Below are 44,360 nucleotides of genomic sequence, written 5' to 3'. Positions count from 1 at the left end.
GGGCCCCCCCCCCCCCCCCCCCCCCCCCCCCCACGCGGGGGGCGGCCCCCCCCCCCCCCCCGGGGGCGCGCCCCCCCCCCCCCCCCCCCGATCCCGGAGAGGTCGGTGCCGGAGAGGTCGGTGCCGGACGGGCGGCGAGGCCATGACGGGCTGGTGGGGGCGCGGCCGTCCCTCAGGACGCGACCTCTGCACGCACCTGCTCCTCCAGGCGCGCGAGGAGCGAGAGGTGCTCGGCACCCGGCAGCCGCTGCCCGGCCGCCCCGGCGGGCGACCAGGGCGTGTCCACGTCGGGCGCCGTGCCCCTCGTGATGAGCCCGACAAGGGCTGCGGTGGCGAGGTCGACGAGCGCGGCGTGATGACCAGCCGTCTCCTCCAGGCCACCCAAGCGGATGTCCAGCACGCCACCGACGGCGCGGCGCTCACCGATGTGCCCGGCGGCGAGCGCCATCGCCACCGCGGGGCGACCGACGGCCACGGTGCACCAGGTGCGCCACGTGACCTCGTGCTGCCACTCCTCGCTGGTGCGGGGCAGCAGCGCCGCCAGCCCTCCGCCGCGGTCGGCGGCCAGCCGCGCCCGCTCGTACCAGTCGTGGTCGTGATCGCCCGCCACGACGACCGCCGCACGGCGCAGCATCCCCGCACGGTTGCCGTACTCGTGGGCGAGCGTGCCCGGACTGGTGCGCAGCCGGGCGGCGATCCGGCGCTGCGAGGGTGGCTCGGGCCCTTCCTGCGCCAGGAGCCCGGAGATGGTGTCGGAGAGGTCGGAGTCGCGGCCGTACAGGTGCAGAGGTCTCATGCGAGAACGGTGCGGCCCACCACCGACAACCGGCCCTCCTCCGGCGCGAGTTCTCCACACCTCGCAGGTCAGCGGGGCAGCACACCCCGGGGCACCGGGGTACGCCGCGTCGGTCAGGGGCGCGCGGGCAGGAGCCCGAAGAGCAGCGCGCCGTCGACGGAGGGCTCGGTCAGCCGCACGGCGTCCCCCCGCGCCACCAGCAGCTCGAGGTGCGCCTTGGTCTCCATCGCGGCCAGACCCCCGGAGAACGGGTCCAGCGCCGCGTAGTCGGTCTCGTGCCGCGTCCAGCCGAAGGTGCCGGCGACCTCGTGCGCGGAGCGGGGGCCGTCGGCGAGCGCGGCCAGGCACAGTGCCAGCCGGTCCTCGTGATGCACGGTCAGCTCGTCGCACCGGGCGTGCGAGGAGCCGCCCACCGGGCCGTGCGCGGGCAGCAGCCCCAGGTCGGGCAGCGCCCGCACCCGGGTCAGCGACGCCATGAAGTCGCCCAGCGGGTGCGGGTCCGGCGGCACCACGAAGCCGATGGAGGGCGTGATGGTGGGCAGCACGTGGTCGCCGGCGAACAGCAGGCGGGCCGCGGCGTCGGCGAACACGTAGTGGCCGGGCGTGTGCCCGGGGGTGTGCACGGCGTCCAGCGTCCGCGCGCCGACGGCCAGCGGCACGTCCCCCTCCAGCCAGGCGTCGGGGCGGTGCCAGAAGTGGCCCTCGCCGGGCTTCTCGTCCTTCTCGATGATCGCCCACAGGTCGGCGAGCTCGGTGGCGCCCGTGCTGCGCAGCAGGGCCGCGAGCAGGGGCTCGGCGCCGGAGCGCCGGTCCTCCGGGTGCTCCTCCTCGGGCCCGTGCAGCGCCTCGAGGTACTCCAACGCCGGCTGCTCGCCGCGGCCGAGCACCACGTCGACGCCGAGCTCGGAGCCGAGCACCCGGGCCAGCGTGTAGTGGTCGCGGTGCACGTGGGTCACCAGGAAGCGACGCACGTCGCCGAGGCCGGAGCCGATCGAGCGCAGCGAGGACTCCAGCAGCTCGCGCGCCTGCGGGATCGCCCACCCGCCGTCCACCAGGACGAGGCCGTCGTCGGCCTCGATCGCGTAGACGTTGACGGCCTTGAGCCCGTCCTCGGGCAGCGGCAGGGGGATGCGGTGCACGCCGGGGGCGGCCGGCCAGGCCCCGGGGTCGGACCAGTGGCGGTCGGAGTCGGGGCTGACCGAGTGGGCAGTGTCCTGGGTCACGTCGCGAACGTACCCGAAGACCTACTTGCGGGTAACCCACGCCCGGTGGACGCCTGCTCGGACTCGCGCTCGGCCCCGGCGGCACCGCCCGGCAGGATGACGGCGTGCCCGCCCCCACCCCTGCACCCACGCCGGCACCCACGCCGGCGCCCGACCCGCTGGTCGCCCGCCTGCGCGCCGCCGGCTGCGTGTTCGCCGAGGACGAGGCGGCGCTGCTGCGCGGCACGGGCGCGGAGCCGGAGGCGCTGGAGGGCCTCGTCGCCCGCCGGGTCGCGGGCGAGCCGCTCGAGGTCCTCCTGGGCTGGGCCGAGGTCGACGGCGTGCGCGTGCGCACCGCAGCCGGGGTCTTCGTGCCGCGCCGGCGCTCGCTGCTGCTGGCCCGCGCCGCCGCCGCCCACCTGGCCGGCCGCGACACCCCCACGGTGCTCGTGGACCTGTGCTGCGGCACCGGCGCGCTGGCCCTCCTCGTCCTGGCGCTGCTCGCGCGCGGTGGCCACCCGGCACCCGCCCAGGTGCACGCCGCGGACCTCGACCCGCTCGCCACGGCCTGCGCCGCTGCCAACCTGTCCGGTGCACACGTGCACACCGGGGACCTGCTGGACGCCCTGCCCGACAACCTGCGCGGCCGCGTCGACGCCCTGGTGGTGAACGCCCCGTACGTGCCCACCGACGCCCTGGCGGACCTGCCGCCCGAGGCCCGCGAGCACGAGCCCCGGCACGCGCTCGACGGCGGCACGGACGGCCTCGACCTGCACCGACGCGTCGCCGCCCGCGCCGCGGAGTGGCTCGCGCCCGGGGGCCTGCTGGTGCTCGAGTGCGCACCGGGGCAGCAGGCCGCCGCCGTCCGCGCACTGGAGCAGGGCGGGCTCACCGCCACCCTCCTGGCGGACGAGGAGCTGGGGGCCACGGGCGTAGCAGGCGTCCTGCTCAGGTGACAAGCGTGTCCTGTCAGTGGTCTGCTCACTGCAACTGATTGAGCAGAAAATGATTGAGACGTCCACGACACGGAGACACTGGAGCGCAAGGCGTGCAGCCCCCCGCAGGACAAAGGGGGGCGGGCGCAGCACCGGTGGGGGGTCGCTGCGTCCGCTTGACGGGGGGCTGCCGCCACCTCACCGGCGTCCGGGCGCCGGGGCGTGCGGGAGGATGAGCGCATGACCCGCCCCGACCCGATCCGCGAGGCGCGCCGCCAGTGGGTGGCCCGCGGCTGGTCCGACGCCGCGGACGGCATGGCGATGGTGACCACGCTCGTGCGCGCCCAGCAGCTGCTGATGGAGCGGATCGAGGCCGTCCTGCGGCCGCACGGCCTGACCTTCGCCCGCTACGAGCTGCTGCAGCTGCTCTCATTCACCCGCGACGGGCGGCTGCCGATGACGCGGCTCGGCTCCCTGCTCCAGGTGCACCCGGCCTCGGTCACCAGCGCCGTCGACCGCCTCGAGCGGCAGGGGCTGGTGCTGCGCGAGCGCGGGGAGACCGACCGCCGAGTGGTGCTCGCCGTGCTCACCGACGCCGGCCGCGCACTGGCCGCCGCCGCGACCGAGGACCTCAACGACGTCTTCCGCAGCACCGGCATCGCGCCGGGCGAGGTCACCGCCCTCACCGACCTGCTGACCCGCCTGCGGCGCAGCGCGGGCGACCCGGTCGACTGATCCCGGCGGCACCTGCGACCGCCGACACCCCTTCCGCCCGGCACGCCCAGCACGTACTGTCGCCCACATACTTGGACGTCCAAGTAAGTGCGTCGCGACCCGGCGCCGACCCGTGCTCACCACCAGGGAGGACCCCCGTGCCCGAGCTCCACCGCCCCACCCACCCGGTGCGGATCGTCACCGCCTCCAGCCTCTTCGACGGCCACGACGCCTCGATCAACATCATGCGGCGGATCTTCCAGAGCCAGGGCTGCGAGGTGATCCACCTCGGGCACAACCGCTCGGTCGCCGAGATCGTGGAGACCGCGATCGAGGAGGACGCCCAGGGCGTGGCCGTCTCGAGCTACCAGGGCGGGCACGTGGAGTACTTCGAGTACCTCGTGCAGCTGCTCGCCGAGCGCGGCGCCGGCCACGTGAAGGTGGTCGGCGGCGGCGGCGGCGTCATCGTGGCCGAGGAGATCACCCGACTGCGCGAGAGCGGCGTCGTCATCTTCTCCCCCGAGGACGGCCAGCGGCTCGGGCTGGCGGGCATGGTCAACGAGGTCGTCCGGGCCTGCGACTTCGACCCGTGGGAGGTGCGCGGCGTGGACGCCGACGCGGTCATCGGCGGGGAGCGGGCCACGGTGGCGCGCGCGGTCACCGGCGCCGAGGGCGGCCACCTGGAGGAGGCCGTGCTGGCCCGCCTCCAGGAGGCGGCCGCCGCCCGCGCGGTGCCGGTGCTGGGCCTCACGGGCACGGGCGGGTCGGGCAAGTCCTCCCTCACCGACGAGCTGCTGCGGCGGTTGCGGGTCGACCAGCAGGACAAGCTGCGCGTCGCCGTCCTCGCCGTCGACCCCACCCGGCGCCGCGGCGGCGGCGCCCTGCTCGGCGACCGCATCCGGATGAACGCCCTCGACCTGGCGGGCCTGGACCGCGACCGCGTCTACTTCCGCAGCCTCGCCACCCGGGGGGCGCACGAGCTGCCGGAGCACCTCGACGACGTGCTCACCGTGCTGCGCGCCTCCGGCTTCGACCTGGTCGTCGTCGAGACCCCCGGCATCGGTCAGGGCGACGCCGCGATCGTGCCGTTCGTCGACACCTCGCTGTACGTGATGACGCCCGAGTTCGGCGCGGCCAGCCAGCTGGAGAAGATCGACATGCTCGACTTCGCCGACGTCGTGGCCGTCAACAAGTTCGAGCGCCGCGGCGCCGCCGACGCGCTGCGCGACGTGGGTCGCCAGCTGGTGCGCAACCGCGAGGCGTTCGGCTCCCGCCCCGAGGAGATGCCGGTCTTCGGCACCTCGGCGGCCACCTTCGGCGACGACGGGGTCACCGCGCTCTACCAGCACCTGCGGGGGCTGCTCGCCGAGCACGGGCTGGCCGTGGCCGCGGGCACGCTGCCCGAGGTCTCGGTGCGCCACTCGACCCGGTTCGGGGCCGTCGTCCCGGCCGAGCGGGTGCGCTACCTCTCCGACATCGCCACCACCGTGCGCGGCTACCACGCCGAGACCGCGCGCCTGGCCGCCTGCGCCCGCGACCTCCAGTCGGCGCGGTCCGTGGCCGCCGCCCTCCAGGCCCGGGGTGCGGACGCCGGCGGCGTGCCCGCCCTGGTCGAGGAGGCGCGCGCCGCGCTGCCGGCCGACGTGGCCGCGCAGCTCGAGGCGTGGCCCTCGGTGGTCGAGGCCTACTCCGGCGACGAGCAGGTCGTGCGGGTGCGCGACAAGGAGATCGTCACCCGGCTGACCAGGGAGTCGCTCTCCGGCAGCCGCGTGCCCCGCGTCGCCCTGCCCCGCACCACCGACGCCGGCGAGCTCGTCTCGTTCTGGCGGCGGGAGAACCTGCCCGGGGAGTTCCCGTTCACCGGCGGCGTCTTCAAGTTCAAGCGCGACAACGAGGACCCGGCCCGGATGTTCGCCGGCGAGGGCGACCCGGCGCGCACCAACCGCCGGTTCAAGCGGCTCTCCGAGGGCCAGCCCGCGACCCGGCTCTCGACCGCCTTCGACTCGGTGACCCTCTACGGCCAGGACCCCGACGAGCGTCCCGACATCTACGGCAAGGTCGGCACCTCGGGGGTCTCGGTGGCCACGCTCGACGACATGCGCCAGCTCTACGACGGGTTCGACCTGCTCAGCCCCTCCACCAGCGTGAGCATGACGATCAACGGCCCCGCGCCCACGGTGCTGGCGTTCTTCCTCAACACCGTGCTCGACCAGGCGGCCGAGCAGGGCGTGGACCCGGCCACCGCGCTGGCGACGGTCCGCGGCACGGTGCAGGCCGACATCCTCAAGGAGGACCAGGGCCAGAACACCTGCCTGTTCTCCACCGAGTTCAGCCTGCGCTGCATGGCCGACGTGCAGGAGTGGTTCATCGAGCACGGCGTCCGCAACTTCTACTCGGTCTCGATCTCCGGCTACCACATCGCCGAGGCCGGGGCGAACCCCCTGAGCCAGCTCGCCTTCACCCTGGCCAACGGCTTCACCTACGTGGAGTCCTACCTGGCGCGCGGCATGGCGATCGACGACTTCGCGCCCAACCTGTCCTTCTTCTTCTCCAACGGCATGGACCCCGAGTACTCGGTCATCGGCCGGGTCGCCCGCCGCATCTGGGCGGTGGCCATGAAGGAGCGCTACGGCGCGAGCGAGCGCAGCCAGAAGCTGAAGTACCACGTGCAGACCTCCGGCCGGTCGCTGCACGCGCAGGAGATGGACTTCAACGACATCCGCACCACGCTCCAGGCGCTGATCGCCATCTACGACAACGCCAACAGCCTGCACACCAACGCCTACGACGAGGCCGTCACGACCCCCACGGAGGAGTCGGTGCGCCGCGCCCTGGCCATCCAGCTGATCATCAACCGCGAGTGGGGCCTGGCGATGAACGAGAACCCGCTCCAGGGCTCGTTCGTGATCGACGAGCTGACCGACCTGGTGGAGGAGGCCGTGCTGGCCGAGTTCGACCGGATCACCGAGCGCGGCGGCGTGCTGGGCGCGATGGAGACCGGCTACCAGCGCGGCCGCATCCAGGACGAGTCGATGCTCTACGAGCAGCGCAAGCACGACGGCACGCTGCCGATCATCGGCGTCAACACGTTCCGCAAGGAGCACGCCGAGGGCGGCACCCCCGAGACCGTCGAGCTGGCCCGGGCCACGGAGGCGGAGAAGCGCTCCCAGCTGGAGCGGCTGGGCTCGTTCCGGGCCGCGCACGCCGAGGAGGCCCCGGCGGCCCTGGCGCGGCTCAAGGAGGTCGCCGCCGGCGACGGCAACGTCTTCGCGGCCCTGATGGACGCGGCGCGGGTCTGCACGCTCGGCCAGGTGACCGAGGCCTTCTTCGAGGTGGGTGGCGCCTACCGGCGCTCGGTCTGACCGACGTCCCCACCGGTCGTCGAGGTGCGAGGAGCCCCGGCGACCCCACCGGTCGTCGAGGTGCGAGGAGCCCCGGCGACCCCACCGGTCGTCGAGGTGCGAGGAGCCCCGGCGACGAGCCACGAGACGCCCGCACCCGACCTCGCACGCCGGCCCCCGGCCAGCCGGTCCAGCGCCGGCTCCACCCACGCGGGCAGCGCGAACAGCCACGTGCCGCCCAGCGCGAGCAGGCCGCGGTGCAGCAGCAGCGTGGTCGGCACGACGACGGCGAGCAGCACGAACGGCGCCAGGAGCGCACCCGCCGCACTGGTGCCGAGCGGCAGGGGCAGGTGCACGGCCAGCCCGAGCAGCGGCAGGTGCAGCACGTAGATCGGCAGCGTGCGGCGACCGAGCGCGGCCAGCAGCGCCGCCGGTCGACCGGTGGCCGCCTGGGCCACGCGCAGGCCCAGCGGCACCCCCACCAGGCTGGTGACGAGCAGCCGCGTGCTGACCGGCACGGCGCCGGCGTCCAGCCCGACCCAACAGAGCAGGTAGCCACCGAGGAGGAGCACCAGCGGGACGCGGCGCACGCGCTCGGCCACCGCGTGCACGAGGTCGGGGGCGAGCGCCCCGGCGACGAAGTAGACGGCGTGGAAGACCACCGAGAACCGGTTCCAGTGCTCGGTGGGCACGTAGGTGGCCAGCGCCGCGACGAGCGCGAGCACCACCAGGACCGGCACCCGCGGCAGCCGCACGACGGCCCGCGCGAGCAGGAAGTAGACCGCCAGCGCATAGAGGAACCACAGACTGGTCGAGGCCCACAGCAGGTCGGCCAGGACGTCGGTGACGCCGGTGAGGCGGTTGCCCGGCAGGGTCGTCTCCACCGAGAAGAACACCACCAGCGGCGGCAGCCACACCAGGTGCAGCCAGGCCGGGCCCCAGAACCGTGCGCGGGCCGCCCGCCACGGCCGCCGCACCGCGCCGGCGGCCACCAGGCCGCTGAGCACGAAGAACAGCGGCATCCGCACCGGCTTGAGGGCGGTGGAGATCTCGTACCAGGCCTGCGAGACCCAGCCGAGCTCCCCGGGCAGCTGCACCAGCAGGTTCTTGGTGGAGGCGTGGTGCAGCACCACCAGCAGGATCGAGGCGCCCTTGGCGACGTCGACCCAGGGCAGGCGGCCGGCACGGGGACGGTCGCTCGTCGCGTCCGGGCGGTCGCGGAGCGGGGCCGGCGAGAGGTCGGTCATCGGTGGTGCGGGTCTCCGAGCTGGCGTGAGGTGCTGACGTGAGGTGCTGACGTGCGGTGCGGACGTGCGGTGCGGACGTGCGGTGCGGACGCGCCATGGTGACGCACGGACAGGGCGGACACAGGATCGGCGCGAGCGGGCGCACCGCCCTACGGTGGACGGGTGAGCAGTCCCGCCCGCCGCGTCGTGTCCCTCGTCCCGTCCCTGACGGAGGCGCTGGCGGCCACCCGCCCCGAGGCCCTGGTGGGCGTCACCGACTGGTGCACGCACCCGCCCGACCTCGACGCGCACGGCGTCGCCCGCGTGCGGGGCACCAAGAACCCCGACCTGGCGGCGGTCCGGGCCCTGGAGCCCGACGTGGTGGTGGCCAACAAGGAGGAGAACCGGGAGATCGACGTGCGCCGGCTGCGCGAGGCGGGCGTCCGGGTGGTCGTGACCGAGATCGAGACGGTGCCGCAGGCGGTGGCCGAGATGCGCCGCCTGCTCGTCGACGAGCTCGGCTGGACGGACGAGGCCGGCGCCGGGCCGGCATGGCTCGACGCCGTGGCCGACGCCTGGCTCGGCCCCCTCCCCCCGGTGACGCGGGAGGTGGTGGTGCCGGTGTGGCGCGACCCGTGGATGGTGGTCGGTGCCGCCACGTTCACCGCCGACCTGTGCCGGCGCCTCGGGTGGCGCGTCCGGCACCCGGAGCCCGCCGCACGCTCCGCCCTCGCCCGAACGGGCGAGGATCGCTACCCCCGTGTCGAGAGTTCGTGGATGGATGCGGCCGGTGCGGACGCGGTGCTGCTCATGGACGAGCCGTACGTGTTCACCGAGGACGACGGGCCCGAGGTGTTCACCCGGACGCCGGTCGAGCTGGTCTCCGGACGCCTTCTGACCTGGTACGGGCCGTCCCTGCTGCGCACGCGCGAGTCCGTGGCGCGGGAGGCCTGAGCGCCCCGTGGCCCGGGTCCCGACGACCGTCGACGAGGCGGTTCACCCGAATCGGAGGAACCGGACCCCACCCCTGAGGGGGAGATTGGGCGCTCAGTGGACCGGGAACCCCTTGCCAGGCGGCACACAGCGTCGCCGGGGAGGATCGAGGACCAGGATGAGCGCACACGAGCAGCGGACGCGGCAGTCGGCCGTGCTGACGACCGACGTCGCCGCCGACCTGCCGGCGGTCACCGCGCACGGGCTGCCCGCCATCCCCCTCATCGCCGACCGTTACCGCGTGCTGGGCCCGCTGGGCACCGGCGGCACCGCCGTCGTCCACCGGGCTTGGGACACCCACCTCCAGCGCGAGGTGGCCCTCAAGGTCCTGCGCCGCGACGCCGACACCGACGTGAACCGGGAGCGGCTCGCCGACGAGGCCCTGCTGCTGGCCCACGTCCGCGTGCCCGGCGTGCCCGCGCTGGTCGACGCGGGGGCCCGGCCCGCGCACCTGGTCATGGACCTCGTCGAGGGCCACGACCTGGCCACCGAGATCACCCGCGGCCCGCTCGAGCCCCGTCGCGCCGCCCAGGTGGGGGCCGAGGTCGCCGCCGCCCTGGCGGGCGTGCACGCGCTCGGCGTGGTGCACCGCGACGTCAAGCCCGGCAACATCCTGCTCGGCCCCGAGCGCGCCATGCTCGCCGACTTCGGCATCGCCCAGTGGGACGGCCGCCGCACCCGCGACACGCCCGGCCACACGGTCGGCACCGTCGCCTTCCTCGCCCCCGAGCAGATCAGCGAGGACCCCGTCACCGACCGCGCCGACGTCTACGCCCTGGGCCTCGTGCTCCTCGAGGCCGTGACCGGGCGACGCGCCTACCCGGGCCGCGACGACAGCGCCGCCTACGCCCGGCTCCAGCACAGCCCGCTCATCCCGACGTCGCTGCCCGCCGGCTGGTCCGCGCTGCTGCACCGGATGACCCGCCGCGAGCCCGAGCAGCGGCCCAGCTCCGCCGAGGCCGCCGCGATCCTGCACGACCTCGCCTCCAGCGGCCTGCGCCAGGTGGTCAGCACCCTCTCCCCGGCCGCCACCGCGGTCGAGCGCAGCGCCGAGCAGCGGGTCCGCGCGGCCCAGCCCGCCCGGCACTCCGAGCCCGCCCAGCACTCCGAGCCCGCCCAGCGCGTCGACGCCACCGGCGTCCTCGCCCTCGACCTCATGCTCCAGCCCGTCCCCGTGGGCGCCCCCCGTCCTGCGGGCTCCGCCGGACGCCGGCGCGCCGCCCGCACCCGGCCCACCGCCCCGCGCCGCGGGTACGCCCCGCGACACCGCCGCGTCGCGGTCTGAGCCCCGCTCACCCCCGTCTCCCCCACCCACCGATCACGAGCCCACGCACGCAGGCCCCCGGACCTCACGGTCCGGGGGCCTGCGTGCTGTCGGGCTGCGGTCAGTCGGTGACCGGACGCAGCAGGGTGATCCGGCTGGCGCCGAGCTCGCTCACGTAGAGCACGCCCGAGCCGTCCGGCGCCTCGGCGATGTCCAGCGGCTCCGCGAAGCCGGTGAACCCGGTGACCCCCGTGGTGAGGCCGGTGACGTCGCCCGCGCCGTTGCGGTCGACGACCATCACGTCCTTGCCTGCGCTGTAGCGGACCACCAGCAGCTCACCGGCGAGCAGGTCGCCGAAGACGTCGCTGGAGTACTGCAGGACGCCGTTGGCCGAGGCGTGCATGCTGGCGTCGAAGACGTCCTCGGAGCGGAAGTTGCGGTCCGGCTCCACGCCCACCGGGTACTGCGTCTCCTCCCAGTCGTCCACGCCCGCCGTCGGGTTGCCGCCGTAGGAGATGAACTCGCAGCGCGACGGGTTCGGGTGGCCGTAGTAGCCGCCCTCGACGATGTGGTGGATGAAGTCGGTCTGCGCGACCGGGTTGCCCAGGATCGTGGCGAACGTGGGCCCGTCGTAGGTCCACGCCCCCGCCCCGCCGGAGTCGATCCGCGCCGAGCAGGTGTCCGGCAGGGTCTCCGGCACCGACGGGATGTTCGCGCCCGCCGCGGAGCCGTTGGTCGGCGCGTACAGCTGGCCGTCGTCGGTCCACACCAGGTCGAAGGCGTTGCGGACGCCGGTGGCGTACAGCGTCACCGGCGCACCTGCCGCGTACGGGTCGTAGGTCCCGCCGCCGTCGCTGGTCTTGACGTCCAGCGGCAGCGAGGCCGGGAGGGCGTCGGTGTCGATCCGCAGGATCGCGCCGGCCAGCTCGGTCTCGGCCCGGTTGGCCCACGCGGGGTCCGGGTAGCCCATGCCCGTGTTGGAGCCCATGGTCAGGTAGAGCGCCCCGTCCGGGCCGAAGGCCAGCGAGTTCGCCTCGTGGTCGTGGGCTGAGCGCGGCAGGTTCTCGATCACCGTCTCACCGTTCTGCAGGTTCGCACCGGTGAGGCGGTCGACCTTGCTCGACCAGTCGGGGACGTCGTCGGTGCCGATGTACATGAAGTTGTCGGTCACCCACAGGATCGGGTCCGTCGGGGTCGAGGCCGGGTCGAAGACCAGGCCGATGATCGTGCGGAACTCCCCACCGTTGAGGTCGTAGACCGTGTTGATCTGGTACTCGTTGCTCAGCGTCCCGTCCGCCGCCACGTCGTAGCGGAAGATGAAGCCGTTGAGCGTGGCCGCGTAGAACCGGCCGTCCGGCCCGAAGGTCATCGTCGTGAACATGTGGTCGTCCACGGCCACCTCCTGGCTGAAGGCCACGCCGTCGATGCCCGTGCCCGAGAGCAGCGTCCCGGTGGTGAAGGTCGAGCTGAAGGGCAGGAACTTGTTGCCCACCACGTCCTCGACCCCGTCGGTGACGACGAACTCGTACTCGGTGTTGGGGTCGAGCGTCTGGAACGGCGTCAGCACGAGCACGTCGCCGCCGCCGGAGGTGTTGGCCGAGGACGGCACCACGGCGCCGGTGTCGACCTCGTGCAGCTGCACGGTGTCCTCGGTGACGGTCGTGTAGTCGATCGCCCCGCCGGGCAGCGTGAGCTCGGTCGTCACGCTGAGGTCGCGGAACACGTCCGTGGCCCCGGTGGTGGGGGTGATGCTGGCGACGCGCGGCCGGCTCGGGTCGATCCAGTCGATGATCACGTAGTCGATCTTGGTGTTGGTGCCGGCCGAGGAGTCGATGGTGAGCCGACCGTCGACCACCGTCACGGTGCTGGTGCGGATGGCGAACCGGTTGGCGCTGGTGGGGGTGAACCCACCGACCGTCGTCACCCCCTCGACGTCGATGGCGTGGGTGCTGTCGTAGACGCCGGCGGCGTCACCGACGGCGACCTCGACGCGGTAGGTGCCGCTGGGCACCGCGAGCTCCCACGAGATCGGCTGCGCCAGTCCGTTGCTGCCGGTGCCGCTCCAGTCCATGTGCATCAGGCTCTGGAGCCGCGGGTCGGTGGTGGAGGCGTTGGACCGCTGGCGACCGTTCAGCGTGGCGTCGATCGGGGTGTCCGTGCCCTCCGCGACCCAGCCGAAGGAGTAGCCGCCCGTCTGCGCCCCGAACGCCGCGCCGCTGTCGAGGAGGTACCCGTCGGCGGGGGTGCTGCTGGTGGCTCCGAAGTCGACCAGAACCGGAAACGACGCCCCCCCGGGATCACTCCAGTCCTGCACGTCGAGGAAATTGATCTTCGTGTTCGAGCCGCCGACGGCGGAGACGTTCAGGACGCCGTCGGTGACCTCGACGTCGACGACGCCGGTGCGGAACTTGGTGGACCAGGTGGGCGTGTAGGCGGCGATCGCCTCGGTGCCCTCGACCACGATCCGGTGACTGGAGTCGTAGTTGTTGCCCGCGTCCCCGGTGCCGACGGTGACCCGGTAGGTGCCGTCGGGCACCGCGACCCCGAAGTCGCCCTGGTCGGTCACGCCGCTGCCGGCACCCGCCTGCATGTGCATGAACGTGGCCTGCCGCTGGTCGGCGAGGCCGGAGGCGTTGCGGGTGCGACCGTTGCCGACGAGCGAGAGCGGCGTGTCCGTGCCCTGCGCCAGCCAGCCGTAGACGCCGTCGGCGCGCTGGCCGTAGGCCTCGCCGAAGTCCCGCACGGACCCGTCGACCGGCTGGCTGCCGGCGGCGCCGAAGTCGACCGAGAACGGCAGGGCGACGGTCGAGACCGGCGCGGAGACACGGACGACGTCGACGTAGCTGATCTTGACGTTCGAGCCGCCGATCCCGTCCAGCGTCAGCCGGCCGTCGTCGACCGGCACCTGCACCGTCGCCGAGCGCAGCCGGTCGGCCGAGGTCGGCGCGTAGCCCGGCACCACGGTCACGCCCTCGGCGGCGACCGTGTGCACGCTGTCGTAGGACGGGGCGGGGTCGCCGAGACCCACGGTGACCTCGTACCAGCCGTCGGTCACCTCGACCTCCCAGGCGCCGGCGGTCCCGTCCGAGAGCGCCATGTGCATGAACGAGTTGACCCGCTCGTCGCTGAGGCCGGTGTTGTTGCGGTACCGACCGCGGCTGCTGAGGTCGAGCGGCGTGCTGCCGCCCTCGTCGACCCAGCCGTAGGTCAGGTCAGTGCCCTGCTGCGCCCCGGTCCGGTCCCCGTAGGGCTGGCCGAAGTCGAGCAGGTAGCCGGCCGCGGGGGTGGTCGAGGCGTTGCCGAAGTCGACGTGCAGCTCCGCCCCGGCGGGCCCGGCACTGGCCGTCCCGACGAGTCCGGCGCCGACGGCTGCTCCGGTGAACACCGCCGTACCCCACATGGTGGCAGCGATGGCCGCCGCTGTGCGTTTCATGTACGTTCCCTCCCTCGTATGGCGACGAGTGCGTCGTCCCCTGCCCGGTGTGTCCGGGCGTACGTCCCTGAAGTCCTGCCGCGCCCGTGGCGCCGCAGGTAGATCGCTCGATGTGGTCGCGCTGCGACCCACCGGAGGAGACTCGTGAGCGCCCATCCGCTCTTTCGTCCCGTGCGGGCCGCTGCGCTGGCAGCGGCCCTCGTCGTCCTGTGCGGCCTGCTGACCGTGACGTCAGCCGGCCCCGCCTCGGCAGCCACACGCCTCTCGGCGCCGGTGCTGCGGTTGTCGGTCGGCGCCGAGAAGGTCCGCGCGACGGTGCGCGTCCGGTCCTTGCAACCGATGTCGGCACGCCGGGTAGGCGTGTGCGCCCGCCGCGTGGGCGGGGGGCGCGTGGACTTCCCGACCGCGTGGCGCAAGCCGGACGCGTCGGGGGTCAGGGTGCGGACCGCGCGGGGCCTGGCCGACGGTCGGTACCGCGTGTGGGCCTGCGTCGGACGCGGCGGCACGCTCCGCCGGGTCGGCGAGCGGACCGCGCTCGTCGTGGGTGCCGGCGGCCGCCGCGCGGCCGACCACGGCGCCGCCGCCCCGGTGGGCAACCTGCGCCACTGGCGCCAGGTCTTCGTCGACGACTTCCGCAAGGGCGCCGGCGAGGGCACGTTCCTGCGCCGCTACGGCCGCTGGTCGGCCTACGACGGCTTCAACGACACCTTCAACGGCGCCACCTACGACGCCGACCGGCTCTCGGCCCGCCGCGGCCTGATGCGGATGCGGCTGGGCACCGAGGACGGCGTCGCCCGCGCCAGCGCACCGGCCCCGGTGATCGGCAGCCCCTGGCAGGGGCAGACCTACGGTCGCTGGAGCGTCCGGTTCCGGGCGCCCGCGATCGACGGCTGGAAGACCGCCTGGCTGCTGTGGCCCGACTCCGACAACTGGAACGAGGGCGAGATCGACTGGCCCGAGGGCCCGCTGGACGGCCGGATCTCCGGCTTCGTCCACTGCCTCGGCAACCCCACCGAGAACTGCGGCTACGTGCACACCAGCCGCCGCTTCAACCGCTGGCACGTCGCCACCATCGAGTGGACCCCGCAGCACGTGGACCTGATCCTCGACGGCCGCCGGGTCGAGCGCACGACCAACGCCGTGCCCACCACCCCGATGCACTGGGTGCTCCAGACCGAGAGCGACGGCGGCACGCCGCCGTCCGGCAGCAGCGGTCGGGTGCTGATCGACTGGGTCTCGGTCTACCGCTACCGCGGCTGAGGCCGGGCCCTGGAACAGGCCCGGAAGCGGGCGGACGGGATGCCTCATACCGGCTCCCCGTCCTGCTCGCCCCGGCTGTCCTGGTCGTCGCGGCAGGCGCGCAGGACCCCGGGGAGCAGCAGCGCCCCGGCCACGGCCTGGGTGCCGAGGTAGGCGACGCCGACCCCGGTGATGCCCAGCGGGCCCAGGAGCAGCGCGGCGCCGCCGAGCGTGGCGCCGCCGAGCAGCGACTGCACGACGACCATCGCCACCATCCGGTGCTGGAGCCGGGCCCGCGTCGTCCACACGACGATCACGGCGGTCGCCGGCGCCGCGGTGGCGGCCAGCCGCAGCATCCAGCGGCTCTGCTCGACGTACTCGGCCCCGACCAGCGAGAGCAGCAGGTCGCCGCCCAGCCACAGCGCCAGGGCGCCGCTGGTGGCGACGGCCAGCGCGAGCTGGAGCGAGGAGCGGGTCAGGTGGCCCGTCACCGCCGTCGCGGTCGAGCCGCCGGAGGCGTGGGCGCGCTCGGCGCCGCGCACGAGCATCGCGGAGGCGATGTTCCACAGCAGCAGGTTCAGCGCGGTCGCGGCCATCCAGGGCAGCGAGAACCAGGCGTTCGCCTCGAGCCCGAGCCGGTGCACCACCAGCAGCGGCAGGGCGAACGGGACGGCGGTGGAGACCAGGCCGGTGAGGTACTCGCCGGCCACCGACTCCCGCAGGGTCCGGGGCGTGGGCAGCACCCCGCCGACCGGGCCGCGGCCGGGGCGGCCGAGCACGACGCCGGGCAGCAGCCCGGCGGAGACCACCAGCACCGCCAGCAGCGCGGGCAGGACCCAGGCCAGCGCGATGCCGCCGCGCGGCACCAGCGGCGCGACGGCGACCAGCAGCCCCAGCTTGGCCAGGGCGAAGAACAGGTTCTCCACCGGCACCCAGGTCGCGCGGCCCACGGCCACCAGGACGAGGTCCTGGAGCGCGAACACGGCGAGCACCGCCACGAGCAGCGGGAACGTGACGCCCTCGGCCACGCCCTCGAGCAGCGGGTCGGAGACGGGCAGCAGGGCGTAGACGGCGCCCAGCGCGAGCGCCAGCCCGACCACCACGCCCGTGCCCCGGCCGACGAACGCGCGCTGGCGCTCGCGGGCCGCGGGCAGGAACCGGCCGAAGACGTTGCCCAGGTTCAGCTGGGCCAGGGTGGCGAGCAGGGTCGCGGCGGAGATCACCGCGGACGCCCGCCCGACCTCGGCCGTGTCGTAGGTGCGCGCGGCGACGGCCCAGAACACCAGGCCGAGCAGCGAGGTGGTCACCGTCGCGGCCATCAGCGACGAGGCGGGGCCGACGACGGACGAGCCGGCCCGGCCCACCAGACGACCGAGCGAGGGCGCCGAGCCCGAGGCCTGCTCGGTGGCGGTCATCGACCGGCCACCGCGGGCACCGCGCACCCGTCGGGGGCGCAGCCCCCGACGAGCGGGCGGCCGCCCCGGCACCGGCGGGGCGGGGCGCCCCGTCGGGCCGGTGCGTCGCCGGTGCCGACCGGGGCGCGGTCGACCGGAACCGGGCCCGGCGGGCCCTCCCAGGAGTCCATCGGGGCTCAACCCCGGTCCGCGGCCGCGAGGAGCAGGACGTCGTCGGCGCGGTAGACCTCGACCCAGCCGCCCTGCGCGAGCAGCTCCTCCGCGATCGCCATGCCCTGGCCCGGCTCACCGGTGGTGAGGGCCCAGTAGGCGTCGTCGGTGGCGGAGGCGTAGATCCACTCGGCGTCCCAGTGCTCGACGCACTCCAGGCCGAAGCCCAGCGACCCGCAGGTCTCCTCCGAGGCCTCCTGGTTGCGCGGCTGGGCGGCCGGCAGCAGGCCGAGCGGGTTCTGCCAGCCGAAGGAGAGGACGACCTCGTCGTCGCCGCGCTGCTCGACCAGGAGGCGCGTCGCCTCCAGCTGGGTGGCGCTGGTCTCCTCGAACGGGGCGTTCGCACCACGGGCCGCCACCTGCGTGGCCAGGACCAGGGCGAGGAGCACGCCGCCGACGACCGGCAGCACCATGGCCCGGGCCCCGGTGGGCGTCGCGGCGGCGTCGCCGCGGATGCCGAGCACGCCCTCGATGCCGGTCGCGGCGAGCACCGCGAGGGCCGGCAGCGCGAAGACGAAGCAGCGCATGACGACCTCGCCGCCGTAGCTCTGCAGCAGGATCAGGCCGAAGGGACCCATCGCCAGGGCGGCGAGCATCCAGCCGGTGCGGCGCTGCGCGGGGTCGCGGACGAGCCGCAGGAAGCCGAGGCCACCGAGGAGCAGCACGAGGGCCGAGAGCACCATCCGCAGGGCCAGCATCCGCACGTGGCCGTCGGTGCCGACGACGCGGTCGGCGACGCCGGCGGTGACGTTGCCGTCGACCTGGCCGACGGTGCCGAAGATCTGGTCGAGGTGGCCCATCCAGAAGTCGCTGGCGCCGAAGACCGTCCACAGCACGGTGAAGGCCAGCATCACCAGCCACAGCTTCGGCAGGGCGGTGCGCTTGGCGATCGCGAGGACCAGCAGCATCCCGACCGTCACGGGCGGGGTGAGCTGGTGGCTGACCGCGATGGCGGCCAGCGGCAGCAGCATCAGGCCGAGCAGGACGCGGCGGTCCACGGTGGGCTCGCCGACCCCGCCTCGTCCGACGTGCAGGAGGACGGCGACGACGCCGAGCATCAGGAGCAGGGCCATGGCCTGCGGGGCGAGGTAGTCCTGCTGGTACCAGTTGAAACCGGCGTAGACGAGCGGGGCGAGGACGACGACGCGTGCCGAGCGGGAGACGGAGCGGGCCAGCAGCACCAGCGGCGGGAGCACGAGCAGGCCGTTGAGCAGCGGCGCCCAGCGCAGCAGGTCGGCGCCGTCGCCCAGGCCGGCGGCGGGCACGACCACGCCGAGCAGGGCGAAGAAGCCCGGCCAGGAGAAGCGGGCGTCCTTGCCGGTGAGGATGCCGCCGGTCTCGGCCATGTGGTCGGCGAAGGAGAGGTGCAGCCAGCCGACGGGGACGCCACCGACGCCCTCGACGATCACCGGGGTGCCCTGGAGCACGAGCACCACCGCGAGGACCAGCGCGCCGGCCACGAGGCCGCGGGGGTGGCTGCGGCGCAGCTCGAGGGCGCAGAGCAGGCCGAGGGCGGCCACGGCGACCCAGACGGCCGGGCCCAGCGAGGCGACCAGGCCGAGGTCGTCGAACTCGTCCGTGCCGGCGCGGGCCACGCCCACGGCCCACACGGCGAGCACGGCGCCGAGGGCGAGCAGCATCGGGCCGGCGCCCTGCGCGGCGAGCGAGACCCGCTCGCGTGCCGCGGCCAGCGTGGCCGCCGCGCCGTCACCGGGGCGGGTGCCCTGCCAGGCCAGGATGGTGAGCAGCATCCCGACGAGCCCGATCACGGCGGTCACCGCGAGGGCGTCGAGCACGCCGGCGGTCACCAGCGCGGTGGCCAGGACGACCTGGCTGCCGGCGCTGACGAGGCCGACGGTGACGACCCGGGCCCAGGCGTCGCGCATGCCGAGCAGCGAGACGACCGGGACGCCCGGCACGAGGAGCACGAAGGCCACGACCAGCAGCGGCCGGACGACCGGCACCGGCAGGTCGGTCAGCGTGAGCAGCGGGACGACGAGCGCGAGCGCCGCCGTGGCACCCAGCGCGAGCCGGGAGCCGGCGGGCGCGGAGGCGTGCCGGCTGGGGGTGGTGGCGTCGGTGGTGGCGTCGGTGGCCTCGGGGGCCGGTGACGCGGGGCTGGAGGGGCCGACCGCGGGGTCGGGCAGGATGTCGTGGCTCATGACTCAGACCTCGTGCGGGAGCGAAGGAGCGGGGGTGGGTGGGACGACGTCGGCCCTGTGCTGATCGGGGTGCTGCTCTGGTTGGTGCTCTGGTTGGTGCTCTGGTTGGTGCTGCGTGTCCTGCGGTGTGTCCTGGGGGGTGCCGGCGGAGCCGGGGGTGAGCGGTCGGGCGGGCGAGCCCACGACGACCACCCCGGGGGCGACGTCGCGGGTGACGACCGAGAGGGCACCGACGCGCGCGCCGTCACCCACGTGGACGGGGCCGAGGACCGCGCAGGTCGCGCCGAGCTCGACCCGGTCGCCGAGGACCGGGTTGCCGCGCTCGTGGCCGTCGGCGTCGACGACGTTGCCGAGCGTGACCCCGTGCCGCAGCACGCAGTCCGCACCCAGGCGGACGCCCGGGTTCACGATCACCGTGTGCGGGTGGAACAGCCGCAGCCGCGGCCCGACCGGGCACACCGCCGGCAGCTCCACGCCGAGCGCGAGCGCGTTCAGCGCCTGGCAGACCAGGGCGACGACCCGGCCGGGGCGGCCCCAGCGGGCGGCGGCGAACTGGGAGAACCGGAACACCGCCAGGCAGGCCCGGGAGTCCGGGTACCCGGCGTTGACCGCCCAGTCCCGCAGCACCCAGGTGCGCAGCCGGTCGCCCGGGCCGGGCAGGCCCGCCTCGTCCGAGGAAGCCGGGCCCGTCGTGAGCCCGGTCGTGGGCTGCGCCGTGGTGCTCATGCCGGGACGCCGTCCGAGGTCACGGCTGCCGGGACCGTCGCGGCCGTGGCGCGGGCGGCGACGGCGCGCTGGAGCGCGCCCTCGACGCCGGTGACCACGCGGTCGAGCCCGAAGTGGTCGGCCACGTGCCGGCGGGCGCGGGCGCCGAGGCCCGGGTCCTCCTGGCGCCAGTCCAGCAGCCCGGCGACCCGCGCGGCCAGGTCGGCGACGCTGCCCGGGGCGCACAGGCCGGCGGAGTGCTCGCCGGTGAGGATCTCCGGCACGCCGCCCACCGCGCTGGCCACGACGGGCCGCCCGGTCGACATCGCCTCGACGACGACGCGCCCGAAGGCCTCCTGCCAGCGGGCCGGCAGCGCCACCACGTCGGCGGCGTGCAGCAGCGGGACGACGTCGGCGCGGGAGGGCAGCCAGACCACCCCGTCCGGCGCGCTGACCTTGAGGGCGTCGACGTAGCCGCCGTGCCGCGGGCCGGGGTCGCCGGCGAGGACCAGCCGGTCCTCGGGGCGCCGGCCCGGCATCGTCCGCCACGCCTCGAGCAGCAGGTCCACGCCCTTGGCGGGGTCCTGGCGCCCGTAGGAGAGCACGACCCGGCCCTCGGCCGGCAGGCCGAGCTCGGCGCGGGCCTCGGCCCGCTCGTGCAGGCCACCCTCGGGGTAGGCCGCCGGGTCGATGCCGTTGTGCAGGGTGGTGATGCGCTCGGCGGGCAGGCCCGAGGCGATCCAGCGCTCGCGGACGAAGTCGGAGACCGCCAGGTACTCGTCGCCGGCCCGGCCGACCACCGGCAGGAACGGGACGGGCAGGTGGGTGCGCACGTGCACGACCAGCGGGCAGCCGGCGGCCCGCGAGGCGGCGGCGCCCCAGACGAGCTGCTCGGCGCGGTTCAGCCAGATCGCGTCGGGCTTCCACCGCGCGGCGGCACGCACCGCCGGGGCGAGGCGGAGGAGGTCGAGCGGTGCGCGGACGCCGGCGCAGTCGAACGAGGACACCTGCCGCAGGTCGGTGGCGACGTCGCGCCACTCCTCGGCGTTCTCCCCGCCGCGGCGGTACAGGACGCTGACCTGGTGGCCGCGCTCGGCGAGGCCGCGCGAGACCTGGAGGGTGCTCTGCTCGACGCCTCCGACGGGGCCGAGGGCGTTGACGTTGACGAGGACGTGCATCAGGCCACCTCCGGGGTGGTCGTCGGGGGGACCGGGGCCAGGACCGCGCGGCCCGTCGCCGGGGCGGACGGGCGGGTCGTGCCGGTCGTGGTGGGCGGGGTGGGCGCCGCGTCCCGACGACGTCGTCGGGCCGCGCGCAGGTACCAGAGCGGGCCGACGGCCAGGCCGGCGAGCTCGCGGGCCAGGAGCCCGGTGGTGGGCAGGCCGTGGCCGCCGGTGGTGGCGCCGTCGATGCCGCCGGTGGAGCGGGGCGCGCCGGGAGCCGTCGCCGTGGCGACGTCCTCGTGCCCGACCACGCGGCGGGCGCCGCGGGCGTAGTGCGCCACGCCGCGCGGCACGCGGGTGAGCATCAGCCGGCGGCTGTGCTCGTCGAGCAGGTGCTTGGTGAGGTAGGCCGACAGGCCGGAGCCGTAGCCGAGCATCTGCTTGCGCAGGGACGGCAGGTCGGCCCGGTGCGAGTGCCACACGACCGCGGAGGGCTCGTAGTGCAGCTCGTGGCCGGCGAGCAGCACCCGGGCGAAGGCGTCCAGGTCCTCCCCGCCCCGCGTGGGCGTGCCCGCCCCGAGCAGCTCGTCGAAGCCGCCCAGGTCGCGCAGCACGCTCGTGCGGAAGGCCATGCCGGCGCCGGTGCCGAAGGCGCCCGCAGCGAACGGGTGCAGCGGCTCGGTGGCCTCCAGCGGGGTGTAGGTGCGGGGCTCGCAGGCCAGCGACCAGGAGACGCGGTCGTCGAAGAACCGCTCCGCCGGGGTGTCGAGGGTGCGGGCGCAGACGAGGCTGGTGACGCACGCGGCGGCCGGGTGATCGGCGAACGCACGGGCGGTCGCGGAGACCCAGGAGGAGTCCACGTGCACGTCGTCGTCGGTGTAGGCCACGATCCCGCCGTGCGCCTCGGCGAGGCCGCGGTTCCGGGCGGCCGAGACGCCGGGGACGTCCTCGCGGACGTAGCGGAAGCGGCGGTCGTCGCCGACGGCCGACTCGAAGGCGACCTGCGTGGCGTCGTCGGAGGGGGCGTTGTCGACGACGACGACCTCCATGGCCGGGTGGTCCTGCCGCCGCAGCGTGGCGAGGCAGGTGACCAGCTGGTCGGCGCGGTCGCGGGTGCAGATCACGACGGTGACCAGCGGGGCGTCCGCGTCGGCCTCGCCGCGCAGCCGCGGGTGGGCGTGCAGCGGCGCCGCGGGGTCCTCCACGCAGCCCTCGGTGACGCACTCGGCCAGCTCGTCGGCCAGGCGGGCGGCACCCGCGGGCCCGAGGCCGGCCAGCAGCACCTCGGCGACCAGGTGCGAGGGCCCCGCGGGCACCTCCACGATGCCGAGGACGCGGCCGTGCAGCCGCAGCAGCACGCGGGCCCGCTCCGTGGTCCGTCCCGGCGGCGGCACCAGGCCGCCGGGTCGGTCGGTCAGCTCGAGCTCGGTGCACCAGACGGCGAGCCGCTCGGGGGCCCGGGTGGTGGCGCTCATGCCGCCTCCCCCACGGCCGCGACGGGCACGGGCACGGCGCGTCGTCCGGTGGCGCGGCCGCGCAGGTAGCCCGTGCCGGTGGCGGCCAGGCCGAGCGTGACCGCGCAGGAGCGGCCGAGCCCGGTGAGGTCGCCGCGCAGCGCGTCGAGCACCCCGCGGCCGGCGGCGGCCGGCAGGGTGCGGGCGACGTAGGAGCGCTCGGTCTCCAGCGCGGCCCCGGACCCGACGTGCGCGGAGACGACGGCCTTGGAGACGCCCTCCCAGTAGCAGCGGCGGACGAAGTAGCGCAGGCTGCGGCGCGGCGCGCCGACCCGGTGCAGCACCGTGGCGCCGCGGGCCAGCAGGATCTGGCCCTCCGGCAGCGCCTCGGCGACCCGGATGGCCATCTCGGTCTCCTCGCACCCGACGGGCAGGCTGCCGACGCGGCCCATGGCCGCCGAGAACCCGCCCGCCGCCATCACGGCGTCGCGGCGGAACCCCATGGCGGCGCCGATCGGGTTGCGCACGCGGGAGCCGTCGGCCGGCAGGCCCTCGTAGCTGCACCCGACGACCCAGAGGAAGGCGGCGGGGAACCACCGCGGCGGCCCGGGCTCGGCCCAGGCCGGCTCGGCCCAGCCGGCGACGCCGACCACGCCGTCGTCCGTGAACGGGGTGAGCATGGCGGAGACCCACCCCGCGTCGGCGACGGCGTCGTCGTCCAGGAAGAGGACGACGTCGGCGGTGGTGGCGGCGACACCGGTGTTGCGGGCACCGGAGAGGCCGCGCGGGCCGGCGCTGGCCACGACCCTGATCTGGGAGGGCAGCTGCTCGCGCAGGCGCGCCCGCAGCTCCTCGTGGTGGTCGACGACCACGACGACCTCGTCGGGCACGAGGTCCTGGTCGAGCAGGGAGCCCGCCGCGGCCACGGTCTCCTCGAACCGGTCGAGGGTGTAGGTGCAGACCACGACGGCCACGCTGGTGCGGGTGGTGCCGGCCCCGACCGGGGGCGGGCTGGTGACCGGGGTGCTCACGCGCTGCTCCGCACCGGCTCGGCCACGCAGACCGGGCACTCCTCGGCGGTCGGGCGCGGCGCACGCGCCGACCGGGTCAGCCGCTCGCGCAGGATCGTGACGAGCACGCGGGTGCCGTCGCGGAAGGTGCGCAGGTTGCTCTCGCCGGTGAGCCGCTCGGACTCGAAGGAGCCGACCTCGGCGATCCGCAGCCCGGCCTTGGCGACGCGGACGTTGATCAGGGTCTCGATCTCGAACCCGTCACCCCAGCGCTTCTCTGCCTCGATGTCGTGGCCGTCGGGCAGCGCGAAGGCCTCCAGGCAGGAGCGGCGGAAGGCGTTGTAGCCGTAGCAGAGGTCGGAGTACCGGGTGCCGAACAGGCCGTTGGCGGTGAGGTTGAGCGCCTTGTTGCCGGTGCGACGGACCCAGGTGATGTCGTCGGAGCCGCCGCCGTCGGTGAAGCGGGTGCCCTTGGCGTAGTCGGCGCCCGCGTCGAGCGCGGCGATGTACCGGCGGATCTCGCGGGGGTCCATGGAGCCGTCGGCGTCGATCATGACGATGTAGTCGCCGGTGGCGGCCTCGAAGCCGGCGGCCAGGGCGTTGCCCTTGCCGCGACGGGCCTGGTGCACGACCTCGATGTCGGGCCGGACGGCCAGGGCGACGGCGACGGTGTCGTCGCGGGAGCTGCCGTCGACGAGCACGACCTGGTCGATGCCCTCGGGCAGCCGCTCGAGGACGTGGCCGATGTTGCGGGCCTCGTTGCGGGCCGGCACCACGACGGTGACCGTCGGGCGGGCACCGACCTCGCCGCGCGAGGGCAGCGAGGCCTCGGCGACGGAGGCGGCCTGGTGGGCCGCCAGGTGGGCGAGGTGGGCGGTGGTGGCGGGCTGGAGCTCGAGGTGGGACGAGTGGGCCTGGTGCGCGCGGGTGGTCGCGGAGAGCCCGGCGACGGTGCCGGCGTGGTCGGTGGGGTGCGTCTGCGTGGGGTGCATCGGAGGGCCGTTCTGCGAGGGTGCAAGGTCCTGGGTCGCCGGTGAGGGCAGACGTCGCCGGGCCTCGAGAGGCGGCCCCTGACGTCGTGGCAGCAGGTTTTCGACGCCCCCCGGGGTGTCGCGGCAGATCGGCCTGGCGATACCCCGTATGGGTTACGTCTTCCCAGGTCAGGGCCTTGCCGGAAGAAATCTTTACCGACCTGTGAGCCGTGTGTGAGACGCGGGCGCGAAGCCTGCGCACCCCGACAGGCCAACCCTGCTCACCCCCCTTCGTCGAGGGTGGCCCCCTAGCTCCTGACCTGCGGCTTCACGCTCCGGACACGTGTGCGCCACACCCGCTCCACGCACCGAAGGGGTGAGGTTGTGGAAGGTTTGTGGACCCCTGGCCTATCGTGTGCACCGAACACGGTGGACGAGACCGGTTCCCGGACGACGTCCGGGACGACGAACAGGGAGGCGAGCTGGCGATGAGTGCCGGACCTGCGGACGACCGCCACGAGTCCCACCGCGGCTCACCCCGCCCCTTCCTGCCCGCCGAGGCGCCCTCGGCCGGCGACGAGGCCGCACCCGCCACCCCGCTCGTCTCCGCCGTCGACGCGGCCCGGCTCAGCGACGAGGAGCGCGCACAGGTGACGCGCACCCTGCTGCGACGCGCCCACGCCACGCAGGACGAGGCGGAGCGCCGCGCCTGCCTGGACGGCGTGGTCGAGGTCAACATGCGCGTCGCCGAGGCGGTCGCCCGCCGCTACCGCGACCGCGGCGTGGCGCTCGAGGACCTGCGCCAGGTCGCCTACCTCGCACTGGTCCGAGCCGTGCGCAGCTTCGACGTCTCCGCCGGCCACGACCTGCTGGCCTACGCGGTGCCCTCCATGACCGGCGAGATCCGCCGACACTTCCGCGACCACAGCTGGTCGGTGCGCCCGCCGCGGCAGGTGCAGGCCGCCTGCACCCGCCTCGTCCGGGCGGACCGCGACCTGAGCCGCGTCGGTCGCGAGGACCTCGAGGCACTGGCCCGCGAGGTCGACGCCGACCTCTCCGTCGTCCGCGAGGCACTGGTCGCACGCCAGCTCTACAGCACGGACTCCCTCGAGCTCTCCCTCGCCGCGACCGGCGTGGAGCCGGCCCAGGGCGAGGAGGACCTCGAGCGCGCGGAGGCGCGGCTCGTGCTGCGCCGGGCGCTGGCCACGCTCCAGCCCGTGGAGCGACGCACCCTCGACCTGCGCTTCGGCGAGGACCTGTCGCAGCAGGCCATCGGAGAGCGCCTCGGCCTGAGCCAGATCCAGGTCAGCCGCATGCTCCAGCGGGTGCTGACGCTGCTGCGGGCCGCGATCGGCGACGTCGCCGCGGCCTGAGGCCCGATCCGGCCCACCTCACGTGCAGACGCGCGGGTGGGCGGGGCTCAGCGATGCTCGTCGTCGGCGTCGGCCTCGCGGTCCGCAACACCTTCGGAGCCCCACACGTCGGCCGGCCGGTCGGGCATGTCGGCGGCCGCGGCCGCCTGGTGCATGCCGACGCGCTCCATCCAGGACAGACCGGGCGACCAGGCCGCACGCATCGAGACCTCGCCGTCCGGCTCCATCACCTTGAGGAGGACGACGGCGCCCAGCACCAGCTCCCCCTGCTCGGGGCGGTGCTCGACCCCCAGGGAATCGATCAGCCGACCCATCGGCTGACGCTCGGACATCGACTCGACCTCTCGTGCGACGACTGCGTGGACCACACCCGCCGGTACGAGCAGGTGTGCAGATTCCATGAAAGCACACTGTCGAAGGTCCGTCGAAGGTATCGACCACCCCTCCCCGTGCCCGCGCCTCCCACCAGCGGCGAACGGGCGCGGGCCGACCCCTGCCGGCGCGCGGCGGTGTGGGAGCATGAGCACCTCGGGCGCACGCGCGCGAACCTCCTTCCTGTAAAGGGTTCGTATAAGGTTGAGCCGTCCTGGTAGCCCGAGCGTCGGAGAGGAGGGCGAGATGGCCTCCGGCCCGTCCCAGCAGTTCCGCATCGGCGCGCTCGCCAAGCGCGTCGGCGTGAGCGAGACGCTGCTGCGCGCCTGGGAGCTGCGCTACGGCCTGCTCAACCCGGTCCGCACCACCGGTGGCTACCGGATGTACGGCCCCGAGGACGAGCGGCGCGCCCGCGCCATGCAGGCGGCGCGAGCCGACGGAGTTCCCGCCGCCCAGGCCGCCTCGCGCATCCTCGCCACCGACCGCGCCCAGGCCGAGGCCCCGCGCACCGACTGCGAGGCCCCGCCGTCCGTGGACGCAGCGACGCTGCGCGCCGAGCTGGAGACGGCCATGACCGCCTTCGACACCGGCTCCATGCACGACACCATCGACCGCGCGTTCGCCGCCCTCTCGGTCGAGTCGGCCATCCGCGAGGTGCTGCTGCCGTTCCTCGCCGGCGTGGGCGTCGGCTGGCAGCTGGGCGACTTCGACGTGGCCGACGAGCACTTCGCCTCCGACGTCGTGCGCGGCCGGCTGGCCGCGCTGGCCGCCGGCCCGGGCTCGCGCACCGGGCCCGTCGTGCTCCTGGCGTGCCCGCCGAAGGAGTCCCACGACATCGCGCTCAAGGCGTTCGAGGTGGTGCTCCAGCGGGCCGGCTGGCGCACCCGGTTCCTGGGCCCGCACACCCCCCTGACCAGCATCGAGGTCGCCTGCGAGGTGGTCCGCCCGGACGTGGTGGTGCTGGCCGGCACCGCGCGCACCGTCTTCGAGCTGCCCGACCACGCGGTCGAGGTCGTGCGTCGGATCTCCGCCTCGTCCCGCCTGCTGCTGGCCGGCGCCGGGGCCGACGACGCGCTCGCCGACTCCTGGGGCGGCGAGCTGCTGCAGGGCGACCCGATCTCGGCCGCGCAGGTGCTCGTGCAGCGCAGCCCCCGGCGCACCGAGCGCGAGGCCGCAAACGCGGGCTGACCCCTCCCGAGCGCGTTCCGGGGCGTCTTGTCGACCCCTCGACCGGGCGCTGGGACGCACCCGTCGTCCGTCGTGACCCGAGTCACCGTCAGACCCGCAAGGGTGAGGCTGATTGAAGGCCTCCGCGGGCGGATACAGACCCTGTGCAGGCGTTCACGGCCTGCACCCCGACACGCAGAGGTGAACTGATGAGCAACTCCCCCGTGACCGTGACCCTGGTCGACGACCACGACCTGGCCGTGGCAGGCCTCGAGAGCCTGCTCGGGTCGTACGAGTCCCGCGTGCGTCTCGTCGACGTGCGGACCGCCCTCGCGCACCCCGAGGAGGTGGACGTGGTCCTGTACGAGCCGATGGGCCAGTCCGCGTTCAGCGCCTCGATGCTGCGCAACCTGCAGACCGCCGCCGAGGCGCAGGCCGTCGTGTTCAGCTGGGCGCCCGGCGACCAGCTGCCCAGCACCACCGCCACCCCGTACCTGTCCAAGGCGATGACCGCGGCCCAGCTGGTCGTCGCCATGGAGGACATCGTCTCCGGCCGCGGCGTGCCCGCCCCGCCGCAGCACACCCCGGCCCCGGTGCAGGAGGCCGCCCCCGAGCCCGCCAAGCTGCACACCCCCACCCAGCCCTCGGGCCCCGCGGGCAGCCGCCTGACCCCGCGCGAGCTGGAGATCCTCACGCTCATCACCGCCGGCCTGACCAACGGCGAGATCGGCGAGCAGCTGGGTCTGTCGATCAACTCGATCAAGACCTACATCCGCCAGGCCTACCGCAAGATCGACGTCGAGCGTCGCACCCAGGCCGTGGCCTGGGGCATGGCCAACGGCCTGGTCGAGGACGAGGACGCCGCCCTGGCCGTCTGATCGACTCCCCGCCGGGAGGCGGGCACCGGGGACAGCCCGGCACACCACCACTGCGCGGCGACGGCCCCGAGGCGTGACCTCGGGGCCGTCGCTGCGTTGTGGAGGGTGAACAGCCGTGCTCCGCACCCCGGGCGCGGCACCTCCCTCCCCCGCAGGAGCGATCCCTCGTGCGTCGCCACCGCCCGTCCCCCGTCCCCCCGCCCCCGGTCGTGGGCGCGCTCCCCGAGCCCGCCTCGGCCGCGCCGCGACGGCGCGACCTGCTGGCACGCGGGCTCTCCGGCGTCCTGCTGCTCGGGCTGATGGCCGTGCCCGCCCTCTCCACCACCGCGGCGCCCGACGACGTCGGGGCGGTGGAGGCGCTGGAGGTGGACGCGGCGGCGCCGGCCTCCGCCGGCGCCAGCCGGACCGCGGCCCGCGACCAGCGCCTGCGCCGCGGCTGCCGCGCCTACGGCTACCGGTACGCGCTGGTGCCGCCGGGCGAGGAGTGGATGCTCGAGACCGTGCTCGTGGCACCGTCGGGCGAGCGGGTGGGCTCGGCGACGTTCGTCTCGGGCGTCGACCCGACGCAGCAGCGCGCCTCGTTCCGGCTGTGCCGGTCCTCGGTGGACCCCGGCCGGTACCGCCTCCGCGCGCTCGCGACCTGGCGCGACGGCTGGGACGAGAGCGAGCAGCGCCTGCGCACCACCCGCTTCCGCCTCACCCGCCGCTAGGCCTCAGGCCTTCTGCCCCGCCAGCCGCAGCCAGGTGTCGACGACCGTGTCGGGGTTCAGCGACATCGACTCGATGCCCTGCTCCAGCAGCCACTCGGCGAGGTCGGCGTGGTCGGAGGGGCCCTGTCCGCAGATGCCGACGTACTTGCCGGCGTCCTTGCACGCCTGGATGGCGAGGCTGAGCATGTGCTTGACGGCGGGGTCGCGCTCGTCGAAGGACTCCGCGACCAGGCCGGAGTCGCGGTCGAGCCCCAGGGTCAGCTGGGTCATGTCGTTGGAGCCGATGGAGAACCCGTCGAAGTGCTCGAGGAACTTCGCGGCGATCACGGCGTTCGAGGGCACCTCGCACATCATCACGACCTCGAGGCCGTTCTCGCCGCGGCGCAGGCCGTGCTCGGCGAGCAGGGCGACGACGCCCTTGGCCTCGGCCACGGTGCGCACGAACGGGATCATGATGCGGACGTTGGTCAGGCCCATCTCGTCGCGCACGTGCTTGATCGCCTCGCACTCCATCGCGAAGCACTCGGCGAAGTCCTTGGACAGGTACCGCGAGGCGCCGCGGTAGCCGATCATCGGGTTCTCCTCGTGCGGCTCGTAGAGCTCGCCGCCGACGAGGTTGGCGTACTCGTTGGACTTGAAGTCGCTCATCCGCACGATGACCTTCTCGGGCGCGAACGCCGCACCGATCGTGGCCACGCCCTCGGCGACCCGCTTGACGAAGAAGTCCCGCGGGCCGTCGTAGGCAGCGATCATCTCGTTGATCTCGGTGCGCAGGTCCAGCGGCAGAGACTCGGCGTCCGCCTCGAGGTCGAGCAGCGCCTTGGGGTGGATGCCGATCTGCCGGTTGATGATGAACTCCAGCCGGGCCAGGCCGACGCCGGCGTGCGGCAGCCGGGAGAAGGCGAAGGCCTGCTCGGGCGTGCCGACGTTCATCATGATCTTCACCGGCACCTCGGGCATGGTGTCCAGCTCGGTGCGCTCGACGGAGAAGTCGATCGCCCCGGCGTAGACGAGGCCGGTGTCGCCCTCGGCGCAGGAGACGGTGACCGCGGTGCCGTCGGTGAGGGTGCGCGTGGCGTCCCCGGTGCCGACGACGGCCGGGATGCCCAGCTCGCGAGCGATGATCGCCGCGTGGCAGGTGCGGCCGCCGCGGTTGGTGACGATGGCGGAGGCGCGCTTCATGATCGGCTCCCAGTCGGGGTCGGTCATGTCCGCGACGAGCACCTCGCCGGCGTTGAAGGAGTGCATGTCCTCGATCGAGGCCAGCACGCGGACGGGCCCGGCTCCGATCTTCTGGCCGATGGCACGCCCCTCGACGAGGACCTCGGCCTTCTTGGTGGCCGCCTGGTCGATGGCGAAGCGCTCCAGCGCGCCGGAGGCCCGCGACTGCACCGTCTCGGGGCGGGCCTGGAGGATGTACAGCTGCCCGTCGACGCCGTCCTTGCCCCACTCGATGTCCATGGGGCGGCCGTAGTGCTCCTCGATGACCAGCGCGTGCGCGGCCAGCTCGGTGACCTCGGCGTCGGTCAGCGACAGCGTCCGGGAGACCGCGGGCTCGACGTCGACGAACTCCGTGGTCCGACCGACCGTGGCGTCGTCCGTGTAGATCATCTTGCTGGCCTTCGCGCCCACACCGCGCTTGAGCACCGCCGGGCGACCGGCCCTCAGCGCGGGCTTGTAGACGTAGAACTCGTCGGGGTTCACCGCACCCTGCACGACCCCCTCGCCCAGGCCGTAGGCGCTGGTCACGAAGACGGCGTCGGTGAAGCCGGACTCGGTGTCCATCGTGAACATGACGCCGGAGGAGCCGATGTCGGAGCGGACCATCTTCTGCACGCCCGCGGAGATGCCGACGGCGTCGTGGGCGAAGTCGTGGTGCACGCGGTAGGCGATGGCGCGGTCGTTGTAGAGCGAGGCGTAGACCTCGCGGATCGCGGTGAGCACCGCGTCGATCCCGCGGACGTTGAGGAAGGTCTCCTGCTGGCCGGCGAAGGAGGCGTCGGGCAGGTCCTCGGCGGTGGCCGAGGAGCGCACGGCGAAGGACGCCTCGGCCCCGGCCTCGCCGGTCAGCTGCTCGTAGGCCGCGCGGACGTCGGCCTCCAGGTCGGCCGGGAACGGCTGGGCCACCACGGTCTCGCGGATCTCCTTGCCGGCCGCGGCGAGAGCCCGGGTGTCGTCGATGTCGAGACCGGCGAGGATGCCGGAGATCCGCTCGGCCAGGCCCGTGTCACCGATGAACCGGTGGAAGGCGTCGGCGGTCGTGGCGAACCCGTTCGGCACGCGTACGCCGAGGTCGGTGAGGTGGCTGACCATCTCGCCCAGCGAGGCGTTCTTGCCGCCCACCTGCTCGAGGTCCCCCAGGCCCAGCTCGGAGAACCACCGGACGTTGTCGTGGGTGGTGCCTGCGCTCGTGCCTGCGCTCATCGTGGGCTCCTTCTGCTGGTGCTGCTGGGCGGGTGCTGCGGTGGGTGGTGCGGTGGGTGCTGCGGTGGGTGCTGCGGTGGGTGCTGCGGTGTGGCGGGGCACGGTCGTCACTGACCGTCACGAGCAGCCGCCCGCACCTGGCGGACGTGCTGCTGGAGGATGAGCGTGGCCATCTCCTCCACCGACTTCTCCGAGGAGTCGATGACGGGGATGCGGTGGCGGTCGTAGATCGTGGCGGCGCGGCGCAGCTCCCAGCGGCACTGCTCGCTGGAGGCGTAGCGCGAGCCGCGGCGGCGCTCGGAGCGCACGCGGCTGAGCCGCTCGACGGTGGTGGTGAGCCCGAAGCACCGCTCGCGGTACTCCTCGACGGGGCGCGGCAGCTTGTCGAGCTCGAGGTCCTCGTCCACCAGCGGGTAGTTGGCCACGAAGAAGCCGTGCTGGAGCGCGAGGTACATGGAGGTGGGCGTCTTGCCGCAGCGCGAGGGCGCCAGCAGGATGACGTCGGCCTTGTCGAGCGCCCGCAGGCTCTGGCCGTCGTCGTGCTCGATGGTGAACTCCACCGCCGCCATCCGCGCGTTGTAGCGCTTGATGTCGCCGACGCCGTGCAGGCGCATCGCCTCGCGCTCGCCGGTGCGGCCCAGGATCTGCTCGACCCGCTGCATGTGCATGTCGAAGAGGTCGATCACGGGGGCGCGGGCGGTCAGCAGGGCGGTGCGCACCCCGGTGTCGGCGGCGGTGCAGAAGACCAGGGGCGTGACGCCGGAGTCCAGCGCCGCGTCCAGCTCGGCGACGATGGAGAGCGCCTGCTCGGGGGAGTCGATGAACGGCACGCTGGCGCGCTCGAAGTGGACGTCGGGGAACTGGATCAGCAGGGCGTTGCCCATGGTCTCGGCGCTGATGCCGGTGGAGTCGGAGAGGAACAGCACCGGGACGCTCTCCTCCGCGACGGCCCGCGCGACCACCTCGGTGACGCTGCCGGCGGAGCCGCCGCCGCGGCCGACCTCACCCGGGTGCTGGAGAACCATCGAGCCTCCCTGGGTGGTCCTGGGTCGTGGTGCTGAGGAGAAGTGCTGCGTCGTCGCGCTGGGTCGTCGTGCTGGGTCGTGGGGCGTGGGCCTGCGGCGACCCTGCAGGCGGGCCCGACGGGCGGTCCGGCGCCCCGCCCGGGTCACGAACCGTAGCGATCCGCGGCGGGCTGGGACAGGACTCCACCAGCAGAAACGCGCGCCAGAGCGTGGCCTCGGTCACGTTTTGGCGATTGGATCGATCCACCGTCGCACCGCTCTGACGCTCGATGTGCTAGCACGTGCCAGGCCGGATGACCCGGGCCGGCCGTGCGTCGACCGTAGGATCGGGCCCGTGGAGATCCCCGTGCGCGGCACCGTGATCGAGTGGCGCGGACCCGCGCCGCACCACTTCGTCCCCGTGCCCGAGGACGTGCTCCCGGAGCTGCGCGAGGCCGCCGCCGCGCTCACCTACGGCTGGGGCTGCGTCCCCGCCCGCGGCGTGCTGGGCGCCACCACCTTCACCACCTCCCTCATCCCGCGGGACGGCGGCTTCCTGGTGCCGCTGAAGAAGGCCGTGCGCGCGGCCGAGGGCGTGGAGCCGGGGGACGAGGTCTCCCTCGTGCTGCACCTGGGCTGACGCGCCACCGTGCCACCGTGCCGCCACGCCACCGCGGCTCGGCGGTGCCGCTCGCGCCCTTTTCGTGAGATGCTGCCCCCTCGTCGGGTGACCCCTGACGCCCTCTCGGAGCAGGAAGCGCACCCATGATCTCTCTCGGCAGCAGCGCGGGCGGACGCCCCGTGCGCGGCAGGGGCACCGGCCCCGGTCGCGCGGACCTCCCCGGTGACACGTGGTTCCCGGCACCGGCCGCGGACCCGCAGGAGGCGGCAGGCGCCCCCGCCACCGTCCCGACGCCCACCTCCGACTCCCCGGGGCTCGAGAGCCCCGACGTCTCCGGCGAGGCCGAGGCCCTCTCCCTCCAGGTGCGCCGCAGCGGCCGCGGCTGGCTGGTGGAGATCCCGGGGGCCGGTGTCCGGCTCCCGGCCGGCGACGCCGCGGCGGTCGGCTCCGCCGTCGCCCACGTGCTCGCCGGCGCCCTGGAGAGCGGGGAGAGCGACACCGCGGAGCTCGTCCTGACGTTCGGCGCGCCCGCCTCCGCCTGACGGCCCCTCCGCCTGACGATCCCTCCGTCCCGCGGCGCGGGCCACAGCGCCGGTGCCTCAGGCGGGCTCCGGTGGTGCCGAATGGCACCCCGGAAGGATTCCGCGAACACGCACGGAGGCGTGATCTACATGAGCCGACGCGACGATGCCGCGCGCCCCTGGTGGGCCCTCGGACGTCGACGGCGGACGCCCACAGGTGCGTCCGAGCAGGGCCGGCCGCGAGGCCCCCTGCCACTGCCGTCGAACGACCACCCCCTTGACCACCCCAGCAACCCGTCCGACGACGGGCCGCACGAGGCGGGCAGCAGCGCCCCCGTCCCGCTGCACCCCCGGCCGAGCGAGCCCGGACCGGTCGGCTTCGCCGCCGACTTCGGCTCCGGCTACCCGACCGGCCACGAGACGGGAGCGCACGCGGCACCCCACCTCGTCCCCCTCGAGGACACCGACGAGGGGACGTGGGACGACCCGTACCAGGGCTCCCACGCCGGCCCGACCGGCCCGGTCAGCACGGACGGCGCCTGGGAGCCCCAGCCCGACGAGTGCCTGCGCCTGGGGCGGCAGTTCGCCCGCAACGCGTTCGCCCTGTGGCCCACGCCCAGCGCGCGCCCCGGCGAGGAGCGCCTGATGAGCACCCTCGCGGCGGCGGCGGTCGCGGTCACCGACGACGACCTCGTCCACGTGGGCGTGCACCCGCGGGCCACGCACCTGGACGTGACGTTCATGCTCGCCGGCGGGTCCGGCGACGGCCTCGCCCAGCAGCTGCTGCTGAGCGTGGCCGCCAAGGACGCCGAGTGGGCCGAGATCCTCGCGCCCCTGCTGCGGCAGACGTTCACCCAGCGCACGCTGTCGCTGGTGCTCGTCTACTCGGTGCTCTCCCGGCTGCTCTCCGACCGCGACGCGCGGCAGCAGGAGGCCGGCTGAGGCCGGCGCTCCCCCCGCCCGCGCGCGCCGCGTCAGCGGTCCAGGTCGGCCAGGCTCGTGCCCGGCGCACCGAGGACCGCGGCGCGGCGCAGCAGCATCTGGGCCTCCTCGGGCCGGGCCTGCCGCTCGAGCGTGCGCGCCAGCAGCAGCGCCGCGTAGGCGTCGGTGGGGTCCTCGGCGAGCACTGCGCGGGCCGTGGACTCGGCGCGCCCCAGGCTGGCCGAGTGGAAGTAGGCGCGGGCCAGCAGCAGCCGGGCGTCGGTGACGCCCGCGCGGCCGGCGTCCTCGTCCACCGCGAGCTCGGCCAGCAGCGACTCGAGCTCCTTGATGGCGCCGCGGTAGTCGTTCATCCCGAACAGCGACTGCGCCCAGGTGTAGCGGTCGTGGTACCCCCGGTTCTCCATGCCGACCCAACACCGGGCTCGGGCGCCGTGTTCCTGGCCGGGGCCGGGGCGGCCCAGGCGCCGCGGTCAGCGAGTCGCCGAGAGCGGCACGCGACCGGAGCGGGCGTACTTGAAGACCAGGCTCGTGCGTGTGGAGGCGACGTCCGGGTGGCCGGAGAGCCGCCCGATGACCACCTCGTGCAGGTTCTCCACGGTGGGCGCCGCGACGTGCAGGAAGAAGTCCTCCTCGCCGCCGAGCAGGTACACGTTGAGCACCTCGGGCATCTGGCGCGCCTCGTCCATGAAGGCCATCAGCCGGTCTCGGGCGTGGGAGGCCATGACGACGGCGATGATCGCCTGGATCGGGTGCCCCAGGGCAGCGGGGTCGATGTCGGCGGCGAAGCCACGGACCACTCCCCGCTCCCGCAGGGCGCGCACGCGCGCGAGGCAGGTCGACGGCGCCACCCCGACCCGCTCGGCCAGCGCGTTGTTGGCGATCCGGCCGTCGACGGCCAGCACCTCCAGGATCGCTGCGTCCACGTCGTCCAGCCCGTCGATCATGCGGCCCCCTCGAAGAATGTTCAGCCGTCCGCGCCGCAGACGCGGCAGCGACCGCAGGATAGTCGAGAAACCGAACCCTCCACCGAACCTTCGCGCACACCCCTGGCGCCGCACCGCACGGGAGGACGACGATGGCCGCAGATCCCCGCCACCACCGTCGCGGCCGCGCGTCGCAGCAGAATGGAGCCCGCAGTGAAGATCGGCGTCCCCACCGAGGTCAAGAACCGTGAGTACCGCGTCGGCATCACCCCGCTCGGCGTCGCCGAGCTGACGGCCCACGGCCACGAGGTCCTCGTCCAGGCCGGCGCCGGCCTCGGCTCGCAGATCACCGACGCCGAGTACGCCGCGGTGGGCGCGACCATCGTCCCGGACGCCGACAGCACCTGGGGCGACGCCGAGATGGTCATGAAGGTCAAGGAGCCGGTCGCCGAGGAGTACCACCGCCTGCGCGACGACCTGACCCTCTTCACCTACCTCCACCTCGCGGCCGACCAGAAGCTGACCGACGAGCTCGTCGCCCGCGGCACCACCGGCATCGCCTACGAGACCGTGCAGCTCGGCTCCGGCGCCCTGCCGCTGCTCTACCCGATGTCCGAGGTCGCCGGCTGCCTGGCGCCCCAGGTCGGCGCCCACTCCCTGATGAAGGCCCAGGGCGGACGCGGCGTCCTGCTCGGCGGCGTCGGCGGTGTCGCCAACGCCAAGGTCGTCGTCATCGGCGCCGGTGTCTCCGGCCAGAACGCCGCCAACATCGCCCTCGGCATGGGTGCCGACGTCACGCTGCTCGACACCGACCTGGACAAGCTGCGCATGTCCTTCTGGCGCTACGACAACCGCGTGCACGGCCTGGCCTCCTCCAAGCTGGCCATCGAGCAGCACGTCACCCAGGCCGACCTGGTCATCGGCGCGGTGCTGATCCCGGGTGCCGCGGCACCCAAGCTGGTCACCAACGACCTGGTCGCCCAGATGAAGCCGGGCTCGGTGCTCGTGGACATCGCCGTCGACCAGGGCGGCTGCTTCGAGGACACCCGCGCGACCACGCACGACGACCCGACCTTCGAGGTGCACGACTCGACCTTCTACTGCGTGGCGAACATGCCGGGCGCCGTCCCGGTCACCTCCACCTACGCCCTGACCAACGCCACGCTGCCCTACGCCGTGGCGCTGGCGAACAAGGGCTGGAAGGACGCGATGCGTGCCGACACCAGCCTGGCGAAGGGGCTCAACACGCTGGCGGGTACCGTGGTGAACACCCCCGTCGCCGAGGCGACCGGCTACACCGCCGGCAGCCTGGCCGAGGCTCTCGCCTGAGCCGAGCCGCACCCGCCGGGCGACCGAGGACTGAACGGTTGCCCGTGGCCGAGCAAAAACTCGCTGAAGTCGAGGTACGCGCGGCCGATGGGAGGGGAGACTCATCCTGTCGGCCGCGCACCCGCGCGTCCGTCCGACCCCGGGGCCACGCCCCACGCGCGACCCGAGGAGGACGCATGAACGACCTGGACCGCTCCCCGGCCAGCGCCGTCGCCGCCGAGCCGGCCCCCGCCGTCCACCCGGACGCCGAGGCCCGCCCCACGGCCGACCACCCCGACCACACCGAGCAGAGCCGCGCCGCCTGCGCGGACGCCACCTCGCACCTGCTGCGCGAGCTGGCCCGGCACGAGCGTCGGCACGCCGACGTCACCGGCCCCGTGCGCCTGCGCCTCTTCGCCGTGCGCCGCGGCCTCCTCACCGGCTCCTGGACGCCGGAGGCCTACCTCGCCGAGCTCGACCAGCTGCTCGCGCGGCTGGCCGTGGAGACCTCGCCCGAGCACTGATCCCGGACCCGAGCCCTGGCTCGGCACCTGCCACGGCGCTACATCAGCGCCGCGGTGAGCCGGCAGGCGTTGTCGAGCCACCGGTGCAGCGCCGGCTGCGCCGCCCACTCCTCGCTGGTCAGCACCCGCGAGACCGAGCGGTAGGACTCGTCCACCTCGTGCAGCGCCGCCACGAGGTCGCCGCCGAAGCCGAGCAGCATGATCTCGGAGTTGAGGGCGTAGGAGCGGAAGTCCATGTTCGAGGACCCGAGCACGCCGATCCGGTCGTCGACGGTGAGGTACTTGCTGTGCAGCACCGTGGGCGGCGGGTACAGGTGGATGAGCACCCCGGCCTCGAGCAGCTGCCCGTAGTAGGAGCGCTGGGCGTGGCCGACGAGGAACTGGTCGGCCTTCTCCCCCACGAACAGCTCCACGCGCACGCCCCGGTGCACGGCGGAGGTGATGGCACCCAGCAGCGCCTCGTCCGGCACGAAGTAGGGGCTGGTGATGGTGACCGACGAGGTCGCCTGGCTGATCAGGGTGGTGAACATCCGCAGGTTCGGCTCGGTCGGGAACCCGGGGCCCGAGGGCACCAGCTGCATCGCGTGGGCGGTGCCGCCGGGCACCAGGTCGGGCTGGTCGGGGAAGTACCGGTCGGGCCCGAGGACCTCGCCGGTCTCCAGGTACCAGTCGGTGGCGAAGACCGCGGAGACCTCGGTGACGACGTCACCGGAGACCTCGACGGTCAGGTCGGTCCACGCCCGGCCCATCCGGCGGTTCTTCTCGCTGCCGTAGGCCGGCTCGATCAGGTTGTGCGAGCCGACGAACGCGCGCTCGCCGTCGACGACCAGCAGCTTGCGGTGGTTGCGCAGGTCGGGGCGACGCCAGTGGCCCTTGAGCGGCGCGATCGGCATCATCAGCGACCAGCGGACGCCACCGTCGGTCAGCCGTCGCTGGAGCTGCTTGAAGCCCGGGTAGGCCCGCGAGCCCAGGTGGTCCATGAGCAGCCGCACCTCGACGCCGCGTCCGGCCGCCCGCTCCAGGGCCTCCATCACCGGCGCGGTCGTCTCGTCCCAGGCGAGGATGTAGAACTCCACGTGGACGTGGTCGCGCGCCGCGTCCACGGCCCGGGCCATGGCCGCGAACGCCGCGGCCGTGTCGGGGTGCACGCCCTCGACCCCGCCGGTGACGCACGGCAGCCCGGTCAGCGAGCGGTTCATCCGCAGCACCGACTCCAGGTACGGGTCGGCGTCGGCGCCCTGCGGCACGAGCGGGAACTCGCTCGTCTTCTCCGCCATCAGCGCCGTGGCCGCCTGCTGCTGCCGCTCCCGGCGCCCGCGCAGCCACGGGCTGCCGATGAGCGCGAACAGGAGCAGGCCGATGAAGGGCAGCCAGAAGATGAGCATCAGCCACGCCGTGGCCGAGCCGGGGCGGCGGTCCTTGGGCACGGTGCCGATCGCCCAGATCCGCAGCGCCGTCTCGACCACCAGCCAGATCGCGGCCCAGGCGGCGAGCACCTCGACCTCCCACGTGGGCATGTCCGGGTCCATGCGGGGAGGCTAGTGGTCGACGGGGCCCGGCGGCAGCGGTCCGCGGGCGTGACGTGGGGCGGTCCGCACCACCGGGTCGCAGGGCGGGCACCGCCTCGGTGTCGCCCCGCGACCGCCCGGCAGGCATGCTGGGCCGGTGGCACCGCAGCTCCCCGTCGTCCTGGCTCCCGACCTGCCCGAGGTCGGTGACGCCCTGGGGCGGGTGGAGGCCGTGGGAGCGCTGACCGACCCCCGCGACGCCGAGGCCCTGCTCGCTGCGCGCGGCGACGACCTCGACCGGCTGCTCGCGCTGGCCGGCCTGGTGCGCGACGCCGGGCTCGAGGCCGCGGGGCGGCCCGGCGTCCTCACCTACTCGCGCAAGGTCTTCCTCCCCCTCACCCACCTGTGCCGCGACCGCTGCCACTACTGCGTGTTCGTGCAGTCGCCCGCCCGGCTGCGCGCCCAGGGCATCGCCCCCTACATGAGCGCCGACGAGGTGCTCGAGGTGGCGCGGGGCGGCGCGGCGCTGGGCTGCAAGGAGGCGCTGCTGACCCTGGGCGACCGCCCGGAGGATCGCTGGCCCGAGGCCCGCGCCTGGCTCGACGAGCACGGGTACGCCTCCACGCTGGACTACGTCGGCGACATGGCGCGGCTGGTGCTGCGCGAGACCGGGCTGCTGCCGCACCTCAACCCCGGGGTCCTGACCTGGTCGGAGATGCAGCTGCTCAAGGACGCGGCGCCCTCGATGGGGATGATGCTCGAGACGACGTCCACGCGCCTGTGGGCCGAGCCGGGCCAGGCGCACCACCTCTCCCCGGACAAGGAGCCCGCGGTCCGACTCCGGGTGCTCGAGGACGCCGGCCAGGCCGGCGTCCCGTTCACCACCGGCGTGCTGCTCGGCATCGGGGAGACCCCGGCCGAGCGGGTCGAGGCGATGCTCGCGCTGCGCGACTCCCACGCCCGCCACGGCCACCTCCAGGAGGTGATCGTGCAGAACTTCCGCGCGAAGTCGACGACCGCGATGCGGCACCGCGACGACCTGGACGCCTCCGAGCACGCGGCTGCCGTGGCCGTGACGCGCCTGGTGCTCGGCCCGGGCATGCGGGTGCAGGCCCCGCCCAACCTGGCCGACCCCGAGGAGCTCGCGCTGCTCGTGCGCGCCGGCATCGACGACTGGGGCGGCATCAGCCCGCTCACCCCCGACCACGTGAACCCCGAGCGGCCCTGGCCCGAGGTCGAGGCGCTCGCCGAGCGCTGCGCCGGCCTCGGCTTCGCGCTGCGCGAGCGGCTCACCACCCACCCCTCCTACCTGCGCGCGGCCCGCGACGCCGCCGGCGGGCCCGGGGCGCAGTGGGTCGACGACCGGCTGCTGCCCGTCGTCCTGGCGATGGCGGACGCCGACGGCCTCGCGCTGGACGACGCCGTCGCAGGTCGCTCCCCCGAGGGCCCCTCGCCCGCGCCCCGGGCGGCCGCGCCGGCCGTGCTGACCTCCGAGGTCGGCGACCTGCTGCGCGCCGCCGAGCGCGGGCCGAGCAGCCTGGACGACGCCGGCTACACGCGGCTGCTGGCCGCCGACGGTGCCGACCTGGAGCGGCTGACGGCGCTGGCCGACGAGGTCCGCCGCGACCGCGTGGGCGAGACCGTCACCTACGTGGTCAACCGCAACCTCGACCCGCTGCTCGCCCCCGCGCGCCTGACCGAGCTGACCGAGGAGGCCGCCGCGCTCGGCGCCACCGAGGTCTGCGTCCAGGGCCTGCCCCCCGTCGAGGGCGGCGCCGAGGCCTACCTCGAGATCGTCCGGGCGATCACCTCGGTCACCGGGCCGCACGGCACCCCGGTCCACCTGCACGCCTTCCGACCCGCGGAGGTGCTCGACGGCGCCCGCCGCGCCGGCGTCGACGTGCCCACCTGGCTGCGCAGGCTGCGCGAGGCCGGCGTCGGCACCGTGCCCGGCACCGCCGCGCGCATCCTGGACGACGACGTGCGCGCCGTGCTCTCCGGCGGCACCGACGTGCCGGTGGCCGACTGGCTGGCCTCCATCGAGACCGCCCACGCGGCGGGCCTGCGCTCGACGGCGACGATCGTCTACGGCCACGTGGAGTCGCCCGCCCAGCAGGTCGCGCACCTGCGCACGCTCGCAGGCGTGCAGGAGCGCACCGGCGGGTTCACCGAGCTCATCGCCATGCCGTTCGTGCCCGCGCAGTCGCCGGTGCCCGTCGACACGTCCGTGCCCGGCGGCCGCCCCGGCCCCACGCTTCGCGAGACCCGGGCCCTGCACGCGGTGGCCCGGCTGCTGCTGGACGGCCGGATCTCCCACCTCCAGGCGGCCTGGCCCAAGCTCGGCGTGCGGGGGGCCCAGCACGTGCTGACCGGCGGGGCCGACGACCTGGGGGGCGTGCTGCTCGACGGCGTCCTCGACCCCGGCGCCGGGCCCGAGCGGGGTCGTCAGCTGACCCCGCGCAACCTGGAGCGGATCGCCGCCGAGGTGGGGCGTCCCGTCGCGCAGCGCACCACGCTCTACGACCGGGTCGCCCCGCTGGTGGCCGGGTGACCAGTGACCGGGTGAGCCGTGATCGGGTGAGCGACCGGGTGCGCCTGGCCGTCGTCGGCGCGGGCATCGCCGGGCTCGGGCTGGCCACGAGGCTGGTGCGCGAGGGCCTCGTCCAGGCAGCGGACGACCTGGCGCTGCTGGAGCGCGCCGACGAGGTCGGCGGCGTCTGGCGCGACCACGTCTACCCGGGGGTGGCCTGCGACATCCCGTCGCGCCTGTACTCCTACTCGTTCCGACCGGGCTCCTGGTCGGGCGCGTTCGCCGGCGGCGCCGAGATCCACGACTACCTCGTCCGCACCGCGGACGAGGAGGGCCTGCGCCCGCACCTGCGCACCGGCACCGCGCTGACCGGCGCGGACTGGCAGGGCGACCACTGGCTGCTCACGCTCGCCGGGCCGCACGGCACCAGCACGCTGGCGGCCGAGGCGCTCGTGCTCGCCGCCGGCCGCCTGACCCAGCCGCGACTGCCCGACGTGCCGGGCCTCGCCGGGTTCACCGGACGGGTCTTCCACTCCTCCGCGTGGGACACGCGGCCGCTGGCCGGGCTGCGCGTGGGCGTCGTCGGCTCGGGCGCCAGCGCCGTGCAGCTGCTGCCGCACGTGGCCGACGAGGCCGCGAGCACCGTGCTCCTGCAGCGCACCCCGCCGTGGGTCCTGCCCGCGCCGGACCCGGACACCGCCGCCCCCGACGCGCTCGACCGTGCCGGCCTCTCCGCACGTGCCGACGAGCTCTTCGAGGCCCGCCTCGCCGGGTCGGACGCGGCCGCCGCACTGCGCCGCACGGCGCTGGGGCACCTGGAGGCGCAGGTGCCGCCCGGCGTCCTGCGGGACGCGTGCACGCCCGACTACGAGATCGGCTGCAAGCGGGCCCTGTTCTCCGACGACTGGTACCCCACGCTGCAGCGCGAGGACGTGACCGTGGCGCCGGCGCTGGCCGGCGTGGAGGGCCGCACGCTGGTCGCTGCCGATGGGACACGGCACGAGGTCGACGTCCTCGTGCTGGCCACGGGCTACGCCACCACCCGGCAGCCGTACGCGCCGCTGGTGCGCGGCCGCGACGGCGTGAGCCTCGACGAGCACTGGTCAGCCGGCATGACCAGCCACGCCTCCACCGTCGTCCACGGGTTCCCGAACCTGTTCGTGCTCAACGGCCCCAACGGGACGCTCGGCCACCACTCCGCGTTCGAGGTGGTCGAGGCGCAGGCCGAGCTGGTGCTGGGCGCGCTGCGCACCCTGCGCGACGGGGCCGGGGCGCTGGAGGTGCGGGCCGAGGCGGAGACCGCCTACACCGACCTCGTCGACACGCTCGCCGCCCGCACCGTGTGGACGCAGGGGGGCTGCCGCTCGTGGTACCTCGACGAGCGGTCCGGCCGCCTCACGCTCGTGTGGCCGGAGCGGGCGGCCGAGTTCCGCCGCCGCAACGGCCACTTCGACCCCTCCGCGTTCGTGCGGGTGCCCGCGGCGTCCACCCGCGGCCAGGTGGAGTACGTCACCCCGTCGTCGTGACGTGGCGGCTAGGTTGACGACAGTCGTCGAACCGGTCGCGAGGGCGCGGCCACCCGAAGGAGCAGACGTGGACCTCAAGCTCGGCTACAAGGCCTCCGCAGAGCAGTTCGCCCCGCGCGAGCTGGTGGAGCTCGGTGTCACCGCCGAGGAGGTGGGCCTGGACTCGGTCTGGGTCTCCGACCACTACCAGCCGTGGCGCCACGTCGACGGGCACGCGCCGTTCTCGCTCTCCTGGCTCTCGGCCGTGGGCGAGCGCACCGAGCGGGTCCAGCTGGGCACCAGCGTGCTGACCCCGACCTTCCGCTACCCGCCGGCCCTCATCGCCCAGGCGTTCGGCACGCTGGGCTGCCTGTACCCGGGCCGCGTGATCCTGGGCGTCGGCACCGGTGAGGCGCTCAACGAGAAGGCCGTGCTCGGCGACTTCGAGTGGCCGGAGTTCAAGGAGCGGTTCGGACGCCTGCGCGAGGCCGTCCGCCTGATCCGGACCCTGTGGCGCGAGGAGCGGGTGACCTTCGAGGGCGAGTACTACTCCACCGTCGACGCGACCGTCTACGACCGCCCCGAGATCGAGGTGCCCGTCTACGTGGCGGCCGGTGGCCCGACCGTGGCCAAGTACTCCGGCCGGATGGGCGATGGGTTCATCTGCACCTCCGGCAAGGGGATGGACCTCTACACCGAGAAGCTGCTGCCCGCCCGCGAGGAGGGCCGCGCGCTCGGCCCGTACGCCGGTCAGGAGCAGGACCTCACCATCGAGATCAAGGTCAGCTACGCCCACACCCGCGAGGCCGCGCTGGAGAACTGCCGCTTCTGGGGCCCGCTCTCGCTGACCCCCGAGCAGAAGCACTCGATCACCGACCCCGTGGAGATGGCGCGCGTCGCCGACGAGCTGCCCATCGAGCAGGTCGCCCAGCGCTGGATCGTCGCGACCTCGCCCGAGGAGGTCGTCGAGCAGGTCAGGCAGTACACCGACGCCGGCTTCAACCACCTGGTCTTCCACGCCCCCGGCCACGACCAGCGCACGTTCCTGACCGAGTTCGGCGCCGAGGTGGCGCCCGCGCTGCGCGAGCTCACCCCGGCCCCCCAGGGCTGAGCCCGCCCCACCGGAACGGCCTCACAGGACCGACAGCGTCGCCCCCGCGGCCCGTCGCAGGGCCTCGCGCACGGGCAGCGCGCGGAAGGACGGGGAGCACATCTCCACCGCCCAGGGGCCGGTGAACCCCCGCTCGCGCATCGTGGCCACGAAGCCCGCCAGGTCCCACTCGCCCTGCCCCGGCAGGGAGCGGGCGTGCATGGCCTCCTCGGGCACCGACAGGTCGGACGGCGGCTGCACGGGGCCGTCGCTCAGCTCGACCGCGCGCAGGTAGGCCGGGTCGATGGCGTGGGCCAGCGAGGCCCACGTCGAGCCGCCGCGCACCGCCTGGTGCACGTCCACGAGCAGGCCGCCGTTCGGGTGCCCCACCGCCTGGACGAAGGCTGCGCCCTGCTCCACCGACGGACCGCGGTCGGCGCTGGGGGCGAGCTGACCGAACGCCACGGGCTCGAGCACCAGGCTCGCCCCGACGTCGGCGCACTGGTCGGCCAGCGCGCCCCACGCGTCCTTGGTGGCGGAGGGGTCGACGGGGTGGGCGGAGAGGTCCGGCGAGGCCTTCACCTGCACCTCGAGCCCGGCCTCGGCGCAGCGCTCGGCCGCGGTCAGGAGCAGGTCCCGGTCGGCCGAGGGCCCCTCCCACCAGCCGCCCAGCAGCTCCAGCTGGGCGTGCCGCACGCCCGAGGCGAACAGGTGCAGCGCCAGGCC

The 44,360-nt window shown here is 74.6% G+C and carries 36 protein-coding genes (1 of these 36 only partly in view); 18 read left to right on the top strand and 18 right to left on the bottom strand.

Annotated elements, in window-relative coordinates:
• Nucleotides 1-172: 172 nt before the first annotated feature.
• Together M8316_RS12205 and M8316_RS12200 are read right to left on the bottom strand one after the other, a co-directional pair.
• Nucleotides 173-796 carry a hypothetical protein gene (locus tag M8316_RS12205; RefSeq protein ID WP_250054946.1) on the bottom strand — a complete coding sequence of 208 codons (624 nt, stop codon included), beginning with the start codon at nucleotides 794-796 and terminating at the stop codon, nucleotides 173-175.
• A 113-nt stretch (nucleotides 797-909) separates the two neighbouring features.
• Nucleotides 910-2,019 carry an MBL fold metallo-hydrolase gene (locus M8316_RS12200; protein WP_250054944.1) on the bottom strand — a complete coding sequence of 370 codons (1,110 nt, stop codon included), beginning with the start codon at nucleotides 2,017-2,019 and terminating at the stop codon, nucleotides 910-912.
• Between the two features lie 104 nt (nucleotides 2,020-2,123).
• Between M8316_RS12200 and M8316_RS12195 the strand changes: the two genes are divergently transcribed.
• The 3 genes from M8316_RS12195 to icmF all read left to right on the top strand — a co-directional run bounded on the left by M8316_RS12195 (nucleotide 2,124) and on the right by icmF (nucleotide 7,009).
• Complete coding sequence (locus tag M8316_RS12195; RefSeq protein ID WP_250054942.1) at nucleotides 2,124-2,954, top strand: putative protein N(5)-glutamine methyltransferase; 831 nt, start codon at nucleotides 2,124-2,126, stop codon at nucleotides 2,952-2,954.
• A 219-nt stretch (nucleotides 2,955-3,173) separates the two neighbouring features.
• Nucleotides 3,174-3,668 (top strand): MarR family winged helix-turn-helix transcriptional regulator, encoded by a 495-nt coding sequence (locus M8316_RS12190; protein ID WP_250054940.1) that lies wholly within the window; start codon nucleotides 3,174-3,176, stop codon nucleotides 3,666-3,668.
• 137 nt (nucleotides 3,669-3,805) lie between these two features.
• On the top strand, nucleotides 3,806-7,009 hold the full coding sequence (gene icmF / locus M8316_RS12185) for a fused isobutyryl-CoA mutase/GTPase IcmF (RefSeq protein ID WP_250054937.1): 3,204 nt from the start codon (nucleotides 3,806-3,808) through the stop codon (nucleotides 7,007-7,009).
• Here icmF and M8316_RS12180 read toward each other — a convergent pair.
• Nucleotides 6,991-8,235, bottom strand: a complete 1,245-nt coding sequence (locus M8316_RS12180) for an acyltransferase family protein (protein WP_250054935.1) — start codon at nucleotides 8,233-8,235, stop codon at nucleotides 6,991-6,993. The two genes, icmF and M8316_RS12180, sit on opposite strands and share 19 nt — an antisense overlap.
• A gap of 162 nt (nucleotides 8,236-8,397) precedes the next feature.
• On the opposite strand from M8316_RS12180, the gene M8316_RS12175 reads away from it, so the two are divergent.
• Both M8316_RS12175 and M8316_RS12170 read left to right on the top strand, forming a co-directional pair.
• Complete coding sequence (locus tag M8316_RS12175) at nucleotides 8,398-9,168, top strand: helical backbone metal receptor (protein ID WP_250054933.1); 771 nt, start codon at nucleotides 8,398-8,400, stop codon at nucleotides 9,166-9,168.
• Between the two features lie 157 nt (nucleotides 9,169-9,325).
• Entirely contained in the window at nucleotides 9,326-10,492 is a 1,167-nt protein-coding gene (locus M8316_RS12170) for a serine/threonine-protein kinase (protein WP_250054931.1), read from the top strand.
• Between the two features lie 100 nt (nucleotides 10,493-10,592).
• On the opposite strand, the gene M8316_RS12165 is transcribed toward M8316_RS12170, so the two are convergent.
• Nucleotides 10,593-13,904: a PQQ-dependent sugar dehydrogenase gene (locus M8316_RS12165; protein WP_250054929.1), complete on the bottom strand. Its 3,312-nt coding sequence runs from the start codon at nucleotides 13,902-13,904 to the stop codon at nucleotides 10,593-10,595.
• A gap of 144 nt (nucleotides 13,905-14,048) precedes the next feature.
• Between M8316_RS12165 and M8316_RS21115 the strand changes: the two genes are divergently transcribed.
• Nucleotides 14,049-15,164: a glycoside hydrolase family 16 protein gene (locus tag M8316_RS21115; RefSeq protein WP_250054927.1), complete on the top strand. Its 1,116-nt coding sequence runs from the start codon at nucleotides 14,049-14,051 to the stop codon at nucleotides 15,162-15,164.
• 44 nt (nucleotides 15,165-15,208) lie between these two features.
• Here M8316_RS21115 and M8316_RS12155 read toward each other — a convergent pair whose 3' ends face one another.
• The 7 genes from M8316_RS12155 to M8316_RS12125 all read right to left on the bottom strand — a co-directional run bounded on the left by M8316_RS12155 (nucleotide 15,209) and on the right by M8316_RS12125 (nucleotide 24,254).
• Nucleotides 15,209-16,558, bottom strand: a complete 1,350-nt coding sequence (locus M8316_RS12155) for a lipopolysaccharide biosynthesis protein (protein ID WP_250054925.1) — start codon at nucleotides 16,556-16,558, stop codon at nucleotides 15,209-15,211.
• A gap of 176 nt (nucleotides 16,559-16,734) precedes the next feature.
• Nucleotides 16,735-18,930 carry a hypothetical protein gene (locus M8316_RS12150; protein ID WP_250054923.1) on the bottom strand — a complete coding sequence of 732 codons (2,196 nt, stop codon included), beginning with the start codon at nucleotides 18,928-18,930 and terminating at the stop codon, nucleotides 16,735-16,737.
• Between the two features lie 3 nt (nucleotides 18,931-18,933).
• On the bottom strand, nucleotides 18,934-19,656 hold the full coding sequence (locus M8316_RS12145; RefSeq protein ID WP_250054921.1) for a serine acetyltransferase: 723 nt from the start codon (nucleotides 19,654-19,656) through the stop codon (nucleotides 18,934-18,936).
• On the bottom strand, nucleotides 19,653-20,813 hold the full coding sequence (locus tag M8316_RS12140; protein WP_250054919.1) for a glycosyltransferase family 4 protein: 1,161 nt from the start codon (nucleotides 20,811-20,813) through the stop codon (nucleotides 19,653-19,655). The genes M8316_RS12145 and M8316_RS12140 overlap by 4 nt, the downstream gene beginning before the upstream one ends.
• Entirely contained in the window at nucleotides 20,813-22,273 is a 1,461-nt protein-coding gene (locus M8316_RS12135; RefSeq protein ID WP_250054917.1) for a glycosyltransferase family 2 protein, read from the bottom strand. Before M8316_RS12135 ends, M8316_RS12140 begins: the two co-directional genes overlap by 1 nt.
• The gene (locus tag M8316_RS12130; RefSeq protein WP_250054915.1) at nucleotides 22,270-23,283 is read right to left on the bottom strand and encodes a glycosyltransferase family 2 protein; all 1,014 of its coding nucleotides are present in this window, start codon (nucleotides 23,281-23,283) and stop codon (nucleotides 22,270-22,272) included. Before M8316_RS12130 ends, M8316_RS12135 begins: the two co-directional genes overlap by 4 nt.
• Complete coding sequence (locus M8316_RS12125; RefSeq protein WP_250054913.1) at nucleotides 23,280-24,254, bottom strand: glycosyltransferase family 2 protein; 975 nt, start codon at nucleotides 24,252-24,254, stop codon at nucleotides 23,280-23,282. Before M8316_RS12125 ends, M8316_RS12130 begins: the two co-directional genes overlap by 4 nt.
• Before the next feature lie 467 nt (nucleotides 24,255-24,721).
• On the opposite strand from M8316_RS12125, the gene M8316_RS12120 reads away from it, so the two are divergent.
• Nucleotides 24,722-25,606: a sigma-70 family RNA polymerase sigma factor gene (locus M8316_RS12120; RefSeq protein WP_250054912.1), complete on the top strand. Its 885-nt coding sequence runs from the start codon at nucleotides 24,722-24,724 to the stop codon at nucleotides 25,604-25,606.
• Between the two features lie 47 nt (nucleotides 25,607-25,653).
• On the opposite strand, the gene M8316_RS12115 is transcribed toward M8316_RS12120, so the two are convergent.
• Entirely contained in the window at nucleotides 25,654-25,938 is a 285-nt protein-coding gene (locus tag M8316_RS12115) for a hypothetical protein (RefSeq protein ID WP_250054910.1), read from the bottom strand.
• A 286-nt stretch (nucleotides 25,939-26,224) separates the two neighbouring features.
• Between M8316_RS12115 and M8316_RS12110 the strand changes: the two genes are divergently transcribed.
• The 3 genes from M8316_RS12110 (at nucleotide 26,225) to M8316_RS12100 (ending at nucleotide 28,733) form a co-directional block, all read left to right on the top strand.
• The gene (locus tag M8316_RS12110; RefSeq protein ID WP_250054908.1) at nucleotides 26,225-27,166 is read left to right on the top strand and encodes a MerR family transcriptional regulator; all 942 of its coding nucleotides are present in this window, start codon (nucleotides 26,225-26,227) and stop codon (nucleotides 27,164-27,166) included.
• A gap of 188 nt (nucleotides 27,167-27,354) precedes the next feature.
• Complete coding sequence (locus tag M8316_RS12105) at nucleotides 27,355-28,023, top strand: helix-turn-helix transcriptional regulator (RefSeq protein ID WP_250054906.1); 669 nt, start codon at nucleotides 27,355-27,357, stop codon at nucleotides 28,021-28,023.
• Between the two features lie 167 nt (nucleotides 28,024-28,190).
• Nucleotides 28,191-28,733, top strand: coding sequence for a hypothetical protein (locus M8316_RS12100; RefSeq protein ID WP_250054904.1), 543 nt, complete (start codon nucleotides 28,191-28,193; stop codon nucleotides 28,731-28,733).
• A gap of 3 nt (nucleotides 28,734-28,736) precedes the next feature.
• Here the strand turns inward: M8316_RS12100 and ppsA are convergent, their stop codons facing one another.
• Nucleotides 28,737-31,157 (bottom strand): phosphoenolpyruvate synthase, encoded by a 2,421-nt coding sequence (ppsA, locus tag M8316_RS12095; RefSeq protein ID WP_250054902.1) that lies wholly within the window; start codon nucleotides 31,155-31,157, stop codon nucleotides 28,737-28,739.
• A 107-nt stretch (nucleotides 31,158-31,264) separates the two neighbouring features.
• On the bottom strand, nucleotides 31,265-32,182 hold the full coding sequence (locus M8316_RS12090) for a pyruvate, water dikinase regulatory protein (protein ID WP_250054900.1): 918 nt from the start codon (nucleotides 32,180-32,182) through the stop codon (nucleotides 31,265-31,267).
• A gap of 334 nt (nucleotides 32,183-32,516) precedes the next feature.
• Here M8316_RS12090 and M8316_RS12085 point away from each other — a divergent pair, with 334 nt between their 5' ends.
• From M8316_RS12085 to M8316_RS12075, 3 genes are all read left to right on the top strand, one after another.
• Complete coding sequence (locus tag M8316_RS12085) at nucleotides 32,517-32,801, top strand: DUF1905 domain-containing protein (RefSeq protein WP_250054898.1); 285 nt, start codon at nucleotides 32,517-32,519, stop codon at nucleotides 32,799-32,801.
• Between the two features lie 125 nt (nucleotides 32,802-32,926).
• A complete protein-coding gene (locus M8316_RS12080) occupies nucleotides 32,927-33,325 on the top strand; it encodes a hypothetical protein (RefSeq protein ID WP_250054896.1) in 399 nt (132 codons plus the stop codon).
• 129 nt (nucleotides 33,326-33,454) lie between these two features.
• Nucleotides 33,455-34,246, top strand: coding sequence for a chromosomal replication initiator protein DnaA (locus tag M8316_RS12075; protein WP_250054894.1), 792 nt, complete (start codon nucleotides 33,455-33,457; stop codon nucleotides 34,244-34,246).
• Nucleotides 34,247-34,278: 32 nt separating this feature from the next.
• Here the strand turns inward: M8316_RS12075 and M8316_RS12070 are convergent, their stop codons facing one another.
• Together M8316_RS12070 and M8316_RS12065 are read right to left on the bottom strand one after the other, a co-directional pair.
• Complete coding sequence (locus tag M8316_RS12070) at nucleotides 34,279-34,650, bottom strand: hypothetical protein (RefSeq protein WP_250054892.1); 372 nt, start codon at nucleotides 34,648-34,650, stop codon at nucleotides 34,279-34,281.
• A 66-nt stretch (nucleotides 34,651-34,716) separates the two neighbouring features.
• Complete coding sequence (locus M8316_RS12065) at nucleotides 34,717-35,190, bottom strand: Lrp/AsnC family transcriptional regulator (protein WP_250054891.1); 474 nt, start codon at nucleotides 35,188-35,190, stop codon at nucleotides 34,717-34,719.
• 192 nt (nucleotides 35,191-35,382) lie between these two features.
• Here M8316_RS12065 and ald point away from each other — a divergent pair, with 192 nt between their 5' ends.
• Both ald and M8316_RS12055 read left to right on the top strand, forming a co-directional pair.
• Nucleotides 35,383-36,498: an alanine dehydrogenase gene (ald, locus tag M8316_RS12060; protein ID WP_250054889.1), complete on the top strand. Its 1,116-nt coding sequence runs from the start codon at nucleotides 35,383-35,385 to the stop codon at nucleotides 36,496-36,498.
• 176 nt (nucleotides 36,499-36,674) lie between these two features.
• Nucleotides 36,675-37,001: a hypothetical protein gene (locus M8316_RS12055; RefSeq protein ID WP_250054887.1), complete on the top strand. Its 327-nt coding sequence runs from the start codon at nucleotides 36,675-36,677 to the stop codon at nucleotides 36,999-37,001.
• A gap of 38 nt (nucleotides 37,002-37,039) precedes the next feature.
• On the opposite strand, the gene M8316_RS12050 is transcribed toward M8316_RS12055, so the two are convergent.
• The gene (locus M8316_RS12050) at nucleotides 37,040-38,530 is read right to left on the bottom strand and encodes a phospholipase D-like domain-containing protein (RefSeq protein ID WP_250054885.1); all 1,491 of its coding nucleotides are present in this window, start codon (nucleotides 38,528-38,530) and stop codon (nucleotides 37,040-37,042) included.
• Between the two features lie 136 nt (nucleotides 38,531-38,666).
• Between M8316_RS12050 and cofG the strand changes: the two genes are divergently transcribed.
• The 3 genes from cofG (at nucleotide 38,667) to fgd (ending at nucleotide 43,655) form a co-directional block, all read left to right on the top strand.
• Nucleotides 38,667-41,060: a 7,8-didemethyl-8-hydroxy-5-deazariboflavin synthase CofG gene (cofG, locus tag M8316_RS12045; protein ID WP_250054883.1), complete on the top strand. Its 2,394-nt coding sequence runs from the start codon at nucleotides 38,667-38,669 to the stop codon at nucleotides 41,058-41,060.
• A gap of 26 nt (nucleotides 41,061-41,086) precedes the next feature.
• Nucleotides 41,087-42,565 carry a flavin-containing monooxygenase gene (locus M8316_RS12040; RefSeq protein ID WP_250054881.1) on the top strand — a complete coding sequence of 493 codons (1,479 nt, stop codon included), beginning with the start codon at nucleotides 41,087-41,089 and terminating at the stop codon, nucleotides 42,563-42,565.
• Nucleotides 42,566-42,632: 67 nt separating this feature from the next.
• Nucleotides 42,633-43,655: a glucose-6-phosphate dehydrogenase (coenzyme-F420) gene (fgd, locus tag M8316_RS12035; protein ID WP_250054879.1), complete on the top strand. Its 1,023-nt coding sequence runs from the start codon at nucleotides 42,633-42,635 to the stop codon at nucleotides 43,653-43,655.
• 21 nt (nucleotides 43,656-43,676) lie between these two features.
• On the opposite strand, the gene M8316_RS12030 is transcribed toward fgd, so the two are convergent.
• Nucleotides 43,677-44,360 carry the 3' portion of a sugar phosphate isomerase/epimerase family protein gene (locus M8316_RS12030; RefSeq protein ID WP_250054878.1) on the bottom strand. It continues 261 nt past the right edge of the window, so the window shows 684 of its 945 coding nt (coding positions 262-945); the start codon falls outside the window, past its right edge; its stop codon occupies nucleotides 43,677-43,679.

The organism is Nocardioides bruguierae, assembly GCF_023554635.1.
Taxonomy (GTDB): Bacteria; Actinomycetota; Actinomycetes; order Propionibacteriales; family Nocardioidaceae; genus Nocardioides; species Nocardioides bruguierae.
The sequence above is the reverse complement of the archived record's forward strand: the minus strand, read 5'-3'. Positions and strand labels throughout refer to the sequence as shown.

Excerpts from the sequence above, each read along its gene's own strand:
- M8316_RS12080 (WP_250054896.1), top strand. The coding sequence starts at position 32,927 with ATGATCTCTCTCGGCAGCAGCGCGGGCGGACGCCCCGTGCGCGGCAGG.
- M8316_RS12105 (WP_250054906.1), top strand. The coding sequence starts at position 27,355 with ATGAGCAACTCCCCCGTGACCGTGACCCTGGTCGACGACCACGACCTG.
- M8316_RS12050 (WP_250054885.1), bottom strand. The coding sequence starts at position 38,530 with ATGGACCCGGACATGCCCACGTGGGAGGTCGAGGTGCTCGCCGCCTGG.
- M8316_RS12120 (WP_250054912.1), top strand. The coding sequence starts at position 24,722 with ATGAGTGCCGGACCTGCGGACGACCGCCACGAGTCCCACCGCGGCTCA.
- M8316_RS12170 (WP_250054931.1), top strand. The coding sequence starts at position 9,326 with ATGAGCGCACACGAGCAGCGGACGCGGCAGTCGGCCGTGCTGACGACC.
- M8316_RS12145 (WP_250054921.1), bottom strand. The coding sequence starts at position 19,656 with ATGAGCACCACGGCGCAGCCCACGACCGGGCTCACGACGGGCCCGGCT.
- M8316_RS12055 (WP_250054887.1), top strand. The coding sequence starts at position 36,675 with ATGAACGACCTGGACCGCTCCCCGGCCAGCGCCGTCGCCGCCGAGCCG.
- M8316_RS12065 (WP_250054891.1), bottom strand. The coding sequence starts at position 35,190 with ATGATCGACGGGCTGGACGACGTGGACGCAGCGATCCTGGAGGTGCTG.
- M8316_RS12165 (WP_250054929.1), bottom strand. The coding sequence starts at position 13,904 with ATGAAACGCACAGCGGCGGCCATCGCTGCCACCATGTGGGGTACGGCG.
- M8316_RS12205 (WP_250054946.1), bottom strand. The coding sequence starts at position 796 with ATGAGACCTCTGCACCTGTACGGCCGCGACTCCGACCTCTCCGACACC.
- M8316_RS12125 (WP_250054913.1), bottom strand. The coding sequence starts at position 24,254 with ATGCACCCCACGCAGACGCACCCCACCGACCACGCCGGCACCGTCGCC.
- M8316_RS12180 (WP_250054935.1), bottom strand. The coding sequence starts at position 8,235 with ATGACCGACCTCTCGCCGGCCCCGCTCCGCGACCGCCCGGACGCGACG.
- M8316_RS12140 (WP_250054919.1), bottom strand. The coding sequence starts at position 20,813 with ATGCACGTCCTCGTCAACGTCAACGCCCTCGGCCCCGTCGGAGGCGTC.
- M8316_RS12115 (WP_250054910.1), bottom strand. The coding sequence starts at position 25,938 with ATGTCCGAGCGTCAGCCGATGGGTCGGCTGATCGATTCCCTGGGGGTC.
- M8316_RS12090 (WP_250054900.1), bottom strand. The coding sequence starts at position 32,182 with ATGGTTCTCCAGCACCCGGGTGAGGTCGGCCGCGGCGGCGGCTCCGCC.
- M8316_RS12155 (WP_250054925.1), bottom strand. The coding sequence starts at position 16,558 with ATGACCGCCACCGAGCAGGCCTCGGGCTCGGCGCCCTCGCTCGGTCGT.
- ppsA (WP_250054902.1), bottom strand. The coding sequence starts at position 31,157 with ATGAGCGCAGGCACGAGCGCAGGCACCACCCACGACAACGTCCGGTGG.
- M8316_RS12135 (WP_250054917.1), bottom strand. The coding sequence starts at position 22,273 with ATGAGCGCCACCACCCGGGCCCCCGAGCGGCTCGCCGTCTGGTGCACC.
- M8316_RS12075 (WP_250054894.1), top strand. The coding sequence starts at position 33,455 with ATGAGCCGACGCGACGATGCCGCGCGCCCCTGGTGGGCCCTCGGACGT.
- M8316_RS12110 (WP_250054908.1), top strand. The coding sequence starts at position 26,225 with ATGGCCTCCGGCCCGTCCCAGCAGTTCCGCATCGGCGCGCTCGCCAAG.
- M8316_RS12070 (WP_250054892.1), bottom strand. The coding sequence starts at position 34,650 with ATGGAGAACCGGGGGTACCACGACCGCTACACCTGGGCGCAGTCGCTG.
- M8316_RS12190 (WP_250054940.1), top strand. The coding sequence starts at position 3,174 with ATGACCCGCCCCGACCCGATCCGCGAGGCGCGCCGCCAGTGGGTGGCC.
- M8316_RS12150 (WP_250054923.1), bottom strand. The coding sequence starts at position 18,930 with ATGAGCCACGACATCCTGCCCGACCCCGCGGTCGGCCCCTCCAGCCCC.